Source organism: Halococcus agarilyticus, from assembly GCF_000334895.1.
Taxonomy (GTDB): Archaea; Halobacteriota; Halobacteria; order Halobacteriales; family Halococcaceae; genus Halococcus; species Halococcus agarilyticus.
In genome coordinates this window covers 1-53900 of record NZ_BAFM01000002.1, presented here as the reverse complement: position 1 = coordinate 53900, position 53900 = coordinate 1, and the positions used below count along the sequence as shown (strand labels likewise).

The window sequence follows — 53900 nt, the reverse complement described above, 5'->3', positions numbered from 1 at the left end:
CGGGAACCGAGGCCCGATCGAGGGAGACCGTCGAGGTTGCCTACCCGGCAGTTGTCGGCGACAACGCGGAGCCACGGCTCCGGCTTCCGTACACCTTCGCCGCCGTGCTCGGGATGACCGACGACGCCGAACTCCGCGAGAAGATGGCGCGTCGTGAGGATCACATTCCCACGGACGCCTCCGAGGAAGCCGTCGCGGACGCGCTCGCGCGAGTCCGTGGCGCGCGCACCTGGGCCGAGCGCGTCGACAACGCCTACAACTACCGCCTCGCCGCCGACCTCCCTGCCACGGAGTTCGACGCCGCCACCGAGGCCGCGCTCGACGACCTCGCCGATTTCGTCGAAGCGGGTCACGCCGGCGAGGCGATCCAGAGCGAGATCTTCGAGACCGCGCGGGACCACGATCTCGATCCGGGTGAGCTGTTCGCCGCTGGCTACCGGCTCTTCTTCGACACCGACCAGGGACCGCAGCTCGGCACGTTCCTCGCCGATCTCGACCGCGCGTTCGTGGTTCGTCGTCTCCGGCGCGAGGCGTAAGCCGTCCCGTCAGTTCGCCATTCGACGACGCGATGGGCAGCTGATTCCGTGAGTCGCCGCCGGGCAAACCAAACCCTCATGGCCGCGAGGACCGCAGAACGGGTGATGGTTAGCACGCTGGTGTGGGTGCTCTCGGGTCTCCTCGCCTACACCCTCGTCGCGACGGCGCTCCAGTCGTGGGGAATCCTGCCGAACTCGGTCCGGGTGTCGGGTCCGATCACGACGATCCACACCCAGCGCGGGAAGCGCTTTCTCGACTGGCTCGCGGGACCGAAGCGGCTCTGGCGGGCGTGGGCCAACGTCGGCGTCGGGATCGCGCTGGTGGTGATGGTCGGCTCCTTCGCCGCGGTGCTTCTGAGTGCCGTCAGGATCTTCAACCAGCCCGAGTCGACGGTCATCACCCAGCCTCAGGACGCGCTGGTGATCCCCGGGGTCAACCAGTTCCTCCCGCTCTCGGTCGCCCCCGAGATCGTGCTCGGTCTCCTCGTTGGACTGGTGGTTCACGAGGGCGGCCACGGACTGCTCTGTCGGGTCGAGGACATCGACATCGACTCGATGGGGCTCGCGCTGCTCGCGGTGATTCCGATGGGCGCGTTCGTCGAACCCGACGAGGAGAGTCAGGCGCGCGCCGACCGCGGGGGCCGCACCCGGATGTTCGCGGCGGGCGTTACCAACAACTTCGCGATCACCGTGATCGCGTTCGCGCTGCTGTTCGGCCCGGTAGTGGGGTCGATCGCGGTCGCGCCGGGTGTCCCCGTCGGCGGCGCGCTCAACGGCACCCCCGCGGCCGACGCTGACATCGATCGCGGCGACGTCATCACCCAAGTCGACGGACAGCAGGTGGCGAACGCGAGCGAGTTCGACGCCGCGCTCGCCGACGCGAACCGCACGGTCGAGGTCTCGCTACAGGACGGCAACACTACCACGGTACAGCGGTCGGTCGTCGTCACCAGCGCGATCGAAGGCGGTCCGCTCGCCACCGGGACGACGATCGAGGCGGTCAACGGTACGGCCGTCGGCACCGAGCGTGGGTTCCACACGGCACTCGAAAACCGATCGACGGCACGGCTCGCCACCGACAACGGAACGGTCACGATGCCGGTCGGGGCGGCCACGACCGTGACGCCCGATGGCCCGTTCGCGAACGCGAGCGACGGGCTGGCCGGCGAGTCGGTGGTCGTCACTCGCCTCGCGGGCGAGCGCACGGAGAACCGGTCGGCGTTGGGCACCGCCCTCGCTGGGACGGAACCTGACGAGGCGGTTCGCGTCGAGGCGATCGTCGGTGGCGAAGCCGAGAACTACTCGGTCCGACTCGGTGAGAACCCCGACACTGGAAGCGGGTTCCTGGGGGTTCGGATCGCACCAGGTACGACCGGGATCGCCGTCGACGACTTCGGCGTTCGATCGTATCCCGCCTCGCAGTACCTCGGGTTGCTCGGCGGTGACGGTGGCGACGGAGCGGGCGGAGCCGGTGGGCTGGGCGGTTCGCTGATCGCCCGGTTCCTCGCGGTGATCACGCTGCCCTTTGCGAGTGCGGTCCCGGGAGGCGGTGGCCTCGTCAGCTTCGCGGGCTTCGTCGGTCCGGTTCGTCAGTACTTCACAGTGACGGGGCCGCTGTCGTTCCTCGGCGGTGGCGTGTTCGGTCTCGCGAACGTGCTGTTCTGGACCGGCTGGATCAACGTGAATCTCGGGCTGTTCAACTGCATCCCGTCCTTTCCGCTCGACGGCGGACACATCCTCCGGGCAAGCACCGAGGCGGTGGTCTCGCGGCTCCCGATCGGCGGGCGCGAGGCGCTCACCGGTGCAGTGACGACCGCCGTGACGCTCGCGATGCTCGGCGCGCTCGCGATCATGATCTTCGGACCGACGGTGCTCGCGGGCTGATGCAGGACGGCCGCACGCTTATGGACGGGTCACCCCTCCACCGGGTATGAACGGGCGAGTCCTGGTCCCGCTGACCGATTCGGCACACTCGTGGCCCGGCCTCGAACACGCGCTCGAACGGTTCCCGGATGCCGACGTCACGGTGATGAACGTCGTCGATCCTGCGGGAGCCGGCTACGGCGAGCGCTCGGCTGACGCCACGGCGGACGACGCCGATGCCACCGGGACGCCAGCCGAGACGCTGTTCGATGCCGCCGGCGAACTGGCGAGCGAACACGGCACGACCCTCGATACGGCGCTCGTCGAGGGGCGTCCCGCCGAGGCGATCGTCGCGTTCGCCGAGGAGCACGACGTCGACGCGATCGTGATGGGGAGCCGTGGACGCTCCGGCGTCTCGCGCGTCCTCCTCGGGAGCGTGGCGGGGACGGTCGTCCAGGATGCGTCCGTTCCGGTCACGGTCGTTCCCTGACTCTTTTCCGATGGCAGGTTGTCGTGCTCCTGCTCGGTAGGGCTGGACGGTCGTGATCCGCGGCGTTTTAGGGCCACACGCCGAACGTCCGGTGATGGACGATCGGATCGCCACGAGCCTCCACACGGGACTGCTCGTCGCCGTCGTGGGTGGGGTCGCGTGGGTGACCGGGCTGCCGGCGCTGTTCCCGAGCCTTGGTCCCTCGGCATTCGTGCTTGCGACCTTCCCCGAAAGCGAGGCGAGCGATCCTCGACGGGTGATCGGGAGTCACGTCCTCGGTGTCGTCGCCGGGTTGGTGAGCTATCACCTCTTTGCGAGCGGGATCGTCGTGACGAGCGAGATCGTCCCGTTTTCGGCCGCTGGACTCAGGCTCGCAGTCAGCGGCGCTGTGGCGATCGTCTTGACCGTCACAGCGATGCTCCAGTTCCGCGTCCGGCATCCGCCAGCGTGTGCGACGACGCTGATCGTCGCGCTCGGGTTGTTGCCAACGTTCTTTCAAGGGACGCTGATCGTCGCCGCCGTGGTCGTTCTCGTCGCGGTTCAGGAGGCGATCCTCCTGTACGACGGGCTGACCGAGCGGGTCGGCGGGATCGTGACGGACCGTTCCCGATCGGATTGATGTGTCGGCTCCGACGGACGATTGGTTGCCGACGGCCACTATCCCTACCGAAAGAGTCACTGCGGACCACTACCGGCGGTGTCAGCTGTGGTTCGCTTATCCCGCCCCGACCCGTCGATACTCGATGAACCGGACCTCGACTGTGACTGCTCTGTTCGTCTCGGCGGCGATCCTGTTTCGGAGTCGTTCCGGTAGCTGTGGATACTGTTGCCCGGCGGTTCGCGCCACGACCACAGTGACAGACCCCTCCCGACCGAGCAGGCCCGCAGCGCCGTACTCGGTCGAGACCGACGCGAGTTCGAGGTCCGAGTACTCCGGCTGGGCGAGCACCTCGTCCACGTTCCGATTGACCGTCTGTCCGAACAGGAAGTACTGGTAGGTACTGAACAACACCGCGACGACGAGGACGACGAGGGCAACGGTCGCTACGGTCGAAATGACCGTCTGCGGCGTGAACGAGAGGCTTTCCGAAAAGCCACCGAGGTTGCTGGGCCGATAGCCGAAGCCGAAGAGAGCGACGAGAGCGGTGAGGTTGATGAACACGACATTCACGAGGAGCAACGCGAACGCGCCGAGCGCCAGCAGCGGCTGGGACCAGACGACGCCGATACCGACCGCGGCGGCGGCCGGGACGATCGCCGCCGCAACCGCGACGCCGGCGATCGCCACCGGAAGATCGGTCGCAAGAGCGAGCGCGCCCGCGGCCCCGGCAACGACCGCGATGACGAGCGTGAGCAACGTCGGCGTCGAGAAACTTCCGACCACCGAGATCCGGCCGACGTCGACCGTGGGCGACACGAGATACCCCCACGAAAGACGAACGCCGCGATCGTGGCGCTGACGATGGCGATGGCGACGCCGAGGAGCTGTGACCGGAGACTTTTCGCGGTCGAGCGCAGGTCGCCACCCACGACGCCGACACTTGCGGAAAGCGCAGAGCCGGTGAGCGGAGAGACCACCATCGACCCGACGACGACGATGGCGGAGTTGAGCAGGAGACCCGCCGTGGCGAGGGCCGCGCTGAGCACGCCGAAGACGACGAACATCGTCGTCTCGGGCGTGAGTTCCTGTGCCTTGGTTCGCAGCTCCGCGTGCGAGAGGCCGATCTCGTCTTCGGGGCCCTGCGTGTAGCGCCCCTCCAGTTCGTCGAAATGTGGCGTCGTGGCGGTCTCGATCTCGGTGACGATGGTAAAGGCGTCATCGTCGAGGCCCGCTTCGGAGAGGTCGTCGAGCATCCCCTCGACCGCGCCGGCCGGGGTCGGAAAGTAGACGATCGAGGCGTCGTTGCCCGCCGCCTCGTCGGCGATGACGTAATCGGCGTTCGCGTCGTCGAGCGCGTCGAGCACGCTCTCGCGTGACTCGTTGGTAACGCGAACCTGTATAAGACGCATCAAACTATTCGACAGGCGGCGACCGCATACATATACTGATTCCGTGATCGACGTCTTCGAAACGGTCCCGGTGCTTCACGATTCGTCGAGTGTTTCGGGATCCACCTCGACGTCACCGGGGTCGCCCGCCTTGATCGCCTGGCCGTAGTTGAGCAACGCGACGAACACCGACCCGCCGACGGCGTTGCCGACCGTCGTCCAGAGAAGGAAGTGTCCGAACTGGGCGAGTGTGACACCCTGCCCCCTGAACATCGCCGAGAGCAACTCCGTCGTCCCGAGGAGCGCGTGGTGGAACGGGCCGAACCCGATCACTCCCGTGACCATCCAGATGAGGAGCACCTGCCCGACCGTATCGCGGCCGGCGGCGACGAGCCACGTCGTCAACCCCATCAGCCAGCCCGCGATGACGCCGCTTAGGAGGATCGCCCACCACGGCAGCCCCAGCAACGCGTCGGCGAGCATCCCGGCCGCTTCGGGCGTGACGATTCCGAGCGGCGGTCCGGCGACGGCGATGAACCCGGCGAAGGCTGCACACCCGATCAAGTTGCCGACCAGAACTACGCCCCAGAGCTGACCGAGATCGGCGACCGAGGCACGGCGGTCGATGACGGGCAACACGCCCAGCGTCGTGTGGGCGGTGAACAGTTCGGTCTGGCCGATGATGACGATGACAAACCCAACGGTGGAGACGTTCGCTAGTACGAATCGCTGGACGAGCGCCGATTCGAACCCACCCGAGAAGGTCAGCGTCATTCCCATCATCAGGGCCCCGAAACTCACGTTGAGGCCGGCCGCGACCGCGGAGATGAACAGCCCGCTCAACGGGCGGTTGATCTGTTTGACCGCGATTTCGAGTTCGCGGCCCAGTATCTGCCGGGCGGCGAGGGTCGGTTCCGGCGTACTCGTCTCCTCGGTGGTTTCCTCGTCCTCGGCCATGTCAACCGACTCCGCCGTTCGTTCGGCCGTCGGTCGTTCGAACGGTCTGATTCGTTTCCTCGATTCCGATGTACGCTCGCGGTCGCCGGTTCGAGCTCCGGAATCCGTTTCGGATCACGGAATCACTCCTCCCCGCCTTCGATTTCGGACAGCTCTTCGTAGCGCGCCGAGTACAGCTGTTCGGTTTCTCGGAGCACGAACGGGCCGATCGCCAGCGTTCGCTTGATGACCGTGAGCACCCGGACGACGTAGGCGAGCACCACGGCAAAGGGGGTGAGCGTGAGCACGTACATCGCGCTGACAAAGAGAAAGGCGGTGTCGATCCCGAACACCGCGGAGCCGAACAGCCGCGCAGCGTCGAAGGAGAGTATCATGTAGGCGGCGATCGCCAGCGCCGGCATCGCGCCGTAGAGCACGCCCCGCGAGATGTTGATGATCTCCCACTGGACGTATAGCGTCTTGAAGTGCTCGCGCGCCGGGCCGAAAAACCGCAGCGACTCGATGAGTTCGTCGAAGATCTCGTCGGCCTCGTCCGACAGCGAGTCGGCGTACTTCTCCCGGAGGTTGCGCGCGGCGAAGATCTTCCACGAGTAGTTGTAGTTGAGAACGGGCAACAGGACATCGAACGAACCGAAATCGACGTTTTCCAGCTCGCTGGTCACCTCCTGACTGTGTTCCAAGAGTCCGTCGGCGTAGCTTTCGATCTCCGCCAATCCCTCCTCGTCGTCGGCTTCTTCGCTGACAGTATCCCGCAGTTCTCGTGCGTACGTATCCGCCGTCTCGATGAGCGTTCTGAGAAATCGGGAGGGTTCGGCCGGCGCGACCTCGATGCCCGCGGTCTCCTCGACATCGTTACGGAACTTGGTTTCGTTTCGCATCTTGTCGCGTTGCTCGCCGAGCGGGCCGATCTCCTCGGTGAGCACGAACTGGGAGATCGAGAGCACGAGCGTGATGCTCGTGATGAGCGCGATGATGACCGACCCGAACAGCGACGACACGGCGCTCGTGGTGACGATCTTCCGTACCGAACTCGGCCCGAACACGTGGAGCACGAGGAGCGTCACGTACGCCAGCAGCAAGAACACCCCCGTGACGATCCACCGGTTCGCGGTGATGAGAAACCATATCTTCAGTCGGCTCTCGCCGACGCGCTCGCGCATCGTATCGGCCGGTCGCGTGACGCTCTCCGAGTCGGTCGTCGAGTCACTCATCCGCGGCCCCCTTATCAGTTCCATACAGACCCAACTGTGTCCAGAATACGATCATAGCAATTTGTCACCGCCGGTGGTGACGTTCAGTTTTTCGATGGTGGTGCCGTTCACCGTATCGGTGGCGACGAGCGTCGCGTTCCGGTTCGCCGGGAGTTCCAAAACTACGCTCGTCTGTCCGGGATCGAGATTGACGGTCGAGAAGCTCGTGCCGCTCGCCGTGACGACGGTGATCTGTGAGACGTTTCCGGCTTCTGGACTGGACCTGAGGGTTGCTTTCGCCCGGGTCCGCTGGCTGGCCCACGACTCGCTAACCGAGAGGCTCTCGAAGACGGCCGAATCGTCCGTGTTCGCCGTGATCGATGGATCGAGCGTGAGACAGCCGCCGAACGCCAGACTGCAAACGACCATCGTGGCCACGAGAACACGACGGCGGGACCCGTCGCTCACGCGGTTCTCCCGGGCGATGCGTCCGATCGAATCGACGCGTCCGCCAGCGTGGCCAGATCACACGTCCGATCGCTCGACTTTCGTTCGTTCATTGGTACTCGGAGCGCGGGAGCAACATAACTCGGGTCTACTTAACAGTGTCGTGGTGGTGTAACGTCTGCTTGCCAAAGCAAGCGCCGCTTCGCCACACCGCTTGCCGAACACTCCGGTCGTCGCGGGGACCGCGGTACGGTCCGCGAACGGACCCGTCTATCGGTACTCGTTCAACCGGCGTTTGAGTCGCTTCGCTGCCTCGCCCGCCGCCCCCGCAAACGACTCGCCCTCGCCGGCGAAGACGATCCCGCGCGAGGAGTTCACGAGCCCGACGCCGTCGGTGAGGCCGTACTCGATCGCAGCCTCCATGTCGCCGCCCTGAGCGCCGATCCCGGGGACGAGAAAGGGAAGGTCGGGGACGAGTTCGCGCACCGATTCGAGTTCGTCGGGTGCGGTCGCACCCACGACGAGGCCGACGTTGCCGCGCTCGTTCCAGCCCTCGGCGAGCCGAGCGACCCGCTCGTAGAGGCGCTCGCCGTCCGCGAGCTCGCAGTTCTGAAGGTCCGCCCCGCCGGGGTTCGAGGTCCGGCAGAGCACGAACACGCCCGCCTCCCGGGAGAGGAACGGTTCGAGCGAATCCCGGCCGAGGTAGGGGTTGACGGTGATCGCGTCGGCGGCCGTTCCGTCGGCCGCGTGGTCGCCTGCACTATCATCGAGGTGGGTCGCGTACTGACGCGCGGTGTTGCCGATGTCGGCGCGTTTCGCGTCCAGCAGTACTGGAACGTCCTTGCCATGGGCGTAGGCCACGGTCTCGCGGAGCGCGCGCCAGCCGTCGGGGTCCTCGTAGAACGCGGCGTTCGGCTTGTAGCACGCGGCGTGGTCGTGTGTCGCGTCGATGATCCGGCGGTTGAACGCCCAGCGCGGCAGGTCGTGGTCGGCGAGATGGTCGGGGAGTCGGTCGGGGTCGGGGTCGAGTCCCACCGAGAGCACGCTGTCGACCGCGTCGATCCGGGCGGCGAGTCGGTCAAAAAATCCCATACGTCCCGCTGTTCGCGCCCGAGCAAGGTTTTTCGGGTTCGTCTCGCCACACTCATGTGGGAAGCGCTTTACTGAGTGCTATGGCCATCAGGGCGGTCGCGTTCGATCTCGATTACACCCTCGCGATCCCCGAACGCGACCGCCAGGCGCTGCTCGACGAGGCGAGTGCGGCGGTCGACGGCCCCTCTCTCTCCAGAGAGGCCTACCTCGACGCCCACCGCCGGAACCTCACCAACCGGACCCGCGAACCCATCTTCGACGACCTCCTCGCCGATCACGACACCGACGCCTCGGCGAGCGAACTCGCGGACACCTACCGCGACGCGATCACCGACGCGCTCGTGCCGGTCGCAGGGGCCGAGGCGCTCGTCAGGGGGCTCCGCGAGGAGTACCGCGTCGGACTGTTGACCGACGGGCCGGTGTGCGCCCAGCAGGCAAAGATCGACGCGCTCGGCTGGGGGGACCTGTTCGACGCCGTCGTGATCACGGGCTCGCTCGACGCCGGCAAGCCGGACGCGCGTGCGTTCCGGGCCGAACTCGACGCGCTCGGCACGACCGCCGACGAGACGGTCTACGTCGGCGACAGCGCCGAACTCGACATCGACGGTGCGCGTGCTGCCGGTCTTCGCGCGGTTCAGGTTCTCGACGACGGGGCGGCGTCACCCGAGGCCGACGCCGCGATCGAACGCGACGCCCTCGCCGACCGCCTCCCCGGGATCGTCGCGGATCTCGACTGAGTTACTGACCGGCGTCGAGGTCGTCGAGCGCGCGCTCGGCCGCGTCGCTCACGTCGACCTCGTGGCGTCGGGCGTACAGCACGGCGGCGGCCTCGACGGTGACGCCGAGCGATCCCTGGAGACGGTTGATCGCCGCGACCGCCTCGCGCTTCTCGATCCCCTCGGCCACGACCGCGTCGAGCACCCGTTCGAACGTCGAGCGCTGCTGGAGGAGCTCCTCGCTCGGGACGAACTCCTCGGGGATCGTCACGGCCTCGGGATCGAACGTGGGCACGAGACCGTCGTCGGTGCGATCGAGCAGTCCTTCGCCGACCGCAACGTCGGCGAGGCGGGTGGCCTGGTCCGGCGAGAACCAGTTCCGGTCGAGCGAGAGCGCGACCACGAACTCGCTCTCGGCGAGGGATGGCTCGCCCCGGCCGACGAACGGTGCCGCGACCGCACTCCGGAGACTCACGACGGAGCGCGGACGGGGATTCGCCTAAACCTGACGGTGCGGCATCGATCGATTCAAGTAGCGCGCTCGTCGGTGTTCGGGTATGAAAGACCAGGGACGCTCGGTCCGGAAGCGTACCGGCGGACGACGACGCCCGATCCGCGGCAAACGAAAACACGAACTCGGCAGCGAGGCGACCGAAACCGAGGTCGGCGATCGAGCCCTGAAGACCGTCGACGCGCGCGGCAACACCGAGAAGGTCCGCGCGATATCGACCGACAGCGCGAGCGTCGCGACCGACGACGGCACCACCCACGCGACGATCGAGGGCGTCGCGGAGAACCCCGCGAACCCGAACTACGTCCGCCGGAACATCGTGACCAGGGGCGCGTTGATCGAGACGAGCGAAGGGCTCGCGCGCGTGACCTCCCGGCCCGGCCAGGACGGCCAGGTCAACGCCGTTCTCGAAGAGTAGCCCGCCGTTTTTGCTCGCCGGCCACCGGCGGGGCGGTGGCGGTCCTGGCGTCCCGTGTTCGCGGCGCGAACGCAGGGCTCAGGAGAGCGTGCTCTCCTGGTGGATGAAGGGCGAGCGAGCGGAGCGAGCGAGGGCTTCGGCGGTGCTGTGCGGCTGCGGAGAGCGCCAGTGATGGTACCGCGAACGAGTGCCGAAGACACGAGTGAGCGGGTGTTTTTAGTCGAGGTTTTTACGAGGAGAGGTGGCCGACCGCAGGGAGCGAGATAGCGAACGGAGTGAGCGCGCGGCGAGGGCTTCGGTGGTGCTGTGCGGGGCGGTTGCGGAGATAGTGGTTCTACCGCGAACGAGCCGCAGGCGAGTGAGCGGGCCGACGACTGACCACAGGGAAGGAGGAGGCTTTTGATCCACATTTTGCGAGCGGCGGACAGCGCGAACGTAGTGAAGCGCCGCCGGATGAGTGAACGGGGAGCAGAGCGACCCGTGAGCAGGAGCGAGTGAGCGAAGCGAACGAGCGACCGTAGCAAAAGGTGGGGGCGGTTACGGCTGCGGTGCGGCCTTCTGCATCGCGGTTTCGGCGATGTTTCCTCCATAATCGGCGCTTCTGGAGAGCGAGTCCACGACGAGGCCGAGCCGCTGGGAGCGTTCGGGGTCGCGGTCTCGAAGCAGGCCATCGACCTCGCGGGCGCGCTCGTCGATGTCGTCGATCGCGGTCATCGCGTCGTTCGCGAGTCGGAGTGCGTCGTCGTCGCTCTCGGCGAGCAGCGCGTCCATCGCGGTCTCGACCACGTCCGCTGCCCCCCCGTGAAGTGCGTCGAGCGCCTCGCCGACGTCCTCGGAGACACCCTCGACGTCGGTCACGACCTCGGCGATCTTGGTCGCGTGGTCGGCGACGCGTTCGAGCTGGCGTGCGGCCGAGTGGTAGTCGAAGCACGTCTCGCGCGACAGCCCGATGTCGGTCGCCGCACCCGGATCCCTGAGCGCGCTCCGGAACACCCGCGCGGTCATGTACCACAGCCGATCGACGTCGTCGTCGCGCTCGATCACGTCGGCCGCGAGGTCGGGGTCCCCCGCCCGGAGCGCCTCGACCGCGTCCGCGAGCATGGTGAGCGAGACCAGGCGCATCCGGGTGATGGCGTTGTGGATCGAGAGCTCGGAGGAGTCGAGGAGATCCTGGAGGCTCACCCGTTCGGAGGTCTCCTCGATGACTTCGAGCCCCACGAGCCCCTGCGTCGCCTCGCGGATGGTCCGGCGCTGGGCGGCGTCGACGCTCGCGGTCTCGAGGGTGATGACGTCGAATCCGTTGACGTACATCATCACGACCGCGCGCGTGAGTTCCGGTCCTTCGAGGTCGGTGACGTCGAGCGTTCCCTCGGCCGTGGTCTCCTCGGTCCGGGGGGCGAGCAACAGCGACTCGTCCTCGGGGTAGAACTCGACTTCGCTCCCGGCGCTGACGCCGTTGTCCGTCGCCCACGACTTCGGCAACGACACGGTGTAGGTCGACCCACCCGTGACCTGGACCTTGCGCGTCTCCATGTCCGTCGCTTGGCCTCCCCCGACAATAAAACTACGCAAAAATATATAGCAAGCGCGATACGATGGAGATACTCGACCGAAGACGGACACGTTCCCGATCGACGACGCGAACGATGGATTCGTCGTCTGCTGTGCGAAGGACGGGAACGACGGAGACATAGTACTGTAGACAAATATATAGCCGTCTGTATGGGAACCTATATTCGGCGTCGTACCCGTCGAAGAGTACATTACGTGGACGGACCGACGGGGGATCATGCCCCGCGAAAGCTACCAAGAGCAACTCGACGATCTCCGCGAGGACGTGCTCTACATGAGCGAGATCGTTCTCGAACGCCTCCGGCTGGGACTCGACGCGCTCGCCAGCAAGGACGAGACGACCGCGCGGGAGGTCATCGAGGGTGACGCCGAGATCAACCGGATGTACCTCGATCTCGAAGGCAGCTGTATCGACCTGTTCGCGCTCCAGCAGCCGGTCGCGGGCGATCTCCGCTTCATCGCCTCCTCGTTCAAGATCATCACCGATCTCGAACGCATCGCGGATCTCGCCACCAACCTCGGCGAGTACACCCTCCAGGCCGAACGCGACGTCTTCCCCGAGGTCGACGTCCAGGGGATCGGCGATTTCACCGTCGAGATGGTCGAGAACGCCATGACCGCCTACGCCGAGGAGGACGTCGACGCCTGCTACGCCATCGACGCCCGCGACGACGACCTCGACGACCGCTGTGAGCGCGCGTCGAGCGTCGTCGTCCGGGATCTGATCGAGACCGAACTCGACGCCGGCGAGACCGTCGACCAGATGATGGCCGACGTGTCGCGACTCCTGCTGACGATCCGCGATCTCGAACGCATCGGCGATCACGCGGTCAACATCTCCGCACGGACGCTCTACATGGTCGAGAACGACGACGAGCTCATCTATTGAACCCGAACCTTTTTACTGCGGGGGGATCGCGCTCGCTTCCTGCGGTCGCTCGCGCGACCCCCGCTTGCAAAAACGTTCATGAAAAACTCCCGCTCGCTCACTCCGTTCGCTCGCGGTAGAACTGCTGACGCTCTCCGCGACCATCCAGCACAGCGACGCCCAGCACCGCCGAAGCCCTCGCTCGCTCCGCTCGCTCGCCCTTCATCCACCAGGCACCGCACCGCTACCGCACCACCCCGCTGGCCGCCCTCAGTCGAGGTCGTCGAGCACCACCGGATCGTAGAACGTCACGTCGTTTCGTAATTGCTCGGGGGCCACCCACGTCGCCTCGTAGGTCTCGTCGAGTTCGGGCTCGTGGCCCTCGAATCGATCGCGCTCGTACGGCCAGTCCTCGGCGATGTCGCCCTCGTACACCCGCCAGATCTCGTGGCCCTGCTCGCCGTCGAACGTGAAGACGTTCTCGTGAGTGCCGACGAGGCCGACGTTCGTGAGCTCGACGTCGAGCTCCTCGCGGAACTCCCGGACGACTGCCTCGCAACTGTGTTCGCCGAACTCGACCCCGCCGCCGATGAGCCGGTAGAACGGCTCGTCCTCGCCTGGTTCGTGATCCTTCGAGACCAGAAGCTCGCCGTTCTCCCGCCGGACCGCTGCGAGCGCGACCGGCCTGATCTCTCGCCAACTCATGAGGAACCGTAGAAAGCGATCTCTGTCGGATAGCGGTTGCGGTTCGGCGGCGGTAGCGGTGCGGTCGCGGTGGCGTAGCGGTGCGGGGCCTGGCGTCTCATCGAACGAAGTGAGGTGAGGCTCAGGAGAGTGTTACTCTCCTGGTGGATGAAGGGCGAGCGAGTGACACGAGCGAGGGCTTCGGCGGTGCTGTGTAGTGCGGTTGTGGAGAAGGCTAGGGGTTCCACCGCGAGCGAGGCGAAGCCGAGCGAGCGGGTGTTTTTAGTCGAGGTTTTTGGACGGGGGTTGAGCGCGACCGTAGGGAGCGCGAGGCCCCCGTGTAAAAAAGTCGTTTCAGATAACGCGGTTCTGGAGGTAATCCAGGTGTTTCGCGTTGTAGACGATCTGCACGGTGTCGGCGGCGGGGCTGCCGATGCAGGTCAGGCGGACGTTGCGGTCGTCGACCTCCTCGTCCGAGAGGATCTGCTGCATGTCCATGTCGATCTCGCCCTCCTTGACGATGGCGGCGCAGTTCGCACACGCGCCGGCGCGACACGAGAACGGCCAGTCGTAGCCCTGGGCCTCGGCGGCTTCGAGGATGTACTCGGACTCGTTGACGTCGAGCGTGCCGTAGTCCTCGTCGCCGAGGTCGGCCTCTTCGGCCTTCTCGAACAGGTCGTCGTCCTCGAGGTCCCAGCCCTGGTCGTCGAACACTTCGTAGTTGACGTATTCTACGGTAGGCATCACCCTGGCGTTCTCGCCCCGCCTTGTTAGACCTTGCTGTTTCGGCGGCGTCGGCGCGTATCCTCGGGCCGAACACGAGGGAAAATCGTGGGGTTCACCGGGTGAGAAAACCCGACACGAACCCTGCTCAGGAAAACAGGACGAACCGGAAGAGCAGGAAGGAGGTCAGCGTCGCGACCGCGGGTACGAGGTTCTGCATGGCGATGACGCGCGCGCTCGCGCCAGGCTTGAACAGGCCCGTCGGCTCGTCGCTGCCGATCTCGTCGCCGATCGGGGTCGGCTCCGCCTCGGGGTCGGGCGGATTCCCCCCACCACCCACGGTCTGCGTGTCGACGTCGGCAGCGAGCGCGTCGACCGAGACCGTGGGCGCTTCGCCCTCGCGGACGTCGGCGACGGTGACGCTTCGCGTGGCGCGCCCCCAACCGAGGCCCACGATGCTCATAGTCGAGATGATGACGACGCTGACAGGGATGTCGAACCACGAGAGCAGCGTCACGAGCGTCGAACTCACGACCGCGACGATCAACGCCGCGAGCAGCGGCATGTCGGTGAGGTCGTTGCCCATCGTGTCGATGGTCCGTCGGCCGATCGTGAACGCCCCGAGGCCGACGGCGAGCCCCGCGAGGACGATGCCCGGTCCGATGTCGAGCACTCCCGCCCCCACCAGCGGGGCGATCGCGTTCGCCGCGTTCGAGGTGCCCGCGCTGAACGCCGTGTAACAGGCCACGACGACGACGAGCAGCGTGCCGACGAGCTCTCGGACGGTGGTGTTCGCGCCGAGCGTCGGTCGTGGCGGCGTCCGCGAGCGGTCGAGTGCGAGCAGCGAGCCCTCGGTCTGCTTGACGGCGAACAGCCGGTTCAGATGGGGGTAGAAGTACCGACCGATGACGCCGCTGACCCAGAAGGCGATCACGGGCGAGACGATCCACCACGAGACGATCTCGCCCATCGTCGTCCAGTTCAAGGTGTTCGTCGCGAGGCCGAGGCCGGCGATCGAACCGACGCCCGTCATCGAGGTCGAGGCGGGAACGCCGACGACGTTCGCGAGAAAGAGCGCGAGACCGATGAAGAAGAGGACGACGATGCCGGCCGCGAGCGTGAACTCGCTCGACGGGACGATCCGACCCCCCATCGTCCGGACGACGCCCCGGCCGACCGTCCAGCCGCCGACGAAGAAACTCACGGTCATCAGCGCCGCCGCGCCCGTCGCCGAGACCGACTTCGACCCGACCGCCGGCCCGAACGCAACCCCGACGTTCGAGCCGCCGATGTTGAACCCGACGAAGACCACGACCGCGAGCCCGACGAGCAAAAGAGGAGAGAGCGCCATACGCGGACGGATCATCGCCCGACGGATAGTTCTTTCTAACCCAAATGGATTCACCCCATAAGTTATAGAGCGAGCCCGACTTCAGGATGGATTTCGGTGGGTTTAGACCACGACGAATCCGATTCCAACCATGTTCTCCGGGTTCGAGGTGATCCCTGCGGTCGACGTTCGGGACGGCCAGGCCGTCCAGCTCGTCGGCGGCGAGCGCAGTACTGGAAACGAGTACGGCGATCCGGTCGCGGCGGCCGAACGCTGGGTCGCGGCGGGCGCGCGAACGCTCCACCTCGTGGATCTCGACGGGGCGTTCGAGGGCGAGCGGGCGAACGCCGCCGCGATCGAGCGGATCGTCGAGACGGTCGATATTCCCGTGCAGCTCGGCGGCGGCATCCGCACCGCCGCGGACGCGCGCGACCTGCTCGATCGCGGTGTCGACCGGGTAATCCTCGGCACGGCTGCCGTCGAAAATCCGGAACTCGTCGCGGAAATCAGCGAGACCCATCCGGGCAGCGTGGTGGTGAGCCTCGACGCCAGGGGCGGCGAGGTCGTGATCTCGGGCTGGACCGAGACCACGGGAATGGATCCGGCGACGGCGGCGGCGGAGTACGAGGACCGCGGCGCGGGCGCGATCCTCTTCACCGATGTCGATGTCGAGGGTCGTCTCGACGGCGTCCAGACCGATCCCGTTCGTCGGCTCGTCGACGCCGTCGAGATCCCCGTGGTGGCGAGCGGCGGTGTGGCGACGATCGACGACATCCAGGCGCTTCGCAACGTGGGTGCGAGCGCCGTCGTGGTGGGCAGTGCGCTCTACGAGGGCCGGTTCACGCTCGACGCCGCCATGGCGGCGGTGGCAGACGAGTAGCTCACAGCGTCAGACTCATCTCGGACATATCGAGAAACGCGTTCTCGTAGCCCTCGTGGCGGGCGACCTGGGGTGGCGTCGTGACCGAGATCGTGAGGCGGTCGCCTGGCCTCGCGCTGTCGACGGCGGCACCGTAGTGGTAGCCGAGATCGCGATCGAGCGTGCGCGCCAGCGCCCCCTCGAAGACGGTCGATCCGCCACGCTTCAGCGTCGCCGAGAGCGCCATCGCGGGTAGCACCATCCGGTTGTACGGCGTTCGCGCCGACACCACGAGATAGGGGTTGCCGTCGTCGAGCGGACTCTCGTCCGGGGATAGTCGAGTGACGAGAAACACCGCGTCGTCGCTCGTGGCGCGGCCGACGAACACACCGCCGAGTTCGGGTTTCGTCGGGGCGACCACCGACGGGATCGTAGCCATCTCCATCGGCGCGATCGCGCCCGGCTCACCGGCTCGTGGAGCCTTCGGCGAGACGACCTGCTCGCGCGTCGTCTCGGTGAACGGGAACTCGATCGTGACGCTCGCCGGCTCCGCGAACCGACCCGCGAACGCCCCCGTCCGCCGGACGCCCGTTCCACCCACGCTGAGCCTCACGGTGTAGGTCCCGTCGCCGGGCAGCGCGAAGTTCGCGCCGTAGTGAAACCCCATCCGCTGGGACAGCATCGGGTAGATCACTTCTTGGCTCACGAGGTCTCCATCCCCACTGATCTCGACCGAGAGGCCAACGTCGGGGAGCACCGTCCCGGTTTCCGGATCCCAGACGACGCTCATGAGATGCAGCGAGTCACCCTGTTCGATTGGCTGTCTCGTGGTTTCCGTGCCGTTGACGGTCCAGAACACGTGTGGGGCGGCGTACATCAGCGCGAAGCGGTAGTCGCCGGCGATCGGCCTGGCGGCGGCTCCGTCCGGCACTCCCGCTGTGGCGGCATCGGATCCGGTCGCTGTGTTCGTTCGGTTCGTGCCGGACGTCGTCTCCGAACTGCTCGTCGCGTTCTCGCCCGCACTGCTCGAAACACCCATGACCCCGTTGCCGACGACGTACATCGACTCGCTGAACGACTGGACGTACACCCCACGTCCGCGGCGGTTTCCGCTCTCGGCCGTCCCGGCGTTCGTGGCGTCGTCGCCTCCCGCTGTCGTGGCTGTGGCGGACGACGAACCGCCTGGCTCGCCACCGGATTCGGTCGCTGAGCAGCCGGCGAGCGCGACCGACGAGGCGACGGCGAGTCGCAGGTATCGCCGACGATCCATTCGCCTCCCGTTGGCGACGGGCCGGAATACCGGTTCTGGTTCGAACGTCGATAGTGACTCCAACCGAATCGAACGACGGCCACGACCGACCGGCGGAGCACAACCGCCTTATACGTCGGTGCGCTGGGGCGTGCATGACGCGGAGCGCGACTGTGACCCGCGAGACCGCCGAGACCACAGTTGAAATCTCGCTGACGATCGACGGCGACGGCGAGTCGACCGTCGAGACCGGGATCGGCTTCTTCGATCACATGCTCGCCTCGTTCGCGAAGCACGGGCTGTTCGATCTCGACGTGACCTGTGACGGCGATCTCCACATCGACGACCACCACACGATCGAGGACGTCGCGATCACCCTCGGCGAGGCGTTCGACGAGGCGCTCGGCGACCGCGCAGGGATTCGACGCTTCGCCGACCGAAAGGTCCCGCTCGACGAGGCGGTCGGCAGCGTCGTGGTCGACGTCTCGGGTCGGCCCCTGTTCCGGTTCGACGGTGGGTTCTCCCAGGATTCGGTGGGGGAGTTTTCGAGCACGATGGCCGCTCACTTCTGCCGCTCGCTCGCAACGAACGCCGGACTGACCCTCCACGCTGCGGTCGAGGGCGAGAACGCCCACCACGAGATCGAGGCGCTGTTCAAGGCGCTCGCGCGTGCGCTCGACGACGCCACCCGTCCCGACGAGCGTCGTGAGGGCACCCCGAGCACCAAGGGCGCGCTCTAAGTAGTTCTATGTTCGACGAAATCATGGGGAAGTTCGAGGGCAGCCCGAGCCAGCAGGCGGTCGTCAGACTGCTGCTCGAACGCGGGTTCTCAGTCAACGCCGAGGGCCGAGTGGTCTCGGGCGGGATCGAGATCCCGAACACCCAACTCGCCAGCGAGATCGGCGTCGATCGGCGCGTCGTCGACTCGACCACCGACGCGGTGCTCGCGGACGACGAACTCCGTCCCATCTTCCGGAACATCTCCGCGGTCCCCAGTCTCCGAGACCTCGCGCCGGTGCTCGACCTTTCGGTGCTGACCGTGGCGGTCGCGGACGCCGAGCAGTCGGGGATCGTCGCGGCCGTCACGGGCGAGATCGCCGCCCGCGACATCTCGGTGCGCCAGACCATCAGCGAGGACCCGGAGTTCACCGACGAGCCCCGGCTCTCGATCATCACCGACGAACCGCTGCCCGGCGAGGTGCTGACCGCGATCCGCGAGTTCGCGTTCGTCCGCAAGCTCGAACTCGAATGAGCGACGCGCCCGAGACCTACCGAACCGTCGCGGGGCGTGGTGAGGCTGCCTTCGAGGTCCAGGGCTCGCGGTTTCTCGGCCACGTCGTTCCTGTGGGATCGGTCGATGCCGCGGAGGCGTTCGTCGCGAGCGTCGAGGCGGAGTACGGAGACGCGACCCACAACGTGCCCGCCTACCGCGTTCGTGCTGATCCGCTCCGCGAGTACGCGAGCGACGACGGCGAACCCGGCGGGTCGGCCGGCAAGCCGGCGCTCACAGTCCTGAAACGCGAGGCGCTCGAAAACGTCGCAGCGGTCGTCACGCGGTACTACGGCGGGACGAACCTCGGCGTCGGCGGGCTGTCGCGAGCCTACGGTCGCGCGGTCAAGCTGGCGGTCGACGATACCGGCACCCTCGAAGAGCGGCCCCACGAGACCGTCGCGATCGCGGTCGGGTACGACGACTCCGGGACCGTCCGCGGGATCGTCGAGAGTGCGGACGTCACATTCGAGGCGACCTACGGAGAACGTGTCGCGTTCGAGGTCCAGGTGCCGGTGGCGGAAGGCGACGCGCTTCGCGAGCGAGTGTTGAGCGCGACCAGCGGACGGGCGGAGATCGACACCGGATGACGAACACGCACGAGCGATCGAAGAGGTGATGGCTGATGGGGTTCGACAGTCGTTGAACTCCGGCGACGAGTTCATACTACGGGTTTCGTTGCGGCCACGGATCACGACACAAACGAGAGACCGCAGGCCACGCCCTCCCCAGCCGATTCGCTCGTTTCGTTCGCTTCGCTCACGTCACTCGCTCATCCCTCGCACGAGTCGCACGCCTCCGGCGTGCTCCCGTGCGCCAGCCGCCGCTGAACGTAGAGTAGTAGCCACAGCTGCCCGGAGTGAGTCGAATCTCCACCCGAAACGCGGGGGGTTCGACGTGCGTCGAACGGAACGGTCGTTCGTGTTACTTCGTGCGGAACGCGCGGTCGCCCGCGTCGCCGAGGCCCGGCACGATGAACCCGTCGTCGTCGAGTTCGTCGTCGACGCTCACGGTGAGGAGGTCGGCCTCGGGGAAGCGTTCGCCGACGCGGAGCAGGCCCGGCGGCGCGCTCACCGCAGAAAGCACGAACAGGTCCTCGGGCTCGGGGGCGGTCTCCAGAACGTGGTCGAGCACCCGGCACATCGTACTCCCGGTGGCGAGCATCGGGTCGGCGACGATCACGGTGTCGTCTTCGGTGATCTCGGGGAGCTTGACGTAGTCGATCGTGATCGGGAACTCGCCGTCGGTCATCCCGGCCGACTCGTCGCGGCCGGCGGAGATGACGCCCTGCTTCGCGCGCGGGAACGCCTTCAGGAGCCCCTCGACGAACGGTGTCGCCGCCCGGAGCACGTTCACGATCACCACGTTGTCGAGCCCTTTGACGTGTTCGCCGGTGGTCTCCGCCAGCGGGGTCGTGATCGAGACGTACTCGGTCTCCATCGCGCCGTCGATGATCTCGTAGCCACAGATCCGACCGAGCTTCACCAGTCCTTTCCGGAAGGCGACCTGTTCGGTCTCGACGCTGCGGAGTCGTGAGAGCGTGTCGCGGGCGAGCGCGTGTGTGATGAGGGATGCGGGATCGCGGTCCTCGATGGGCATACTGGATGGGTGCTCCCGGAGAGTATAAAATCATCCGTCACGCGCCGCTCGTCACTGGAGAACCGCGAGATACGTGAGCACGGCGAGCAGGAGAGTGGCGAGCCCGACGGTGGGCCACGAGAACGCCAGCACGCCGACGAGCGAGAGCCCCCACACTGTGACGGCGCTGAAGGCCGCCGAGAGGACGAGATCGATGACGATCAGCACGCGGATGTCACCCTGCGAGGCCATTCGTGCGGAACAGCGACCGCGCCGACTTAGTTCTGTCCCGTCGCGTGGTCCGCCACCGAGCCGCCGGACCGTCGGACCGCCGGACCGGACCACGACGGCCGACAGCGTATAGATCACCGCGTGTCAACGACCCGCATGAAGCCCACGAACCGTCACGGGACGCCGGTCGATCCGGTGCCGTTCCTCGTGGTCGCGTCGTTCGCCGTCCTCGTGAGCTTCTCGTTCGGGCCGATCTACTGTCTCGCGCTCGGGCTCTCGCTCCCGGTGGCGATCGGGGTCTCGACCGTCGTCTGCTCGCTCGCCGCGGGCGTGGCGTACCACCGACTCGTGTGGACCACACGGCCGGAGCTGCGCGGCGAGGTGCCGGCCGATCAGCGGCTCAAGCGGTTGCTGTACGCGGCGCTCGTCACGATCGGGATGTTCGTCCTTCTCACGGTGCCGTTTTTGAGGCGCTGACTCCAACCCTCCTCATGCGCGAAGTCGCGGCGTCGCGGTTCGTGGGGGCGACCCCGTCGGCGGTCGGGCGCGAGCTCACGCCCGCCGCGCTCGTGGAGTACGAGGGGAGTTTCACCGTCTACGAGGTCGAGGACACCGACGACGGCTGGCTCGTGATCGTCGGCTCTAGAGGTGTCGAGTTCGCGCTCGCGTTCGAGGCGCGCGAGGACGGGCTGGTCTACGAGCAGCGCGGCGACGGCCCGCTGGAGACGCTCGAAACCACCGTCACCTACCGTCCCGAGGACGAGGGCACCCGGATCAGGATGACCTCCCACGTGAGCGCCGGGCTCCCGCTCGCGGGGCTCACCGACCGCGTGGCCGCGTGGAAACGGCGTGGTGAACTCCAGCGCGCACTCGGACGGATCGCGAACGCCGTCGAGTGACCTCGATCGGGAGCCGCAGTTCAGGGGTGGGAGAAAGACCGTTCTGGCCCGGTCGTTCGACGACGGTCGCCGGTGCCGGTCGTGTGACGGCGGCACACGACCACACCCGGGTTTATGTACTCATGTGTCCGAACACACGGTATGGGAATCCTCGGCACGGTCAGCGAGATGCTGGAGGCGTCGACCGAGTCGGCGAACCGCGGCGGCGGGAAGGGCGACGGCTCGAAGGGCGCGTACTGGTGTCACGACTGCGACGAACGGATCCGGGACGTCGACGTGGCGGGCGACGAACCGCCGGACTGTCCGGACTGCGAGGAAGCAATGGAGTTCGAGCGATCGCACTCCTCGACCGGGTGTGCCTGCTGAGCCGGGCCAGCGGCGGTTTAAGTAGCCGGGCGACATGCGGGCACACATGACGCTCGCAGAGCGGATCGAATCCTACCGGGAGATCGTCGAGGAGTGGCTCCACGGCCTCTATCACGGGATGGTCGAGGGGCCGGCGTTCGAGCTGATCGAGAAGGAGGCCGAGGACACCGACGACGCGTTCATGCTCGCGTGTTTCGCCGACGCGTTCGGCATCCCGAGCCCGGTCTCGTACTACACCGCCGAGCTGCTCCCCTACCTCGCCGACGAGTTCGCGGGCTGGGAGCGCCGGCTCTGGGATCGCGGCACGCTCGTCGAGCGCAAGGGTCAGCAGTACCACTTCTGACACGCCACACCACCATGGAGAAATTCGTCTTCTTCGGCGGCAAGGGCGGCGTCGGCAAGACCACGGTGTCGAGCGCGTACGCGCTCAAATGCGCCAGCGAGGGGCTCGACACGCTCGTGGTCTCGACCGATCCCGCCCACAGCACCGCGGACGTGTTCGATCAACCCTTCGGGGACGACCCTCGCCCCGTCGAGGGGCACGACGGCCTCCACGCGATGGAGATCGACCCCGACGAGGCGGTCGACGAGCACCTGATGGAGACCAAGCGCGCGCTGGCCGATCAGGTGAGTCCGGCGATGGTCAACGAGATCGACAGGCAGATCGAACTCGCCCACCGGACGCCCGGCGCGTACGAGGCCGCGCTGTTCGATCGGTTCATCGACGTGATGCGCGGTTCCGAGGCGTACGACCGCGTGGTGTTCGACACCGCCCCGACGGGCGGGGCGCTCCGCCTGCTCTCCCTGCCCGACTTTCTCGGCGACTGGATCGACCGCCTCATCGAGAAGCGGACCACGAGCATCGATCTCTACGAGCGCGCGGCGATCGGCGACCGAGAGGCACGCCGGCGGATCGACGAGGACCCGATCATCGCGCGGCTGAGCGACCGCAAGGAGCTGTTCGAGTTCGCGGGGCGGACGCTCGACGAGGCGGCCACGTTCTACCTCGTGCTCAACCCCGACGAGCTCTCGATCCGTGAGACCGACGACGCGATCGACGATCTCGACGAGTACGGCCTTGACGTCGGCGGCCTGGTCGTCAACCGGCTGACGCCCGCCCCCGACGACGACGAGCACGGCCGGGGCGCGACCTACCTCCGCGAGCGGTGTGCGACCGAGCGCGAGCGCGTCACCAGGATCCACGAGAACTTCGCCCAGCCGGTGGTGGCGACCATCGAGACGCGCGTCGAGGAGGTCAAGGGCGACCTGCTCGACGAGGTCGCCGCCGAACTCGATATCGCGGCTGCCACCACGACCGGTGAGCGATAGCCGAGACGGCGCGTCGGACGACGCTTCGCGGGGCGAACCACGCGGAGAGCGAATGACAAGAGGGAAACCGAGCGAGGGGGAGTCGACGAACATGGACGGCGGAACGGGCCAACAGTATCGGGAGTCGGGCGGCGTTCGGCGGCCGTACCCGTGGCTGGTTTCCGAGTTCGTGGACACGTACGGTCCCCTGGTCGTGGCGCTCGCGTCCACCGCCCTGACGTGGGTCACCGTTCAGATCCCGCTGGAAGCGCCCCGTCGTGTCATGGGTCTCGACGTTCTTGCCGGCCAGGCGATCGCCGTCGTCGCCGTCGTCGCCGTGCTCTTCTCGTGGTGGCTCCGCGGGTGGGTCGCCATGTGGTGTCGGTTCGTGAGCGGGCTCGCGATCGTCGGGCTGGCGCTCCTCCAGCTGCGGTGGAACGGCGAGGTCACCCAGCGGACGATCGCGGCGGCTGCCGCCGCGGGGAACCCCCTCGCGGAGGGGACGGCCTCGGCGTTTACGGCCGCGCCCGGCGTCGGGCTGTGGCTGGCGCTGCTGTCCGGCGTCGCGCTGCTCTTCGTCGAGTACTACCGGTGGCAGATGGCCTCGCTGTGAGCCGCTACCTCGCGTCCGATGCGACCGGGCCCGGTTGGAGGGAGCGACTCCAACGGAGGGAACTCCGTTCGACACCGATTTCGCTCTAAGACGGTGGAGTCGACGTTACGGACCGGGAAACCAGCCGATGGAACCACTCTGCTGGTAGTTCGGCTCACGAGCGAGGTCGACGGTCCGCTGCGGTGTCGAATCGGTCATTGTCGTTGGGGAGTGCTGCTGAAGCACGATCCGGGAGAAGTACTCGGACAACAGGGACATAAGTGTGACACCTCACTGGCAAAGCTGTTTATGTGACGACAGTTCTTCTCGATCGCACTCACGAAAAAGCAGCCGTCCGCTGTCGATAGCAGAACCGTCGGGAGTACCGAGTGAAACAGTCGGGGCGACAGGGACCCTGGACGCTACGACGGCGGCTCGGGCTGCTGCCGACGTGGAACGCTCTCCACCACTAATCCGAGATGAACTTGTTGTCCCGCCAGTCGACGCCCTTGCTCGCGGCCGGGCCCTCGGTGGGGTCCTCGACGACCTCGAGGGAGGCGGGCCGCTCCTCGCCGTCGACGATTCTGGTGGCTTCGAGCTCGCCGTCGACCGCGGCGATCGCGGTCAGTGTGCCCTTCTCCGCGATCCGGGCGATGTCGCGCAGCACCTCGAACATCGGGTACTGGAGGGCGGTGTTCTGGAGGACGGTCTCGCGGTCGCCCTTGAAGCAGGCGTACTCGACGAGCTCGGAGGGCGGGGGTTCCTCGTCCTCGCCGGGCCCGCCGCCCCACTGGGGGCCGCCGGGATGCGGGGGCTGTTCCTCCTCGGGGAGTTCCTCGTACACCCGGTTTTCGGTCACGCTGGCCTTGAGCTGGGCTGTCGGGGTGTACTTGCTGATGGAGCCGTCGGCGGCGACCCCACGGACGATCAGCGTGTTGTTCCGGCGGGTGAAATCGATCGACTCGACGTCCTCGGGGAGGTCCGGCTCCTCGAGGAACTCGTGGACGTCTTCGAGGGGCAGTTCGAGCGTGGAGTGGAGCTGGAATACGCAGTTGGTCATGGTGTCACCGGCAGTCGGGCACGCTGCCGACGCTGCCCGTTCAACGGGCAGTACGGACCCCGTACGTATATTCCCTGTCCTTCGGTCGCGGCGTCATCCGGTCGCGAGCGTCGTTTCGAGATCGCCCCGCTCGTCGAGCTCCGCGAGCACGTCGCTGCCGCCGACGAACTCGCCGTCGACGAACGTCTGGGGGGTGGTCTCCCACCCGCTGTGGCGTTCGAGCGCGACCCGGTACTCGTCGAGCGATTCGAGCACGTCGACGGTCTCGAACTCCTCGCGGTGCTGACCGATGAGGCCGAGCGCGCGATCGGAGTAGCCACACTGGGGCATCAGCTCGTTCCCTTTCATGAACAGCACGACCTCGTGCTCGTCGATCGCGGTGTCGACGCGTTCGTTGACCGCTTCCTGATCGAGATCGTCGCCACGTTGGAACGCCATACCCCTCCTACTCGCCGTCGCCACAAAGACGTGTCGCCGCACGACGGTCGCCCTCGTCGGTCGAGTCACCCCTCCGACGGATGCGACGCGGTGATCCCCGGCGTCAGGCGGTGATCGCACGCACCCGCCTTCCCGGCAACGCTACTCAGTCGTGGTGTCGTCCGTCGTCTCGGTTCCGGTGGTTCGGGTCGCCCCTGCCGACGTGGTTGCCGCAGTCGTGGGTTCATCGACTTTCGGAACCGTTTCTGTCGGCATTTCGGTCGTATCTGGGGTGTCAGTCGTTGGTTCCGACACTTCGGTCGAACCCGTCGTGGTTACACCCGATACCGTCGTGTCCGTTTCCGTCGGCATTGCCGTCCCCGCTGCGGTCGTGGACCACGTTCCCGCCGAAACCGAAACCTCCGCCGTCTCGGTGTCGCTCAACTGGGCGTAGGCGAACCCGCCGCCGAACCCGACGGCCGCGAGCATGACGAACCCGGCGATCAGCATCGCCGCACCCGTCTCACGCATCGTCCGCCTCCCCGTTCTCGTCGCCGGTCGTCGGATCGATCGGTTCGGTCCGCGGGTCGCGAATGTCCGGGGGCGCGCCGTTCCCGACCGCGGTAACCCCGGGATCGAACCCCGACGGCGAAGCGTTCTCGGTCATCGATCCCTGAGTGTCGGTTCCTGGTGTTGCATCGTTCTCGACCGACGTTCCGACGGTCTCGTCTTCCGGTTCCGCTTCGGTCGTGCCGCCCGCTTCCTGCCGTGTGTTCCGCGCCGCGACCGCGAGATCGTACACCTCGCCGAGGATGAGCAACCCGACCGGCACACCGACCAGCGTGAGGAACCCCAGTTGACCGCTCGCAAATCCGATCACGTACCCGATGAACGGGATCGTGAACGTCACTCGGCCTACGAGCGCCGACGCCGGGACGAGTCCCTGATCAGCCTCCTCGTTCGCGTCGCCCTTGGTCTTGAACGCGAGCCCGTTCTCGCCGTTGGTGACGTCCACCACGCGGTGGCTCGTGACGTCGATGTTGTCACTGTCGCTCTCGCCGCGCTCTGAGAAGACGATGACGTCGCCCTCCTCGACCGACGTTGGTGACACGTCGTTGACGATGATCGCGTCGTTGGGGCTGATTGCCGGCGTCATGCTACCGGAGGCGATCACGTAACTCTGCTCCGCTTCGACGACCTGTGGGACGGTGAAAACGACAAACGGAACGATAAGTACGACGAGTACGACTATCACGCCCGCGCGCAGGATCGTATCGTTGTTCGGTGTATGCACGGTTGTCTGTCGAAATCGCTGGCCGAGGTCGGTGGAGCGGTTTCGGACAACCGCTCACACTGCTCGGCGAGCCCGCGATTGTGTTCGCTGCTCGCTACTGGGGATCAGCTCACGAACTACTCGGTGCGCTGTTCTGGTAGAGCGTGACGTCGGCGTCGAACGTGAGCGTATCTCCCTGCGCTGCGTTGTTGTTCGACACGTCCTCCATGCGAACCTCGATGACGAGGTCGTCCGCTTCCATCGGATCGACGTCCTCGTTGATGTACTCCTCCCCTGCGACGCTGGAGTAGTCCACCCAGTTGTTGGAACCACTGCTACCGAAGAAGTGACGATTGCTGTTCGACTGGACGACGTACGCTCTGACTTCGAGCTGGTCGTCGAGCTCGCCTCCACCGCCCGTGTTGGTTTCGGCTTCGTTGTTGGTCCCCTCCGAGCTGTCGACAGTATCTAGCATGAGACCCAGGACGGTCCCACCGATGTTACCCTCGTTCTTCAGCCTGAACGACCTGCTTTCCCCATCTCCACCCGGAGCAAGCGGCCCAACGTCGAGCCGCTTCGAGGGATTGCCGTCCTTTCCGTCGATCGTGAGATTGAGAGTACCAGCTTCGGCCTTGACCCGTGCGGTCTCCTCGTCGCTGTACTGTGCCCACGCGCCCGCGCCCACCGCGCCGGCCGCGCCGATCGTTGCCATACTGCCGAGCACCCGTCGCCGGGTGAGTGTCGGTTTGTCGTTTTCGTCTGCCATTGGTCTGGTTCTCCGTTGTCCGCTGTCGGTCCCGTCGTGGGGACCGCGGTCGTCCGTTCGCCGCACGCCCCGCGAGCACCGACATCGGTGCAGGCTGGACGCGCTACTACCACCCCATGAGAGCCACCCACTTGCTCATACACCGCCTGAAAGCGCTCAACGACGGCCTGAGACGATTCAAGCGCGGCCTGAAAGGGGTTCAAAGACGGCCTGAACACCCGTGAGGGAGTGATGATCGGGTCGTCCCGTCGATCGGCCACCCGCCGATCGGCGTCGGCGCTCGCCTGGTCACGATGGGATCGCGCCCGAACGCCATCAGGACGGTCTCGACGAGCGGTCGACGACGCCGCGTTCTCGGTCCCACCCGCCAGGCCGGCAGTCGAACACGGCGACCTCAGACGACGCTGCCGACGAGATAGCCGAGTAGTCCCGACGCGACGAGGATCGAGAGCGCGTACGCGAACACGACGAGTGCGTTCCGGCGAGGTGCATCGGGGCGTGTTCCTGGCAGCACGTCCGTGATCGTTCGTCTCGGAGTCATGAAAGAAGCGACGAGGGTTCGTGGATCGTACGGGGATCGCATCAAAGCGTGCGTCGGCCGAAGCCGACGACCGCTCGGTGGGGTTCCGGAGCGTTCAGGGGGCGACTCGAAGGGCACGCGTCCGACGAACACGACGAGTCGTTCACGGCTCCCGGAGGTCGGCCGGCGGTCCATCCGCACCGAGACGCATCCGTCGATCGTGGTAGGTGTGTGCGAGCGCGGACACCGTGAAGACCAGCGCGACGAGGACGCCCCACGCAAGGGCCGGTACGAGCGTGAGCGGATAGATCTCGACCGAGACGACGCCGAAGAGTGCGAGACTCAGCCCCGACAGCCCGAGGTAGTACTGGCTCCACGGCACGTCGCTCTCCTCCACGACGTCGAGATACACGTCGAGGTCGGTCGCTTCGCCCGCGAGTTCGACGCTCCCCCGGCGATCGTCGTACTCCACGATCCCGTTGCGATCGAGCTTCGGCAGGTGAAACTGCTGGAGCGACGTGTAGACCCGCCGCCGCTCGTCGCTCGTCACCCTCTCGGCCGACTTGCCGTTCTCCCACGCCGCGACCTGGGTGGATAGTTCGCGGAGCTCGGTCCCGTCGCCGTTTCGCTGCTTGAGGAAGTGCAGCGCGTGCCGCCGGCGCTGGTTGCTCAGGATGTCGAACACCTCATCGCGCGACAGCGCCGACGGCTTCTCACCCCCGTTCGACGGTACCGCTGGACCGGTTTCGGTCCCGTTTGCCGGCCCTCGTTCCAAGGACATGGTAGCGACACTCGTGCGTACCGTCTTTGCCTCACCGACTGCACGACGTACCGCGTGGTGAACGATCCAATAAATGCGTTGATACTAAATACGAAAATCGGGTGACTGCAAACAAGCGACTCCGGCAGGAAGTGGGGGGTGAGTCCGGATCTCGATCGATGGGCGTCGGCCCGCGGCTCGTTCCGGCACACGATACCAACTGTCCCGGAACACGTCACTTCGTCCGTCGGACGGATCGGCGAGCGACAGTACACGCGTTTCGATCACGAGCGGGTGCTACCACACACTAAACCGCTAGTCCGGAGTTATTTGTACCGTCGGTCAGAACCTGCTGCAAACGGGGAAAAGCGAATGGCGACCGAGGATCCGCTTCTCGATACGATCGAGGTGCTCCTGCGACGCGGTGCAGTCGTCGAACGGCTGTCGGCACAGCCGACGCCGAAACGGGAGCTCGTCGATGGGCTGGACGTCTCGCGTTCGACGGTCGATCGGGCGCTCCGTGAGATCGAATCCGTGGGCCTGGCCGAGTGTCGTGACGACGGCGTGACCCTCACGCTGTGTGGTCGCCTGGCGGTCGCGGAGTTCGAACGGTTCGGCACCCGTCTCGCGGACCGCTGTGGCGTCGGTGACGCCGCGGAGTCCGTGATCGATGATCTGATCGCCACCGCCACACGGCGGCGCGAACTGCTCGGTCTGCTGGATCCGCCGCTCGACAAGCGCGACCTCGTCGACGAGCTCGGCCGGTCGCGGTCGACGGTCGACCGCACGATGCGGGAGCTGGAGGTCCTGGGCGTGGTCGAGTACGTCTCCGAGGGGTTCGTCCCGACCGAGATCGGCCACGCGCTCGTCCGGGAGTACGAGGCGTTCGTCGAGCGTCTCGATGGAATCCTCGCCGCGTCGGGCTTGCTGTCGGTGCTCGACCCGGACGTCGAACTCGATGCCGCGCTGCTGGCCGGTGCGGAGATCGTCACCCAGAAATCGGTCGCTCCCCACATTCCGGGGACGCAGTTGGCGGAGCTGATACGCGAGGCCGACCGGCTGACCTGCGTGACCCACGCGCACAGCCATCCACAGGCCATGGAGACCGTCTACTCGTTGGCCAACGATGGGGTGGAGATGACCTTCGTCTTCCCGGCTCCACTACTCGAACACGTGCGGTCGTTGCATCCGGATCGGTTCCAACGGATGTTTGGATTGCCGAACTACGAGACGCACGTGGTCGGCGAGACTCCCTACGGGTTGTTCGTCGTGGAGACGCCGAACGAAACCCGCGTCTGTCTCCTGATCTACAACGGCGACAACGAGATGAAAGGGATGATATCGAACTCGTCGAGCGAGGCCGTCGATTGGGGGGAACGGATCTACCGGACCTACGAGGACCGGGCCGAGCCGGTAACGGCCTGATCCGTACTGGCGGCATGGTGTGCGGGTCGCACCTACCCGCGGACGCTTTTTCAGTCGTCGGCTGGCGCGGGATCGCCGCTGGCGCTGGCGTCGCCCTCGATGCTCGGCGGGTACTTCCCCCGGTCGAGTTTGAGGTCCGAGAGCGGCCGAGCCATGCAGGTCAGCGCGTAGCGTTCGGCCTCCGTCTCCGAAAGCCCGCGCGCCGCCGGCTGGGTCACCTCTCCCTCGACGATTTCGGCGGAGCACGCGAGACACATCCCGACTCGGCAGGAGTACTCCTGGGCGATCCCCTCCTCGATGCACCGGCTCAGGATGGTCTCCTTTTCGGAGACGGTGATCGACTCGCCGGTGCCCACGAACTCCACAGTATGATCGGTCATACCCGGTGTGCGTCGGGCCCCACCAAAACCCTTTACCTCTCTCTTTGACCGTTCCGGTCCACGACCGAGAGCGGATACTGGGCCGAGTGGACCGTCGAAGCGTTGGAGAAGAGTTTTCCACCAGCCCCGCAATCACCCACCAATGACGACCTACGAGCCGGACGTCGCCATCGTCGGCGCTGGCACCGGCGGCTGTTACGCCGCGGCGACGATCGCGCGGGCGGGCTACGACGTCACGATCGTTGAGCGCAAATCTGCGGACGAAGCGGGCCACATCGCCTGCGGCGACGCGCTCAAGGGAGCCGACGCCTTCCCCGAGGCGATCCCGAAATCCGCCATCGAACCCGCCTTCACGAACACCGACGTCGATCACGGTCGGTTCGAGATCCCCCAGGAGAACGCCGTGCTCGACATCCCCGTACCAGGGGAACTCGCCGTCATCGACCGCCTGGAGTACGGGAAACTCATCATCGACGGGGCCGAGCGAGCGGGTGCGGACGTCCACTACGACACGGTGGTGCAGGACGTGATTCAGGACGACGGCCGGGTGACGGGCCTGCGCGCCACCCGTCAGGGTGATCCAATCGAGTACCGCGGCGACGTGGTGATCGACGCCGCCGGCGCGCTCTCGATCCTCCAGGACAAGGCCGATCTCGGCGACGCGACCTTCGACACCAACGTCAGCTACTCACAGTTCTCCTCTGCCTACCGCGAGGTTCTCGAAGTCGACGAACCCGTGGAGTGGGACGACGCGCTCGTCCTCAAACCCACCGAGCGCGCCGCGGGCTACCTCTGGTACTTCCCGCGGACGAGTACGCAGATCAACGTCGGCCTCGGGTTCCAGATGGGCGAGGAGCCGATGCAGCTCGTCGAGTCGCTGAAGCGCGACCTCCGGAATCGCCCGGAGTTCGAGAACGCAACCGTGGTCGACAAACTCGGAGCCGCCCTCCCGACCCGTCGGCCGTACGATTCGGGCGTTGCGCCGGGATTCATGGCGATCGGCGACGCCGCGGGCCACGTCAACCCCACCACTGGCGGCGGGATCGCGGGCGCGGCCTACGCCGGGAAGTACGCGGGCGAGGCAGCGATCGAGGCGATCGAGACCGGCGACACGAGCGAGGCCGGCCTCTGGGAGTACAATCAGCGCGTGATGGACCACTTCGGCGGGCGCTACGCCGCGCTCGACGTCTACAACATCCTCGTGGGCGCGACCGGGCTTGACGACCTGATGGGGCTCCTCGCGACGCTCCCTGCCGAGAAGCTCTCCGACGCGCTCTACTCGGGCAGCGCGAACGTCGGCCTTGGCCTCAAACTCCGGACCGCGATCAAGAGCTTTGACCACTGGGGCACGCTCTACGACCTCTACGAGACGAAGGGCCAGGCCGACCGCCTGCTCGATCACTACGAGGACTACCCCGATCATCCCAAGGAGTTCGACACGTGGCAGGCCCAGCGCGACGGCCTGATGGATGTCGTCTACGCCACCACCGGCGCGGACGCGAAGTACTGAGCGATCCGCTTCGAGCCGACTGACGGCACGGTTCGGGCGATGGCCTCCGTAGTCAGAAATCCGCCATCGAGAGCCACTGGACCGCGGCGAGCACGAACCACAGCATCCAGATCGTGAAGACGACGAGCCACGCGCCGTACCGGACGACTGGGTCCGAGACGAGCGTGTACGCCCCCACGAGCACCGTTCCGACGGCCGCGAGCGCGGCGAGGTTTCGCCGGTTGGGACCGAGAATGCGGACCGTCCTCGATTCCCCGTCCATCGGAATCACACTACTGCTGCGCTATTCGAGCTGTTCGGCCGCGTCGCGCTCCAGCAGCGGGGTCGCGTTCACTTCGGGAAGCGTGACGACGTCCTCGCTCGCGAGGTGGTAGGTGCGCTCGTCGACGCCCATGATCTCGCCGACGTCGCGCGTGATCCGGACGGTGGTTCGGTCGGTGTCGTCGTCGGTCGTCCGCTGGGCGGTTTCGCTGCCCGTATCGTTGGCCCCGGCCGGCGCGCGACCGGGTTCGGTCGGCGGCTCGTCGGTCGGTGATTGATCGTTCGTCGATTCGTCCACGGCCGTGTCGGCCGTGCCGCCGCCCATCGCGTCGGCCGCGGTGACGCCACCCTCGGCCTCGCCCGGTGCTGTTCGTCCAGTTGTTCCGTCGTCAGCCTCGACGCCGGCATCCGGTTCGGCGGTGCCGGCAGGCTCGACAGCAGCGCCGGTTTCGGCGGGGTTCGAGTCGTCGCTACCGGCTCCGGCAGCACCAACCCCGTCGGTCGGAGCCGGGCCCGTCGCCCCGTCCGGTGGGGTCGGCGAGTCGGTCTCGGCTTCATCGTCGGAAGCAGCCTCGTCACCGGCGAGCACGTCGTCGAGGACGTGCGCGCGGTTCGACTCGATCGCGTCGACGAGCGTCTCGAAGAGGTCGCGTTCCTCGCTCGTGAGTCCGTCCTCGTCGGCTGGCATCCCGGCGGCGTCGAGGCTGGCGAGCTTGACGAGCTTCCCCACTCGACGCTCGTAGATCGCCTCGACGGTATTCTCGGCGGTCTCGATGTCGTCGGTCAGCCGGCGGACCTCGGGCGCGGAGAAGGGGTCGTCGGCCGCGGCGGCCGCGCGCTCGCGCTCGGTGCGGAGTTCCTCGACGAACGCGCCCACCTCGGCGTAGAACTCCTCGCGGAGATGCTGGAGGCTGTCCTTCTGACGCTCCTTGCTCCGCGCGGACTGGAGATCTCCGAGGTTCATTCTTCGCCCTTCTCGGCGTGGCCGCGTGTCATCAGGAACACGCCGAGGTATTCACGGACCTCACGTGTGCCCGCCGGGAGTGTAAAGCTATCGCCGTCGAGTTCCACAGTCGTTTCCTCGTCGAGCTCGATCGTGATCTCCTGCCCGCGAAACGTCTCGGGGATCGTCTCGCCGAGTGGATCAAACGCTTCGACGTGATCGCGGGCGATCGGTACGACGCGGAGGCCACTTCCCCCATGGAGGCTGCCGGGGAGTCGGATCAACCGGTTCGTGTCGGTCGTCACGGGCTCGTCGATCGGGGCGTTGTCGGCCGCCACCACTTCGGGGAGCAGCCGTTCTGCGAGGCCGTAGAAGGCCGGATGGACGTCGATGTTTCCTGCTTCGATCGACTCGTAGTTGGTGCGTGCGGCACGCAGCGCGGCTTCTGCCTTTCCCTCGCCGATCCCGTCGAACTCGCGGAGTCGGGCGATCGCCGCCTCGTCGTCCAGTTCCAGCACGTCGTCGACGAACCCGAGGAGGTGGCGATGGGCGCGCGCGCTCCACCCACCTTCAGTCCGGAGCGTGCGCTTTTGGGCCGGACTCGTCCGTCCGGCGGTCCCGCCGACCGCTTCCGTGGCGATGAGACCGTCGAGATCGAGCCCGGTCCCGCGGACGTAGTCCACGATCTCGCGTCGGGCGTCGCGCTCCAGATCCTGAATCCCGTCGTCGCGAACGTGGACGTGGTATCCCCGACCACCGGAGAAGACGATGTCGAGGTCCCGAAAGTCGAAATCGTCTTCGAGGAAGTCGAGCAATCGGAGCAGGGCGTCCTTGCATTTGTCAAGCATCGTGGCGTAGCTGTCCTCGCCGAGTTCGACCGACGGAAGATGGTCGGCGTCGAGATCGAAGACGAGATCCGAACCCTGCCAACCCTTTTCTTCCATGCTCCCCGCGTCGGGATCGTCGTACCGGCCTGCGGAGAAATAGACGTGACGTGGACGCTCGCGCGCGAGAAAATCGCTGAGATCACCGAGGTCAAGGGTCGACTTGTGCCGGACCATCGTGGTACCCGGGCTCGAAGTCCACGGGATGTATCCCCACTCGCGCGCGTCGGCGTCGGGCGGGGGCGTCGGCTCCGTCCGGCGGTAATGGTCCCGAAACCGCCCTCGGAGGTACGCACGCGTGCGCTCTTCCATCCGGCCTCCCGTTCGGGAAACGTCGGCAAAACGTTGCCGCCTCGGTCCCGACGGCCGGCACGACCCGCGATCCACGGTTCAGTCGGTTGGCGGCCCGTTGACGAGTTCGTGGATGCCGACGACCAGCGCCGGGACGACGATCATGAAGATGTGCTCCTCGATCGGAATCCCCAGCAACTCGACGCCGGTGCGTAGCGGGATCTCGAACACCCCGACTTCGAGCGTGTACCAGTCCCAGAAGTATGCAAGGGGGTAGAGCGCGACGATGGTCCGTGCGGCGCGGCCGAGTGCGTCGGTCACGAAAAGCAGCGCGAGCGCGAGCGTGCCGAAGACGACCTCGGTCACGAGATACGTATAGGGACCGAACACGCCGATGTCCGGCAGCAGATCCGGTAGCATTCGGTTTCGTAGGTCGTCGAGAAGCAAATGCGTGGTGGGGCGTTCCGGCAAAGTGTTGATTACCCCCGGCAGCGAAGGATGTCGGGTGAGTACGATGGATATTGCCGACATCGCGACCCCGGACCACGCCGAGGTCACGAGCGACGAGCGTCTCGGGAAAGTGCGCGCGATCTTCGAAGAGCAGAACCCGCGCGGGATCATCGTCGTCAACGACGGCGAGTACGCCGGCGTGATCACCCAGCGCGCGCTGATGCAGTCTCACGTCGAGGACTCGACGAAAGTGAGCGCGCTCGCCGATACGGCCCCGACCATCGATCGTACGGCGGACGTTCGGGACGTCGCGCGGATGCTCGTCGAGGGCAACACCAAGGTCGCACCGGTGTTCGAAAACGACGAACTCTGGGGGATCGTCACCGCCGACGCAATCTTGGAGGCGGTGCTCGAACACCTCGACGCGCTCGTGGTCGAGCAGATCCACACCGACGACGTCATCACCGTCACCGAGGACACGCAGGTCGGCCGGGCGATCAACCTCCTCCGCGAGCACGGCATCTCACGGCTTCCCGTCGAGAACGAGGCGGGCTACCTCACCGGAATGGTCACGACCCACGACCTCGTCGACTTCGTGGTGCGCAGCATGGACCAGCCCACCGAGGGCGACCGGTCGGGCGACTCCGAACGGATGCTCGACATCCCGATCTACGACATGATGAATGCCCCCGTGGCGACCATCGAGGTCGAGTCGTCCGTCCGCGAGGCGGTCACCCGGATGCTCGACAACGATTACAACGGCGTCGTCGTCACCCCGACTGACGACGATCGGACGGTCGTGGGCGTGCTCACCAAGACCGACGTCCTCCGTGCGCTCAGCTACACCGAGGAGGACCACATGGACGTCCAGATCACCAACATCGACCTGCTGGACACCATCACCCGGGAGTCGATCCGCGAGTCGATCACCCAGGTCGCGGACAAGTACCAGGAGATGCAGGTCCAGCACGCCCACGTCCGCTTTCACAAACACAAAGAAAAACTCCGCGGCACGCCGCTGATCCAGACCCAGATCCGCCTCCGAACGGATCAGGGCCAGGTCGCCGGTACCGGCGAGGGCTACGGCGCTGACAGCGCCTTCCGGGTCGCGCTCGACAAACTCGAACGCAACGTGCTCGAACAGAAGGGCATCAGGAGCGACGCCGAACGTCAGGGTCAGCTCCTCCGGAAGCTCAATCAGATCTAGAGGCCCACTTTTTTACTGCGGGGGGGGGGTCGCGCTCGCTTGACCAGCGTGGGACGCTCTGCGTCCTACGAGCAGGCGGAACCGCGAAGCGGTTCCGCCGACCCCACTTGCAAAAACCTGTTCTGCCGAACGAAGTGAGGCAGAGCTCGGAAGACGCGAAGCGTCTTCCGGTGGACCAAAAACTCCCGCTCGTTCGCTCGCGGTACAATCACCAGCCTCCCCGCAACCTTCCTGCACAGCACCGCCCGAGCCCTCGCTCCCTGCGGTCGCTCGCCCTCGATCCACCGAGGTCCGCAGCCGCAACCGCTCCACATCCACCAGCCCCGCAACCGCCCCGCAACCGCCCCGCACCGCCGAAGCCCTCGGGCGCTCGTTCACTTCGTTCACTCGCGCCCTCGCCCTTCTCCCTCCAGGCCCGCACCGCATCCGCCCCGCATCCGCAACCGCCACCACCGCAGCCGCTACACCTCCTCCTCGACGGCTTCGAGCCCCGTATCCGTGATCGCGAATCGAACGGTGTCACCGGCGGCCTTCGCAGGGTGCTTTTCGAGCGTCGCACGACGGTTTCCCGCTCTGAACCGTTCGAGCCGGACGATCACGCCGGTCAGGTGCGCGAGGGTGTGACCGCCGAGCGGCCTGGCGCGGCCGGACTCGGACTCCGGATCGGAGAACACCTGGTTCGTGACGAGCACCGCGAGGTCGTGCCGGCGCGCGAGCCCGAGGAGATGAGTGAGCTGGCGACCCACTCGCCGGAGGGTCTCGCCGCTCTCCTCGGTGGTGCGTTCCAGCCGGTAGAACCCCGTCGCGCTGTCGAGCACGATCAGCGACGCGCGCTCGGCGAGCTGTTCGGCGTCCCGAACCGCCTCCTCCTGCTCCGTGAAATCGAGCGCCTCGGAGACCACGATCCGCGAGGAGAGGTCGGCGAGATCGGCGTCGCGTGCCCCCGCGATCTGCTCGAACCGCTCGGCTGAGAGCCCCTCGGTGTCGAGATAGCAGACCGTCCCGCCGCCGGCAGCGACGTCGACTGCCGCTGACAGCGCGATGTTGGTCTTGCCGGCCGCCGGCGGGCCGTACACCTGGGTGATGGCCCCACGCGCCAGGCCGCCGCCGAGGAGGTCGTCGACGGTCGCACAGCCCGTCGGGATCGGATCGCTCACACCTACGATTCGCGCCCGCCGATGAAAAAGGGACCCATCGCCCTCGTCGGCCACCCCGCGATCACGTCGGGCCGCCCGGGTGAGTGTTTAATTGGGCCGGGGGCAAAGTCAGGAGAGTGATCGTCGTCGCCACCGAGGACTTCGAGGTCTACCATGGGGTCGTGACCAACCTCCGCGAGCGCGGGGTCGAGTTCACCACCGTCGAACCGGGCGACGCGCTCCCCGAGCGGGCGCGCGTGCTCGTCACCACGACCGACGACGAGTTCGACCCCGAAGCGACCGCCGGAATCGAGCGCGTCGAGGCCGATCCGGAGGAGCCACGCCGGGCAGTCGATAGGGCGCTCGCGACGCTGCGCGACGGCGGCCGAACGATCATCGGCGTCGACCCGGGCGAACGCCCCGGAATCGCGGTGTTCTCGGGCGAGGTCGTCGTGGCGGCGTTTCACGTCCCGCTCGCCGACGCAGCAGGCGTCATCGCCGACGAGATCGCCGACGCGGCCGATCCCGTGGTCCGGATCGGCGACGGCGCGCGGCTCAAGGGAGCCGCGCTCATCGACGACCTCGACGTTCCCGTCGAACTGGTCGACGAGACCGGGACCACGCCCTACCTCGGCACCGGCGCGCGTGGGATGGGCGACGTGCTCGCCGCCGTCAACATCGCGCGGCGCTCGGGCGATCGGATCAGGGAGCGCACCGTCGAGCCCACCGTGGGCGAACTCGACGTGATCAAGGCGCGCTCGCGCGAGCAGTCAGAGGGCAACCGGGAGATCGACGAGGGGCTCGCACGTCGCGTGGCCGCCGGCGAACTGACCATCGAGGAAGCGCTCACGGAGCACCGGGACCGATGACCGACGACAGCGTGGACATCCTGCCGCTGCTCGATGAACTCCGCGTGATGGCCCAGAACGGGCTCTTCTTCGCGGACGACCCGTACGACCGCGAGCGCTACGAGCGCATGCTCGAACTCGTGAGCGAGTACTATGGTGAGACACTCGATTGTCCGCCGGCGGACGTCCACGATCGCCTGGCGCGAGACCTCGGCTACGTCACGCCGCATATCGGAGCGAAGGCCGCGATATTCGACGACGGGGGACGGATATTGCTGATGAAACGTCCCGACGACGGGCCGGTGGCCGGGACATGGGACATCCCCGGCGGCGCGGTCGAGCCGTACGAGTCGCCCGCGACGGCCGCCACCCGCGAAGCGTGTGAGGAGACCGGACTGGACGTCGAGACGGTCGACATCGTGGATGGCTATCCGATGGAACCGAACGAGCTCAACCCACACGGTCACGTCGGTCTGGTCTACCTCTGTGAGCCCGTCGGCGGGACGCTCGAACTCTCTCACGAGGGCGAAGCACTCGAATACTGGGAAGTAGAGGACGTGCCGGCGTGGACGCTGGACTTCGCCGATCCGGCCCTCGACGCACGAGAACTCTGGCGGGATCGGCAGAACGGAACGGGCTGAAATCCTCACCCCTCACGTCCTCGTATCCTGGACGACCTCTCGCACCGCCACATCGCTTTCGATGATACAGAAGCCAGCGACCGGCCGGATGGCGAGGAAATGACAGCAGAAGCTAAACTTTTTTGCGATAGAGAGGAACGCGGATACGATGCTTTCACGACGCGGCGTGCTTCGGGCCCTCGCGCTCGGCGGTATCGGCGGCGTGGCGGGCTGCTCGGCGATCACCGGCGATGACGGCTACGATCCCGGAACGCTCGTCGTCGAGAACAGCCACTCCCTCGCACACGTCATCGAGGTACGGGTCGTCGACGGACCGACCACCTCGCCGGCCGTCGAGAGCGAGCTTTCGGGGACGTTCGCCGTCGACGCCGACGAGACCAAGAGCTATCCCGAGTTCGTCACCACGGACGGCCGCTTCGAGATCGAGGCGACGCTCGGTAGCGACGACGAGACGATCGAGTTCGCGTTCAACCCCATCGACGGTATCGGCGACACCAGCAGCGGAACGTACGCGACGGTCTCCGTCGACGGGAGCGGCCAGCTCAGCTGGACCCTTTCGCCGGTCGAGTGATCGCCGCCTCCGCCAAGCGCACGACCTCCCGTACCGCCCTCCCCGTCTCCGCCGCGACCGCAGCCGCGTCGTCGTACTCCGCGCTCACGTCGTACACCTCTCCTGCGGCGTCGCTCGCGATCTTCACGTCGACCTCGTACTCGCCACCCTCGATCTCGACGGTAGCGGTCTCGAACGCGCGGTCGGCGATCCAGCGATGGCGCGCGCCGGTCTCGCGGACTCCCAACGTCCCCGTCTCGACCGCGAGCTTGCGAGCCACGCGTTCGGCGTCCTCCGGTTTGACGATCACCTTCACGAGGTGGCCCGGCCGGGACTTCTTCATCGTGGTCGGCATTACTGACACGTCGCGCGCGCCGGCATCCCGCAGACTGTCGTGGAGCCCGCCGAGCACCTCGGGCGTGGCGTCGTCGAGGGTCGTTTCGAGCACCCGGATGTCGTCCTCGATCAGTCCGCCCTCACCGTCGCCGACGAGCGCACGGAGCACGTTCGGGTGCTCGGGGAACTCGTGATCGCCCGCGCCGTAGCCCGATTCCTCGATTCGGAGCGTGGGCAGTCGCTCGACGCCGTCGGCGACGTGGGTGAGGATCGCCGCGCCCGTCGGGGTGAGGAGCTCGGTCTCGACCGGGCCACCCCGGAGCGACCACGCGGCGCGTTCGGCGATCTCGACGACTGCGGGGGTTGGAACTGGATAGGTCCCGTGGCTCATCGTGACTTCACCGCCGCCGGTCGCGAGCGGCGTGGTCACGACGCGCTCGACGTCGAGATCGTCGAGTAAGAGTGCTGCACCGACCACGTCCGCGATGGCGTCGTCCGCACCGACCTCGTGGAAGTGGGTGTCGTCGAGATCGGTGCCGTGGATCGCCGCCTCGGCCGTCCCGAGGATCTCGAAGATCGCGAGCGCGTCGGCCGCGACACCCGTTGACAGATCCATCGACTCGACGAGATCCATGACTTCGGGATAGCTCCGCGAGGGACCCGCCCCCTCCGCGTGGTTGTGGCCATGCGCATGGTCGTGACCGTGTTCGTGGTTGTGGTCGCGACCGTGACGATGGCCGTGGTGTTCGTGGCCGTCGTCCGTGTCGGCAGCGTCGGGATCGTCACGTTCGCCGTCAGCGTCGAGAAGCACGTCGACCGTCGTCGCACGAATGCCGTTTTTCGTCACCTCGTCGATCGCGTACCGAACGTCGAGCGCATCCTCGACCGACTCTAACACACCGGGATCCGCACCGGCGGCGAGCAGCGCCCCGCAGAGCATGTCGCCGCTCGCACCCATCCGCCCGTCGAAGGCAAGCGTTCGCATACCCGAACGCGGTCGTCCGGCGCGAAAAAGCGCCCGGTCGTTCGTTCCTCTCCCGGCGCTCTCGAACCGGCTCGGGGCGCAGGCAAAAGGCATAACTCCGCTACGCACCGAGGAAGAGGTATCCCCGTGGTCCAGCCATGAACGAAGTCCAACTGGAGGTGGCGAAGGCGTACCCGAACGACTCGGGCCGTGGCATCGCCCGGTTAGATCCCGACACCCTGCTGCATCTCAAGCTCTCGCCGGGCGACATCATCGAGATCGAGGGCGGCGACACCACCGCCGCGAAGGTCTGGCGCGCGGATCGTCAGGACTGGAACACCGATACCGTTCGTATCGACGGGTTCACGCGGCAGAACGCCGACGTGAGCATCGGCGAGCGCGTCGAGATCCGGAAGGCCGAGGAACGAAAGGCCGACAAGCTGGTGCTCGCGCCGCCCGAGGAGGCCTCGGTCCAGTTCGGCTCCGACGCCGCCGGGATGGTCAAGCGCCAGATCCTGAAGCGCCCGGTGGTCGAGCGCGACATCGTCCCCGTGATGAGCTCGACCAACCACCCGTTCATGCGCTCGCCGGGCCAGGCGATCCCGCTGATCGCGGTCGAGACCGATCCCGATGGCGTGGCGCTCGTCACCGAGGACACCGAGGTCGAACTCCGCGAAGAGCCGATCTCGGGGTTCGAGAAAACTGGAGGGGGAATCACCTATGAGGACATCGGCGGGCTCGACAGCGAGATTCAGCGGGTGCGCGAGATGGTCGAGCTCCCGATGAAACACCCCCAGATCTTCCAGAAGCTCGGGATCGAGCCGCCCCAGGGCGTGCTGCTCCACGGTCCCCCGGGAACCGGGAAGACCCTCCTCGCGAAGGCGGTCGCGAACGAGACCTCAGCGAGTTTCTTCTCGATCGCCGGTCCGGAGATCATCTCGAAGTACTATGGGGAAAGCGAACAGCAGTTGCGGGAGATCTTCGAGGACGCCACCGAGGAGTCGCCCGCGATCATCTTCATCGACGAGCTCGACTCGATCGCGCCAAAGCGCGAGGACGTCACCGGCGAGGTCGAGCGCCGCGTGGTCGCCCAGCTCCTGACGATGATGGACGGGCTCGAAAGCCGCGGTCAGGTCATCGTGATCGCCGCCACCAACCGCGTCGACAGCGTGGATCCCGCGCTCCGCCGGCCCGGCCGGTTCGACAGGGAAATCGAAATTGGAGTACCTGACGAGCGCGGCCGCGAGGAGATCCTCCGGATCCACACGCGCGGAATGCCGCTCTCGGACGACGTCAACCTCGCGAACCTCGCGGACGAGACCCACGGGTTCGTCGGGGCCGACATCGAGAGCCTCACGAAGGAGTCGGCGATGAAGGCCTTGCGGAGGTATCTCCCCGAGATCGACCTCGACCGCGAGGAGGTGCCGCCGTCGCTGATCGACCGGATGATCATCAAGCGCGACGACTTCGACGGGGCGCTGAACGAGGTCTCGCCGAGCGCGATGCGTGAGGTGCTCGTCGAACTCCCGAAGATCACGTGGGACGACGTCGGCGGGCTCGACGACGCGAAGGGCCAGGTCAAAGAATCCGTCGAGTGGCCGCTCTCGAACCCCGATCGATTCACGAGGTTGGGGATCGAGCCACCCTCGGGCGTGTTGCTCTACGGACCGCCCGGAACGGGCAAGACCCTGATGGCGAAGGCGGTCGCGAACGAGACCAACGCCAACTTCATCTCGGTGCGGGGACCCCAGTTGCTCTCGAAGTGGGTCGGCGAGTCGGAGAAGGCGATCCGCCAGACGTTCCGGAAGGCCCGGCAGGTTTCGCCAACCGTGATCTTCTTCGACGAGCTCGACAGTCTGGCTCCGAGCCGTGGCGGCGACGTCGGTTCGAACGTCTCCGAGCGGGTCGTGAACCAGCTCCTCACGGAGCTCGACGGCCTGGAGGACATGAAGAACGTGATGGTGATCGGCGCGACCAACCGACCGGACATGATCGATCCCGCGCTGATCCGCTCCGGGAGATTCGACAGGCTCGTGATGGTGGGCCAGCCCGACGTCGAGGGCCGCGAGCGCATCCTCGGCATCCACACCGACGACACGCCGCTCGCGGCGGACGTGAGCCTGCGCGAGATGGCCGAGATCACCGACGGCTACGTGGGGAGCGATCTCGAATCCATCGCACGCGAGGCTGCGATCCACGCGCTCCGGGACGACTCGGAGGCCGAAACCGTCGAGATGCGTCACTTCCGGTCGGCGCTCGACTCGGTCCGCCCGACCATCACCGACGACATCCTCGACTACTACGATCGGATGGCCGAGGAGTTCGAGAGCGGCGGGACCGACACCGGCCGCGACCGGGCGGGCGGTCGGATCGGCTTCCAGTAGTACCTTTTTACTGCGTCGGGTGTCCTCGCGCGCCTGCGGCGCGCTGCGGGCACCACTCCTTGCAAAAATCGACGCTAAAAACACCCGCTCGCTCCCTGCGGTCGCTTCGCGGTAGAACTGCTGGCACTCCCCGCGACCACCCCGCAACCGCCCCGTACAGCACCGCCGAAGCCCTCGGGCGCTCGCGTTGCTCACGGGTCGCTCCGCTCCCCGTTCGCTCGGCGGCGCTCACTACGTTCGCGCCACCCACCGCTCACGCCGTCGCCCTTCATCCGCCAGGAGAGCAACGCTCTCCTGAGCCTCGACTCACTTCGTTCGTCAGGACGCCAGGCTCCGCACCGCGCCACCATGCCACCGCCAACACACCGCCACCGCCAACACACCGCCACCGCTACCACCACCGCCAACACACCGCCACCGCTACCGCTCCACCACCGCAACCGCCTCACCGTGCGAGCGTTTATCACCGAAGCCGCGACCACCGCGTGGTATGCACGCGTTCAGCGACCTTCGAACGGCGGCGTACTGCCCCCGGAAGTGCTACTACCGATGGCAGGACGACGACCGCGATCCGCCGCCCGAGGTCGAAGAGCGCCGTGACCTCGCCTTCCGGTATCCCGATCTCCTCGACGGCGCTGATCTCGCGAGCGAACCGATCGCGGTCACGCCGACCCAGTACCGCTCGAATCTCTCGTGTGCGAAGGCGCGCCTCGATGCGTTCGACGCGCTCTGTCGCCCCGACGCGCGCGACGTCTTCCTCACCGGCAAGGAGTGTCGCGGGATCGCTCACAAAGTGCTCGAACTCGATTCGCCCACCCCGTCGCTGCTATCGGCCGGCAGCCCGCCCGAAAACGGCGTCTGGCACTCTCAGACTGTCCACGCCGTCGCGGCCGCGAAGGCGCTCGCCTGGGAGCGCGAGACGCCGGTCGAACGGGCGTTCGTCGAGTACCCGACCCACGGAATCGTTCGGGAAGTCCCGCTCACCACGCGGCGAAAGGCGGCCTACCGTCGCGCGGTCCGAACGCTCGAATCGATCGACGGACCGCCGCCGCGCCTCGACGACAGTGCGAAATGCGAACACTGCGAGTACCGCGAGGAATGCGGCGTGAAGACCCGCTCGCTCCGCTCGCTGCTCGGGCTCGGCTGATTACTACTCCCCACTGCGGTCGAGCCACGCCGCGATCTCGTCGGCGCGCGCGCCGCGTCGGTGGATCGTGTCCTCGGCGACGTCGACCACGGTGCTCTCGGTTCCGGGGAGTTCGCCGCCGCCGATCACCGCTGCGCTCGCCTCCCGAACCGCACCATCGACGTCGTCGGCCCGCCTCGCGCTGGGGTTCCCGCTCACGTTCGCGCTCGTCGCGGTGAGCGGGGCGACCTCGCGAAGGAGCGCGAGCGCGGTCGGGTGGTCGGGTACGCGCACCCCGACCTGGTCTCCACCGGCGGTCAGGACATCGGGAACCGTCTCGCGCGCCTCGACGAGCACGGTGACCGGACCGGGCAGGAACGCACGCATGAACCGTTGTTCCCGTGCGGTCGGGCGGGTGTACTCCGCCGCCGCCGCGACGTCGGGGACCGCGAGCGAGATCGGCTTCTCGCGACTCCGGCCCTTGACCGCGAACACGCGCTCGACCGCCCCCGGCGAGAGCGCGTCCGCGGCCAGGCCGTAGACCGTCTCGGTCGGGTAGACGACCACCTCGCCCTCCCGGATCGCCGCGGCGGCGCTCGCGAGGTCGACCACGATCAGAGCGCGTCGATCGCGGCCTCGACGTCGTCGTAGTCGGGGAAGTCGGGCCACTCGCTCGCGACCCACGCGTACTCGATCGTGCGGTCGTCACCGATCACGAACACCGCGGGCCGCGGCTCCGCGACGCCAGCCATCCCGTCGAGGTCGTTGACGATGCCGTACTGCTCGGCGACACCGTTCTGTGGGTCGGAAAACAGTCGTGCGTCGATCCCGCGCTCGGCGATCAGCCGCTTGTGCGCGTAGGGCGTCGAGATCGAGCACCCGACGACCGCGATCTCGTCGGTCCACCCTCGATCCCGGATCTCGTTCCAGACGTACGTCGCGGGGAAGGCCCCGTCCATCGGATGGAAGACGAGAACGACTGGCCCGTCGTCGAGCAGATCGGAGAGCGCGACATCGCGCCACTCCTCGGCGTCGACGAGCGGCCGGGTGAAGTCCGGCGCTTCGTCGCCCTCCGCGGGGTTGTCGGCTGCGTCGAGTTCGACGACCTCGAAGTCGAGCGCCGCCATCAGGCCCCCTCGTCTCCGTACGTGCCGTCGAGATACGCGACGATGTTCGCGCTCTCGGACATCGTGACCCCCGTGTTGGGATCGACGATCGCCGGCACGGTGCGCTTGCCGCTGATGCGCTTCACGACGTCGCGTTCGGAGTGAAGCGGTTCGACGAAGTGCGACTCGTAGTCGACGCCGAGTTCGTCCAGCCGACGGACGACGCGCTCGCAGAACGGACACGCCTGCAGCCGGTAGAGTGTGAGTCGGTCGGTTCCGGCGGGATCGGCGGCGGGAGCTGATTCGGTGCTCATCACCCCTCCTTTGCACGAGACGCGCCTAAGCCCTTCGGCTCTCCCACCGATCGGAACGCCGAACCGCCGTTCGTGTCGGTTCGGCCGCCCGTCGAGCGGTTCGCCCCGCCGTCGGATCGACCCGACGGACGGTATCGACCATGCGAACGTTTAATCCGGCCGGCAGGCAAGGTCGCCACGTCGCTATGGGCATACCTCCGTTGCCGACGGCTCCGTCCGGCCCGTCAACAGTCGCCACCGTCCTCCAGGTGGACGTTCTCTGGTTTCAGATCACCGAGACGGCGTTCACCGCGATCGGCGTGGGCGTCATCCTCGTGCTGATCGGGCTCTCGGCGTTCTTCTCCTCCTCGGAGATCGCGATGTTCTCGCTCGCCTCCCACCGGCTCGACAAGCTCGTCGAGGACGGCGAACCGGGTGCGGAGCTGGTCAAACAGCTGAAGGACGATCCCCACCGCCTGCTGGTGACGATCCTCGTCGGGAACAACCTCGTCAACATCGCGATGACGTCGATCTCGACCGGGCTGCTCGCGCTGTACTACTCCCAGGGTGCGGCGGTGGCGATCTCCACCTTCGGGATCACCGCGGTCGTGCTCCTGTTCGGCGAGAGCGCACCGAAGTCCTACGCGGTCGAGAACACCGAGTCGTGGGCGCTCTCGATCGCGCGCCCGCTCAAGCTCGCCGAGTACGTCCTCCTCCCGCTGATCGTGTTCTTCGATTACCTCACCCGCCAGATCAACCGGATCACGGGTGGCGGGTCGGCGATCGAGACCTCCTACGTGACCCGTGACGAGATCCAGGACATGATCGAGACGGGCGAGCGCGAGGGCGTGATCGAGGAGGACGAACGCGAGATGCTCCAGCGCATCTTTCGTTTCAACAACACTATCGCGAAGGAGGTGATGACGCCCCGGCTCGACGTGACCGCGATCGACGCCGAGTCCACGGTCGAGGAGGCGATCGAGACGTGTGTTCAGAGCGGTCACGCCCGCATCCCGGTGTACGAGGGCAGCCTCGACAACGTCATCGGCGTCGTCAACATCCGGGATCTCGTCCGGGACCTGAACTACGGCGAAACCGTCGAGGTCGAACTCGACGATCTCATCCAGCCCACGCTCCACGTCCCCGAGTCGAAGAACGTCGACGACCTCCTTCGGGAGATGCGCGCCGACCGGCTCCGGATCGCGATCGTGATCGACGAGTTCGGCACCACCGAAGGCATCGTCTCGGTGGAGGACATGATCGAGGAGATCGTGGGCGAGATCCTGGAGGGTGGCGAGGACGAACCGATCGAGATCGTCGACGACGACACGCTCGTGGCGCAGGGCGAGGTCAACATCGACGCGGTCAACGAGGCGCTCGACATCGACCTCCCGGAGGGCGAGGAGTTCGAGACCATCGCCGGGTTCATCTTCAACCGTGCGGGCCGTCTGGTCGAGGCGGGCGAGACCATCTCGTACGATGGGGTCGAGATCACGGTCGAATCCGTCGAGAACACCCGCATCACGGCTGCACGCGTCCACCGGCTGTCGGACGCCGAGGTGGACGCCGAAGCGACCGCCGAGGCCGACGGCGGAACCGGCGAGATGGACTGAGTCCGAGTCAGTTCGTCGTGAAGTCGATGTCCGACTCGCTGTCGGGGGCCGTCTCCTCGGGCACTTCGCCGCCCTCGGCGGCTTCGAGCGCCTCCACGTTCTTCGGGGTGTCGACGTGCCACCGATCGACCTCGTCGTCGTACTCGGCGAGTCGATCGGACACCTGCTCCTTGAGGTCGTCGTCGTTGACGTTGACCTCGAAGACGTAGCCGTCGTCGTCGCCCTCGCGGGCGCGCGCCGAGCGCTGGAGGTTCGCGCTCACGAGCTCGTTGTCGAAGTAGTACGGTGCGACCTGGGTCATCACGTTGCGGTAGACGGTGTCCTCGACGGTGCGGACCGCCTTTCGACCGGCGGAGTCGGCCGCGCGCGCGACGTAATCGAGCGATTCGCTCCACGTATCGACCGCCTCGTCGGGATCGTCGAGCCGGTCGTACGATTCGCTGAGTTTCTCGCCTGCACTCAGGAGGTCCTCGTTCGGCTCCTTCCCCGCCTTCTCGCCCTCGCCCTCCTCGATGCTGGCCTGGTCTGCGGTCTTCTCGTTGACGTCCTCGCCGAGGCGCTCGTGGCTCTTCGGCCGCCACTCGTCCCACTCCTCGAACGCCTCGCCCTCGGTCCCGAGCTCGGCGAGCGCGTGGGTGACCCGCTCGCCGTGTTCGACCGCGTCGTTCCACCCGCCCCGCACCTTGAAGCCTGAAATGCTCTCTTCCATCGAGTCCTGTGGTCCTCTCGTGTTCGTCGAATCCGGCTACTTCCCGTAGGTGAGACGCGTCGCCACCGCGTTGAGCCGGCGCTTCGCCCCGCCGAGCCACGCCGACGGCGACACGCTCCGCAGCTCCCCCTCCGAGAGCTCGATGCGCGCGCCGGCGAACGGGTCCGCCGATTCACGGTCCTCGTCGGTTTTCCCGTCCGCGGCCACGTCGGTCACGGAGGTCATGGCACACCGACCACACGCCTCGCGGTCAGTTCCACCCATGGTTGCCCGGCGTTACGCCGAGCAGGCGTTTAAACGTTCGTGTGAGCCGTACGATCTACTGCCGGGAACGAAACGTCGTGAACCCGGCTGCGGTTACCGAGACCGATATCCGTGGTTCTCCTTCCGTCGGCAACCCCATCCCCGGCAGTATTTTACTCGCGCCCCCCGTCACGCCCCCATGGGCTATCGCGTTCTCGACACCGACGACGTCACGCCGAGCGACGACCGTCCCTGCGAGCTTCGGAGCCTCACCGACCCGGCGGGGCTCGACCGGATGGCGATCAACCGGTACCGGGCCGCGCCCGGCGAGATGCTCCCGCTCGCCTACCACTACCACGACGACCAGGAGGAAGCCTTCTACGTCCTCTCGGGGACGCTCCACGTCGAAACGCCCGACGAGACCCACGAACTGTCCGAGGACGGGCTGTTCGTCGTCGATCCGGGCAGCCCACAGCGCGCGCTCAATCCCGAGGACGCCGAGACCCCGGTCGACGTGCTCGCGATCGGTGCGCCCCCGACCGAGGGCGACGTCCACGCCTACGAGCCATGACCGCCGACGCGAACGGCGGTGAACGGAACGAAACCGACGCGACGGCGGCGGTCACCCCGGCGGACGGCTCCGGCGACGCCGACCACGACGTCGTCACCCATCCCGACGTTCCCGACTGGGACGACGAGTACGTCGACCGGGTGAGCGACCGGCTCCAGTTCAACTACGACCTCGAACGTGATTTCCGAACCCGGGGCGAGCGGTTCACGCTCTACGGCACACTTCACGTCGAGAGCCACAAGCAGTTCCTCCACTCCGCGCTCTCCTACGGCCACCACGAGTCGGGCGAACACCTGTTCGTCCGCCGAGTCGACCGGACCGGCGTTGCGGAACTCGAACGCCTCGTCGACCTCGGCCACGCGCTCGCCGACGAGTGGGTCGAGCCGAACGAGGAACATTTCAGCACCGATTTCACGTTCGCAGTCGCAGCCGACACGCTCGACGACGACACCCGGTCGTTCGTCGAGGGATTCAAAGATCGAACGCTGCTGAAGTACGGCTACCACGGCCACTACGAGATCAACCTCGTGATCGTCGAACCCGACCGCGAGACCCTCGCCGCCAGCCGGAACGCCGACGTCGCCGACGCGTTCCGGCTCTGGGGCGACGACACGGACCGATCGGGGCTGCTCGGTCGGATCGTGGCGCGCGTCCGTCGCTGAACCGCGTTCTGCCCGCGGTCCGCAGTTGGCTCCGATCGGCAGCGTGCCACGGCCTGGCGGTTCAGGTCACCCCGACCGCCGCGAGGCCGGCGTAGAGCAGGTCACCGTACACGAGCGCGAGACAGAGGCCGAAAAAGAGCGGGACGAGAAACGGGACGCCGGGTGAGACCCACACCGACTCTGCCGTCGTGAGCTCGCCGAGCGCCCCGCGGAGGCTCCCTGGAGTCGCGCCGTAGGCGTCCGCCACGTCGTCACAGAACGCCGCCGCGCCCCACGGATCGGCGGGCTCGTTCGCCGTCGCCCGATCGGTCCCCGCTCCCGCGCCGTCGGGAGCGATCCTCGCCTCATCGGCCGATCCAGTCGCCCGACGGCCGCCGTCGGTGGCGGCGTCGATCCGGCCGTCGCCCGGCGCGCGCGGCTCGGCCGGGAGGCTCTCGGGATCGCGGCCCTCGGCGGGCGCGGCGCGAAGCTCGGCGAGGGTGGCGTCGCGCCACGCGAGATACATCCGGAGCGCGTCGAGGTCGAGACCCGCGGTCAGCCCGTTGGCGTGCCCGAGCAGCCGGCCGTGGGTCCGCGTGACCTCGCCCCACGCGATCGGTCGACCGATCGCCATCGCCCGCCCGACCCGGCCCGCGAGCGCGTTCCGCGCGGCGAGCGCGAGCGGGTAGACCGCGCCGACGAGCGCCGCGTTCGTGAGGATCGTCACCGCGAACGCGCCGCTCGTGGCCGCGACCGGAAGCACGACTCCCGTCGCCGGGAGGAGATACGAGGGTGGCGTCGGAAAACACAGACAGATCGCGACGAGCGCCTTCGCGTCCGCGCCGCCGAACGCGCCGAGCCGGAAGAACAGATAGCCGAGCGGGGCGATCACGCCCACGCTGACGGCCACCCGGACGGCGAACAGCCGGCGTTCGGTGGCGAGTCCGCCGTGGTACACCGTCCACGCCTCGGCCGCGAGCAGCGCGCCCCCGAGAGCGACGAGCGGGAGCCACGTCCGGTTCGGCACCCGGCGGGTCCGCAGGTCCTCGCGGGCGGCCCACCCGAGCACGGGGAGCGCGAGCAGCCGGAGCAGGTCGACGGACGCGTTCACGGTCAAGGGGGCACGCGCTGGAACAAAGGTTTTTCCTCAGGATCGGTGCGTGCCGTCCCCGACTTCGTGGACGAACCCGGAGAGCGCGTCGTCGAACGCTTCTGGACGCTCGATCATCGCGAGGTGGGCGGCGTCCGCGAGCATGGTGGCGGTCGCGTTCGGCACGTTCTCGGCGAGGTACTCGTGGTAGCGCGGCGGTGTCAGCCCGTCGTGCTCGCCACAGACCGCGAGCGTCGGGGCGTCGATCTCGCCGAGCTGTCTCCGGACGTCGAACCGATGGCAGGTCTCGAAATCCCGGCGAGTGGTCGCCTGGCCGACTTCGCGCATCGTGGCTTTCGAGTTCTCGACTGCCGGATGGGCGGGGTCGTGAAACAGTCGGTTCTCGGCGTGGAGGAACGCGATCGCGCGATCGAACTCCTCGTCGAGCCACGCGCGCAGGTCGTCCATCACGGCGAGCTTCGCGCCGGTGCCCGTGAGCACCAATCCTGCGGGCGATACGTCGCGTTCGAGGACGAGATGGAGGCAGATCGCGCCGCCGAGCGAGTTGCCGACGAGGATCTCGGGGTCGGTCGCCTCGATGACCGCGAGCACGTCGTCGGCGTACGCCGAGAGCGCCTCGTAGCCCGCGTCGGCGTCGACGTCCTCGGAGTCGCCGTGGCCGCTCAGATCGAGCGCGATCGCCGGGTGCGGGCCGTCGTCCAACTGGGCGCGCCAGACCTCCCTGTTCGCCCCGCTGCCGTGAACGTACAGGACCGACGCGCCCTCCCGGTCGTCGCCCGCCCGCTCGTAGGCCGTCGTCCGGCCACCGTGGGTGACGGTTTCCATGAACTAGGTTCGTCGGCGACGCACATATACTGTCGGAGGGGTGGTCGATCGCTCGGAACGAACGCGGCGCGAGCGAGACCCCGAAACCGTCGTTCGATCGCCGGGAGATTCGACCCGATGACATCGCCATCCCGAGCCTGAACCACAACACGAGCGTTCGACGACTACACCCACCACGTGGGGTGGTCGTCAGAGACAGATTTATATAGTAGTAGAACTAACCAAGGGTTAGGATGACACCGAACCTCCAGCAGTTCGACGAGCGCGACACCGGCGGACTCCGCCGGTACGAGTACGACGACGAAGTGGTCTACGCGGTCGACGTCGGTCTCGGCGAGGCGACGGTCGACGTCGCCGGAAGCACCGTGATGGTGATCGACGGCGACGACCAGGCCGAGTTCGAGGTGCCAGAGTCGGGCACCGTCGAAGCCGGTATCAACAACGGCGTGCTTACCGTCGCGGTGGAACGATGAAGCTCACCGTCAAACCCCTGAAGCAGAAGGACGCCGGTCGCGGCCTCGCGGCGGTCGATCGGGCCGCGATGGACGAGCTCGACCTCGAAAACGGCGACTACATCGTGATCGACGGCGGCGAAGGGCGTGCGATCGCGCGCGTCTGGCCTGGCTACCCCGACGACGGGGGCCAGAACGTGATCCGGGTCGACGGCCAGCTCCGCAGCGAGGCCCAGGTCGGGATCGACGATCACGTCACGATCGAGAAGGCCGACGTCAAGCCCGCTCAATCCGTCACGGTGGCGCTGCCCCAGAACCTCCGCATCCGGGGGAACGTCGGGCCGTACATCCAGGACAAGCTCTCGGGTCAGGCGATCACCCAGGGTCAGACCATCCCGTTCTCGCTCGGCTTCGGCCCGTTCTCGGGCGGGTCGGGTCAGCGCATCCCGCTGAAGGTCGCCGAAACGAACCCCGAGGGAACGGTGATCGTCGCGGAGACCACCGAGATCGAAGTGAGCGAGAAGCCCGCCGAGGAGATCGTCTCCGACGCTACGGGCGGCGGCAGCGGTGCGAGCGCACCCTCCGTGACCTACGAGGACATCGGCGGGTTGGACCGCGAGCTCGAACAGGTCCGCGAGATGATCGAGCTCCCGATGCGCCACCCCGAGCTGTTCCAGCAGCTGGGGATCGAGCCGCCGAAGGGTGTGTTGCTCCACGGGCCACCCGGCACCGGGAAGACGCTGATCGCGAAGGCGGTGGCGAACGAGATCGACGCCCACTTCGAGACCATCTCCGGGCCGGAGATCATGTCGAAGTACTACGGCGAGAGCGAGGAACAGCTCCGCGAGATGTTCGACGAGGCCGAGGAGAACGAGCCCGCGATCGTGTTCATCGACGAGATCGACTCGATCGCACCCAAGCGCGACGACACCTCGGGTGACGTCGAGCGCCGGGTCGTCGCGCAACTGCTGAGCCTGATGGACGGACTGGAGGAGCGCGGCCAGGTCACCGTGATCGCCGCCACCAACCGCGTGGACGCGATCGATCCCGCGCTCCGGCGTGGCGGCCGGTTCGACCGCGAGATCGAGATCGGTGTGCCCGACAAGGCGGGTCGGAAGGAGATCCTCCAGGTCCACACCCGCGGGATGCCGCTGGCCGACGACATCGATCTCGACCAGTACGCCGAGAACACCCACGGGTTCGTCGGCTCGGATCTCGAAAGCCTCGCCAAGGAATCCGCGATGAACGCGCTGCGGCGCATCCGGCCCGAGCTCGACCTCGACGAGGAAGAGGTCGACGCCGAGGTGCTCGAATCGATGCAGGTCACTCGCGAGGACGTCAAGGGCGCGCTCAAGGGCATCGAGCCGAGCGCGCTCCGGGAGGTCTTCGTCGAGGTCCCGGATGTGACGTGGGAGAGCGTCGGCGGTCTCGGAGACACCAAAGAGCGCCTGCGCGAGACCGTCCAGTGGCCGCTTGACTACCCCGAGGTGTTCGAGGCGATGGACATGAACGCCGCGAAGGGCGTGATGATGTACGGGCCGCCAGGCACGGGCAAGACGCTGCTCGCCAAAGCGGTCGCGAACGAGGCCGAGTCGAACTTCATCTCGATCAAGGGGCCCGAGCTCCTCAACAAGTTCGTCGGCGAGTCGGAGAAGGGCGTCCGCGAGGTGTTCTCCAAGGCGCGCGAGAACGCTCCCACCGTCATCTTCTTCGACGAGATCGACTCGATCGCGGGCGAGCGCGGCCGCAACATGGGCGACTCCGGGGTTGGCGAGCGCGTCGTCTCCCAGCTCCTGACCGAGCTCGACGGGCTCGAAGAGCTGGAGGACGTCGTGGTGATCGCGACCTCCAACCGGCCGGACCTGATCGACAGCGCGCTCCTCCGGCCCGGCCGACTGGATCGCCACGTCCACGTCCCGGTGCCCGACGAGGACGCCCGCGAGGCGATCTTCGCAGTCCACACCCGGGACAAACCGCTCGCCGACGACATCGACCTCGCCGATCTCGCCCGCCGGACGAAGGGCTACGTCGGCGCTGACATCGAGGCCGTCACCCGCGAGGCCGCGATGGCTGCGACCCGAGAGTTCATCGAGAGCGTCGACCCCGAGGACATCGACGGCAGCGTCGGCAACGTCCGGATCGACGAGAGCCACTTCGACGAGGCGCTCTCGGAAGTGACCGCGAGCGTGACCGAGGAGACCCGCGAGCGCTACGACGAGATCCAGGAGCGCTTCGACAGCGGCGAACCAGCAGAGGAGCGCGACGTCGGTCGCACCTTCCAATAGGACCTTTTTACTTCGTCGGGTGCGCTCGCTTCGCTCGCCCACCACTCCTCGCAAAAATCTCCACCAAAAACACCCGCTCGCGCCCTGACGGGCGCTCGCGGTACAGTCGCTAGCGCTTTCCGCAACCGCCACCACCGCCGAAGCCCTCGGGGCGCTCGTTTCACTCGCGTCCTCGCCCTTC

65 protein-coding genes and 1 pseudogene (1 of these 66 running past the window's edge) are annotated in these 53900 nt (G+C 67.0%); 31 read left to right on the top strand and 35 right to left on the bottom strand.

The window, feature by feature from the left end:
• From lysS to TX76_RS01785, 4 genes are all read left to right on the top strand, one after another.
• On the top strand, positions 1-536 hold the end of the coding sequence (gene lysS, locus TX76_RS01800; RefSeq protein WP_049898653.1) for a lysine--tRNA ligase. Its footprint begins 1213 nt before the window's first position; 536 of the gene's 1749 nt are visible here — the last part of the coding sequence; its start codon lies off the left edge, out of view; it ends in the stop codon at positions 534-536.
• 105 nt (positions 537-641) lie between these two features.
• Positions 642-2420 (top strand): site-2 protease family protein, encoded by a 1779-nt coding sequence (locus TX76_RS01795; protein WP_049898926.1) that lies wholly within the window; start codon positions 642-644, stop codon positions 2418-2420.
• Between the two features lie 46 nt (positions 2421-2466).
• Positions 2467-2889, top strand: a complete 423-nt coding sequence (locus TX76_RS01790) for a universal stress protein (RefSeq protein ID WP_049898652.1) — start codon at positions 2467-2469, stop codon at positions 2887-2889.
• A gap of 94 nt (positions 2890-2983) precedes the next feature.
• Positions 2984-3508 (top strand): HPP family protein, encoded by a 525-nt coding sequence (locus TX76_RS01785; protein WP_049898651.1) that lies wholly within the window; start codon positions 2984-2986, stop codon positions 3506-3508.
• Positions 3509-3604: 96 nt separating this feature from the next.
• On the opposite strand, the gene TX76_RS01780 is transcribed toward TX76_RS01785, so the two are convergent.
• Together TX76_RS01780 and TX76_RS18480 are read right to left on the bottom strand one after the other, a co-directional pair.
• Positions 3605-4306, bottom strand: a complete 702-nt coding sequence (locus TX76_RS01780) for a DUF389 domain-containing protein (RefSeq protein ID WP_267462352.1) — start codon at positions 4304-4306, stop codon at positions 3605-3607.
• A gap of 71 nt (positions 4307-4377) precedes the next feature.
• Positions 4378-4470: pseudogene (locus TX76_RS18480) on the bottom strand (hypothetical protein); the annotation flags it as partial.
• Positions 4471-4599: 129 nt separating this feature from the next.
• Here TX76_RS18480 and TX76_RS18240 point away from each other — a divergent pair.
• Positions 4600-4866: a hypothetical protein gene (locus TX76_RS18240; RefSeq protein WP_228842292.1), complete on the top strand. Its 267-nt coding sequence runs from the start codon at positions 4600-4602 to the stop codon at positions 4864-4866.
• A gap of 108 nt (positions 4867-4974) precedes the next feature.
• Here TX76_RS18240 and TX76_RS01775 read toward each other — a convergent pair whose 3' ends face one another.
• The 4 genes from TX76_RS01775 to pyrF all read right to left on the bottom strand — a co-directional run bounded on the left by TX76_RS01775 (position 4975) and on the right by pyrF (position 8564).
• On the bottom strand, positions 4975-5835 hold the full coding sequence (locus tag TX76_RS01775; RefSeq protein WP_049898650.1) for a formate/nitrite transporter family protein: 861 nt from the start codon (positions 5833-5835) through the stop codon (positions 4975-4977).
• Between the two features lie 122 nt (positions 5836-5957).
• Positions 5958-7046: a hypothetical protein gene (locus TX76_RS01770; RefSeq protein ID WP_049898649.1), complete on the bottom strand. Its 1089-nt coding sequence runs from the start codon at positions 7044-7046 to the stop codon at positions 5958-5960.
• Between the two features lie 51 nt (positions 7047-7097).
• Positions 7098-7493, bottom strand: a complete 396-nt coding sequence (locus TX76_RS01765; RefSeq protein WP_079890720.1) for a hypothetical protein — start codon at positions 7491-7493, stop codon at positions 7098-7100.
• Positions 7494-7742: 249 nt separating this feature from the next.
• Positions 7743-8564, bottom strand: a complete 822-nt coding sequence (gene pyrF, locus TX76_RS01760; RefSeq protein ID WP_049898648.1) for an orotidine-5'-phosphate decarboxylase — start codon at positions 8562-8564, stop codon at positions 7743-7745.
• 80 nt (positions 8565-8644) lie between these two features.
• Here pyrF and TX76_RS01755 point away from each other — a divergent pair, with 80 nt between their 5' ends.
• Positions 8645-9301 (top strand): HAD family hydrolase, encoded by a 657-nt coding sequence (locus TX76_RS01755; RefSeq protein ID WP_049898646.1) that lies wholly within the window; start codon positions 8645-8647, stop codon positions 9299-9301.
• Between the two features lies 1 nt (position 9302).
• Here the strand turns inward: TX76_RS01755 and TX76_RS01750 are convergent, their stop codons facing one another.
• Positions 9303-9755 (bottom strand): DUF2240 family protein, encoded by a 453-nt coding sequence (locus tag TX76_RS01750; RefSeq protein WP_049898645.1) that lies wholly within the window; start codon positions 9753-9755, stop codon positions 9303-9305.
• A gap of 82 nt (positions 9756-9837) precedes the next feature.
• Between TX76_RS01750 and TX76_RS01745 the strand changes: the two genes are divergently transcribed.
• The gene (locus TX76_RS01745; RefSeq protein ID WP_049898644.1) at positions 9838-10209 is read left to right on the top strand and encodes a 30S ribosomal protein S8e; all 372 of its coding nucleotides are present in this window, start codon (positions 9838-9840) and stop codon (positions 10207-10209) included.
• 537 nt (positions 10210-10746) lie between these two features.
• Here the strand turns inward: TX76_RS01745 and TX76_RS01740 are convergent.
• Positions 10747-11742, bottom strand: coding sequence for a phosphate signaling complex PhoU family protein (locus tag TX76_RS01740; protein WP_049898643.1), 996 nt, complete (start codon positions 11740-11742; stop codon positions 10747-10749).
• A gap of 256 nt (positions 11743-11998) precedes the next feature.
• Here TX76_RS01740 and phoU point away from each other — a divergent pair, with 256 nt between their 5' ends.
• On the top strand, positions 11999-12670 hold the full coding sequence (gene phoU, locus TX76_RS01735) for a phosphate signaling complex protein PhoU (protein WP_049898641.1): 672 nt from the start codon (positions 11999-12001) through the stop codon (positions 12668-12670).
• 249 nt (positions 12671-12919) lie between these two features.
• Here phoU and TX76_RS01730 read toward each other — a convergent pair whose 3' ends face one another.
• The 3 genes from TX76_RS01730 to TX76_RS01720 form a co-directional block, all read right to left on the bottom strand.
• Positions 12920-13354: an NUDIX hydrolase gene (locus TX76_RS01730; RefSeq protein WP_049898640.1), complete on the bottom strand. Its 435-nt coding sequence runs from the start codon at positions 13352-13354 to the stop codon at positions 12920-12922.
• 333 nt (positions 13355-13687) lie between these two features.
• The gene (gene fer / locus TX76_RS01725) at positions 13688-14077 is read right to left on the bottom strand and encodes a ferredoxin Fer (protein WP_049898639.1); all 390 of its coding nucleotides are present in this window, start codon (positions 14075-14077) and stop codon (positions 13688-13690) included.
• A 127-nt stretch (positions 14078-14204) separates the two neighbouring features.
• Positions 14205-15407: an inorganic phosphate transporter gene (locus TX76_RS01720; RefSeq protein ID WP_049898637.1), complete on the bottom strand. Its 1203-nt coding sequence runs from the start codon at positions 15405-15407 to the stop codon at positions 14205-14207.
• A 130-nt stretch (positions 15408-15537) separates the two neighbouring features.
• Between TX76_RS01720 and hisA the strand changes: the two genes are divergently transcribed.
• A complete protein-coding gene (hisA, locus tag TX76_RS01715; protein ID WP_049898636.1) occupies positions 15538-16266 on the top strand; it encodes a 1-(5-phosphoribosyl)-5-[(5-phosphoribosylamino)methylideneamino]imidazole-4-carboxamide isomerase in 729 nt (242 codons plus the stop codon).
• Between the two features lies 1 nt (position 16267).
• Here the strand turns inward: hisA and TX76_RS01710 are convergent, their stop codons facing one another.
• Positions 16268-17515, bottom strand: a complete 1248-nt coding sequence (locus TX76_RS01710) for an iron transporter (RefSeq protein ID WP_049898635.1) — start codon at positions 17513-17515, stop codon at positions 16268-16270.
• A 134-nt stretch (positions 17516-17649) separates the two neighbouring features.
• Between TX76_RS01710 and hisB the strand changes: the two genes are divergently transcribed.
• Genes hisB through TX76_RS01695 form a run of 3 tightly spaced genes read left to right on the top strand, consistent with a single transcriptional unit; the run spans position 17650 to position 19354 of the window.
• Positions 17650-18234 carry an imidazoleglycerol-phosphate dehydratase HisB gene (gene hisB / locus TX76_RS01705; RefSeq protein ID WP_049898634.1) on the top strand — a complete coding sequence of 195 codons (585 nt, stop codon included), beginning with the start codon at positions 17650-17652 and terminating at the stop codon, positions 18232-18234.
• An 8-nt stretch (positions 18235-18242) separates the two neighbouring features.
• Complete coding sequence (locus tag TX76_RS01700; RefSeq protein WP_049898633.1) at positions 18243-18746, top strand: amino acid-binding protein; 504 nt, start codon at positions 18243-18245, stop codon at positions 18744-18746.
• Positions 18743-19354: an IMPACT family protein gene (locus TX76_RS01695; RefSeq protein WP_049898632.1), complete on the top strand. Its 612-nt coding sequence runs from the start codon at positions 18743-18745 to the stop codon at positions 19352-19354. Before TX76_RS01700 ends, TX76_RS01695 begins: the two co-directional genes overlap by 4 nt.
• Before the next feature lie 334 nt (positions 19355-19688).
• Here the strand turns inward: TX76_RS01695 and upp are convergent, their stop codons facing one another.
• Together upp and TX76_RS01685 are read right to left on the bottom strand one after the other, a co-directional pair.
• Positions 19689-20363, bottom strand: coding sequence for a uracil phosphoribosyltransferase (gene upp / locus TX76_RS01690; RefSeq protein WP_049898631.1), 675 nt, complete (start codon positions 20361-20363; stop codon positions 19689-19691).
• Between the two features lie 51 nt (positions 20364-20414).
• On the bottom strand, positions 20415-20594 hold the full coding sequence (locus TX76_RS01685; protein ID WP_049898630.1) for a hypothetical protein: 180 nt from the start codon (positions 20592-20594) through the stop codon (positions 20415-20417).
• A 135-nt stretch (positions 20595-20729) separates the two neighbouring features.
• Here TX76_RS01685 and TX76_RS01680 point away from each other — a divergent pair, with 135 nt between their 5' ends.
• From TX76_RS01680 to TX76_RS01655, 6 genes are all read left to right on the top strand, one after another.
• Positions 20730-21050 (top strand): hypothetical protein, encoded by a 321-nt coding sequence (locus TX76_RS01680; RefSeq protein WP_049898628.1) that lies wholly within the window; start codon positions 20730-20732, stop codon positions 21048-21050.
• A 14-nt stretch (positions 21051-21064) separates the two neighbouring features.
• Positions 21065-21472: an SRPBCC family protein gene (locus TX76_RS01675; protein ID WP_049898626.1), complete on the top strand. Its 408-nt coding sequence runs from the start codon at positions 21065-21067 to the stop codon at positions 21470-21472.
• 141 nt (positions 21473-21613) lie between these two features.
• On the top strand, positions 21614-21838 hold the full coding sequence (locus TX76_RS01670; RefSeq protein WP_049898625.1) for a hypothetical protein: 225 nt from the start codon (positions 21614-21616) through the stop codon (positions 21836-21838).
• A 46-nt stretch (positions 21839-21884) separates the two neighbouring features.
• Positions 21885-22181, top strand: a complete 297-nt coding sequence (locus TX76_RS01665) for a hypothetical protein (RefSeq protein WP_049898623.1) — start codon at positions 21885-21887, stop codon at positions 22179-22181.
• Between the two features lie 14 nt (positions 22182-22195).
• A complete protein-coding gene (locus tag TX76_RS01660; RefSeq protein WP_049898622.1) occupies positions 22196-23167 on the top strand; it encodes an ArsA family ATPase in 972 nt (323 codons plus the stop codon).
• Between the two features lie 52 nt (positions 23168-23219).
• Positions 23220-23759, top strand: a complete 540-nt coding sequence (locus TX76_RS01655) for a hypothetical protein (RefSeq protein WP_228842279.1) — start codon at positions 23220-23222, stop codon at positions 23757-23759.
• Between the two features lie 448 nt (positions 23760-24207).
• On the opposite strand, the gene TX76_RS01650 is transcribed toward TX76_RS01655, so the two are convergent.
• The 7 genes from TX76_RS01650 to TX76_RS01625 all read right to left on the bottom strand — a co-directional run bounded on the left by TX76_RS01650 (position 24208) and on the right by TX76_RS01625 (position 28555).
• Positions 24208-24798, bottom strand: a complete 591-nt coding sequence (locus TX76_RS01650; protein WP_049898620.1) for a DUF7110 family protein — start codon at positions 24796-24798, stop codon at positions 24208-24210.
• Positions 24799-24891: 93 nt separating this feature from the next.
• Positions 24892-25236: a glutaredoxin family protein gene (locus TX76_RS01645; RefSeq protein WP_049898618.1), complete on the bottom strand. Its 345-nt coding sequence runs from the start codon at positions 25234-25236 to the stop codon at positions 24892-24894.
• Between the two features lie 141 nt (positions 25237-25377).
• Entirely contained in the window at positions 25378-25746 is a 369-nt protein-coding gene (locus TX76_RS01640; RefSeq protein ID WP_049898617.1) for a hypothetical protein, read from the bottom strand.
• Entirely contained in the window at positions 25739-26470 is a 732-nt protein-coding gene (locus tag TX76_RS01635) for a signal peptidase I (protein WP_228842278.1), read from the bottom strand. The genes TX76_RS01640 and TX76_RS01635 overlap by 8 nt, the downstream gene beginning before the upstream one ends.
• A 148-nt stretch (positions 26471-26618) precedes the next feature.
• On the bottom strand, positions 26619-27254 hold the full coding sequence (locus tag TX76_RS01630) for a TasA family protein (protein ID WP_049898616.1): 636 nt from the start codon (positions 27252-27254) through the stop codon (positions 26619-26621).
• A 394-nt stretch (positions 27255-27648) separates the two neighbouring features.
• Positions 27649-27795, bottom strand: a complete 147-nt coding sequence (locus TX76_RS17410) for a hypothetical protein (RefSeq protein ID WP_154018971.1) — start codon at positions 27793-27795, stop codon at positions 27649-27651.
• Positions 27796-27937: 142 nt separating this feature from the next.
• The gene (locus tag TX76_RS01625; protein WP_049898615.1) at positions 27938-28555 is read right to left on the bottom strand and encodes a DUF7344 domain-containing protein; all 618 of its coding nucleotides are present in this window, start codon (positions 28553-28555) and stop codon (positions 27938-27940) included.
• A gap of 351 nt (positions 28556-28906) precedes the next feature.
• Between TX76_RS01625 and TX76_RS01620 the strand changes: the two genes are divergently transcribed.
• Positions 28907-29959, top strand: coding sequence for a helix-turn-helix transcriptional regulator (locus TX76_RS01620; protein ID WP_049898614.1), 1053 nt, complete (start codon positions 28907-28909; stop codon positions 29957-29959).
• A 50-nt stretch (positions 29960-30009) separates the two neighbouring features.
• Here the strand turns inward: TX76_RS01620 and TX76_RS01615 are convergent, their stop codons facing one another.
• Positions 30010-30339: a 2Fe-2S iron-sulfur cluster-binding protein gene (locus TX76_RS01615; RefSeq protein WP_049898613.1), complete on the bottom strand. Its 330-nt coding sequence runs from the start codon at positions 30337-30339 to the stop codon at positions 30010-30012.
• Positions 30340-30481: 142 nt separating this feature from the next.
• Here TX76_RS01615 and TX76_RS01610 point away from each other — a divergent pair, with 142 nt between their 5' ends.
• Entirely contained in the window at positions 30482-31849 is a 1368-nt protein-coding gene (locus TX76_RS01610) for a geranylgeranyl reductase family protein (protein WP_049898612.1), read from the top strand.
• Positions 31850-31901: 52 nt separating this feature from the next.
• Here TX76_RS01610 and TX76_RS01605 read toward each other — a convergent pair whose 3' ends face one another.
• The 4 genes from TX76_RS01605 to TX76_RS01590 form a co-directional block, all read right to left on the bottom strand.
• Positions 31902-32111: a hypothetical protein gene (locus TX76_RS01605; protein ID WP_049898611.1), complete on the bottom strand. Its 210-nt coding sequence runs from the start codon at positions 32109-32111 to the stop codon at positions 31902-31904.
• A 21-nt stretch (positions 32112-32132) separates the two neighbouring features.
• Positions 32133-33074, bottom strand: coding sequence for a hypothetical protein (locus TX76_RS01600; RefSeq protein ID WP_049898610.1), 942 nt, complete (start codon positions 33072-33074; stop codon positions 32133-32135).
• Entirely contained in the window at positions 33071-34249 is a 1179-nt protein-coding gene (priS, locus tag TX76_RS01595; RefSeq protein WP_049898609.1) for a DNA primase small subunit PriS, read from the bottom strand. The genes TX76_RS01600 and priS overlap by 4 nt, the downstream gene beginning before the upstream one ends.
• A 78-nt stretch (positions 34250-34327) precedes the next feature.
• The gene (locus TX76_RS01590) at positions 34328-34636 is read right to left on the bottom strand and encodes a lycopene cyclase domain-containing protein (protein WP_195155985.1); all 309 of its coding nucleotides are present in this window, start codon (positions 34634-34636) and stop codon (positions 34328-34330) included.
• A gap of 106 nt (positions 34637-34742) precedes the next feature.
• Here TX76_RS01590 and TX76_RS01585 point away from each other — a divergent pair, with 106 nt between their 5' ends.
• Positions 34743-35885, top strand: coding sequence for a CBS domain-containing protein (locus TX76_RS01585; RefSeq protein WP_049898606.1), 1143 nt, complete (start codon positions 34743-34745; stop codon positions 35883-35885).
• A 461-nt stretch (positions 35886-36346) separates the two neighbouring features.
• Here TX76_RS01585 and radB read toward each other — a convergent pair whose 3' ends face one another.
• Positions 36347-37042, bottom strand: a complete 696-nt coding sequence (gene radB, locus TX76_RS01580) for a DNA repair and recombination protein RadB (protein WP_049898605.1) — start codon at positions 37040-37042, stop codon at positions 36347-36349.
• A gap of 116 nt (positions 37043-37158) precedes the next feature.
• On the opposite strand from radB, the gene TX76_RS01575 reads away from it, so the two are divergent.
• The 3 genes from TX76_RS01575 (at position 37159) to TX76_RS01565 (ending at position 39081) form a co-directional block, all read left to right on the top strand.
• Positions 37159-37890 (top strand): hypothetical protein, encoded by a 732-nt coding sequence (locus TX76_RS01575; protein WP_049898604.1) that lies wholly within the window; start codon positions 37159-37161, stop codon positions 37888-37890.
• Positions 37887-38510, top strand: a complete 624-nt coding sequence (locus TX76_RS01570) for an NUDIX hydrolase N-terminal domain-containing protein (RefSeq protein WP_228842277.1) — start codon at positions 37887-37889, stop codon at positions 38508-38510. Before TX76_RS01575 ends, TX76_RS01570 begins: the two co-directional genes overlap by 4 nt.
• Positions 38511-38658: 148 nt before the next feature.
• Entirely contained in the window at positions 38659-39081 is a 423-nt protein-coding gene (locus tag TX76_RS01565; protein ID WP_049898603.1) for a hypothetical protein, read from the top strand.
• On the opposite strand, the gene larC is transcribed toward TX76_RS01565, so the two are convergent.
• Complete coding sequence (larC, locus tag TX76_RS01560) at positions 39053-40381, bottom strand: nickel pincer cofactor biosynthesis protein LarC (protein ID WP_049898602.1); 1329 nt, start codon at positions 40379-40381, stop codon at positions 39053-39055. The genes TX76_RS01565 and larC overlap by 29 nt on opposite strands.
• A 137-nt stretch (positions 40382-40518) precedes the next feature.
• On the opposite strand from larC, the gene TX76_RS01555 reads away from it, so the two are divergent.
• On the top strand, positions 40519-42744 hold the full coding sequence (locus TX76_RS01555; RefSeq protein ID WP_049898601.1) for a CDC48 family AAA ATPase: 2226 nt from the start codon (positions 40519-40521) through the stop codon (positions 42742-42744).
• 490 nt (positions 42745-43234) lie between these two features.
• On the top strand, positions 43235-43891 hold the full coding sequence (locus TX76_RS01550; protein ID WP_049898600.1) for a CRISPR-associated protein Cas4: 657 nt from the start codon (positions 43235-43237) through the stop codon (positions 43889-43891).
• 3 nt (positions 43892-43894) lie between these two features.
• Here TX76_RS01550 and TX76_RS01545 read toward each other — a convergent pair whose 3' ends face one another.
• Genes TX76_RS01545 through TX76_RS01535 form a run of 3 tightly spaced genes read right to left on the bottom strand, consistent with a single transcriptional unit; the run spans position 43895 to position 45290 of the window.
• Entirely contained in the window at positions 43895-44482 is a 588-nt protein-coding gene (locus TX76_RS01545; protein ID WP_049898599.1) for an L-threonylcarbamoyladenylate synthase, read from the bottom strand.
• 2 nt (positions 44483-44484) lie between these two features.
• Complete coding sequence (locus TX76_RS01540) at positions 44485-44997, bottom strand: redoxin domain-containing protein (protein ID WP_049898598.1); 513 nt, start codon at positions 44995-44997, stop codon at positions 44485-44487.
• Positions 44997-45290: a glutathione S-transferase N-terminal domain-containing protein gene (locus TX76_RS01535; RefSeq protein ID WP_049898597.1), complete on the bottom strand. Its 294-nt coding sequence runs from the start codon at positions 45288-45290 to the stop codon at positions 44997-44999. Before TX76_RS01535 ends, TX76_RS01540 begins: the two co-directional genes overlap by 1 nt.
• A 185-nt stretch (positions 45291-45475) precedes the next feature.
• Here TX76_RS01535 and TX76_RS01530 point away from each other — a divergent pair, with 185 nt between their 5' ends.
• Complete coding sequence (locus TX76_RS01530; protein WP_049898596.1) at positions 45476-46882, top strand: hemolysin family protein; 1407 nt, start codon at positions 45476-45478, stop codon at positions 46880-46882.
• A gap of 7 nt (positions 46883-46889) precedes the next feature.
• Here TX76_RS01530 and TX76_RS01525 read toward each other — a convergent pair whose 3' ends face one another.
• Positions 46890-47591 carry a DUF5828 family protein gene (locus TX76_RS01525; RefSeq protein ID WP_049898595.1) on the bottom strand — a complete coding sequence of 234 codons (702 nt, stop codon included), beginning with the start codon at positions 47589-47591 and terminating at the stop codon, positions 46890-46892.
• 36 nt (positions 47592-47627) lie between these two features.
• Entirely contained in the window at positions 47628-47855 is a 228-nt protein-coding gene (locus TX76_RS01520; protein WP_049898593.1) for a hypothetical protein, read from the bottom strand.
• A gap of 178 nt (positions 47856-48033) precedes the next feature.
• On the opposite strand from TX76_RS01520, the gene TX76_RS01515 reads away from it, so the two are divergent.
• Together TX76_RS01515 and TX76_RS01510 are read left to right on the top strand one after the other, a co-directional pair.
• Positions 48034-48405 (top strand): cupin domain-containing protein, encoded by a 372-nt coding sequence (locus tag TX76_RS01515; RefSeq protein WP_049898591.1) that lies wholly within the window; start codon positions 48034-48036, stop codon positions 48403-48405.
• Positions 48402-49067, top strand: a complete 666-nt coding sequence (locus tag TX76_RS01510; RefSeq protein WP_049898590.1) for a hypothetical protein — start codon at positions 48402-48404, stop codon at positions 49065-49067. Before TX76_RS01515 ends, TX76_RS01510 begins: the two co-directional genes overlap by 4 nt.
• A 61-nt stretch (positions 49068-49128) precedes the next feature.
• Here TX76_RS01510 and TX76_RS01505 read toward each other — a convergent pair whose 3' ends face one another.
• Together TX76_RS01505 and TX76_RS01500 are read right to left on the bottom strand one after the other, a co-directional pair.
• Positions 49129-50157, bottom strand: a complete 1029-nt coding sequence (locus TX76_RS01505) for an A24 family peptidase (protein WP_049898589.1) — start codon at positions 50155-50157, stop codon at positions 49129-49131.
• Positions 50158-50193: 36 nt separating this feature from the next.
• Positions 50194-50982: an alpha/beta fold hydrolase gene (locus tag TX76_RS01500; protein WP_049898588.1), complete on the bottom strand. Its 789-nt coding sequence runs from the start codon at positions 50980-50982 to the stop codon at positions 50194-50196.
• A gap of 233 nt (positions 50983-51215) precedes the next feature.
• On the opposite strand from TX76_RS01500, the gene TX76_RS01495 reads away from it, so the two are divergent.
• Together TX76_RS01495 and TX76_RS01490 are read left to right on the top strand one after the other, a co-directional pair.
• Positions 51216-51455, top strand: coding sequence for a DUF7127 family protein (locus tag TX76_RS01495; protein WP_049898587.1), 240 nt, complete (start codon positions 51216-51218; stop codon positions 51453-51455).
• Complete coding sequence (locus TX76_RS01490; protein ID WP_049898586.1) at positions 51452-53719, top strand: CDC48 family AAA ATPase; 2268 nt, start codon at positions 51452-51454, stop codon at positions 53717-53719. The genes TX76_RS01495 and TX76_RS01490 overlap by 4 nt, the downstream gene beginning before the upstream one ends.
• Positions 53720-53900 lie beyond the last annotated feature (181 nt).

Excerpts from the sequence above, each read along its gene's own strand:
- TX76_RS01790 (WP_049898652.1), top strand. The coding sequence starts at position 2,467 with ATGAACGGGCGAGTCCTGGTCCCGCTGACCGATTCGGCACACTCGTGG.
- TX76_RS01670 (WP_049898625.1), top strand. The coding sequence starts at position 21,614 with ATGGGAATCCTCGGCACGGTCAGCGAGATGCTGGAGGCGTCGACCGAG.
- larC (WP_049898602.1), bottom strand. The coding sequence starts at position 40,381 with ATGCGAACGCTTGCCTTCGACGGGCGGATGGGTGCGAGCGGCGACATG.
- TX76_RS01775 (WP_049898650.1), bottom strand. The coding sequence starts at position 5,835 with ATGGCCGAGGACGAGGAAACCACCGAGGAGACGAGTACGCCGGAACCG.
- TX76_RS01570 (WP_228842277.1), top strand. The coding sequence starts at position 37,887 with ATGACCGACGACAGCGTGGACATCCTGCCGCTGCTCGATGAACTCCGC.
- priS (WP_049898609.1), bottom strand. The coding sequence starts at position 34,249 with ATGGAAGAGCGCACGCGTGCGTACCTCCGAGGGCGGTTTCGGGACCAT.
- TX76_RS01615 (WP_049898613.1), bottom strand. The coding sequence starts at position 30,339 with ATGACCGATCATACTGTGGAGTTCGTGGGCACCGGCGAGTCGATCACC.
- TX76_RS01700 (WP_049898633.1), top strand. The coding sequence starts at position 18,243 with ATGTTCGACGAAATCATGGGGAAGTTCGAGGGCAGCCCGAGCCAGCAG.
- TX76_RS01610 (WP_049898612.1), top strand. The coding sequence starts at position 30,482 with ATGACGACCTACGAGCCGGACGTCGCCATCGTCGGCGCTGGCACCGGC.
- TX76_RS01605 (WP_049898611.1), bottom strand. The coding sequence starts at position 32,111 with ATGGACGGGGAATCGAGGACGGTCCGCATTCTCGGTCCCAACCGGCGA.
- TX76_RS01555 (WP_049898601.1), top strand. The coding sequence starts at position 40,519 with ATGAACGAAGTCCAACTGGAGGTGGCGAAGGCGTACCCGAACGACTCG.
- TX76_RS01565 (WP_049898603.1), top strand. The coding sequence starts at position 38,659 with ATGCTTTCACGACGCGGCGTGCTTCGGGCCCTCGCGCTCGGCGGTATC.
- TX76_RS01720 (WP_049898637.1), bottom strand. The coding sequence starts at position 15,407 with ATGGCGCTCTCTCCTCTTTTGCTCGTCGGGCTCGCGGTCGTGGTCTTC.
- TX76_RS01510 (WP_049898590.1), top strand. The coding sequence starts at position 48,402 with ATGACCGCCGACGCGAACGGCGGTGAACGGAACGAAACCGACGCGACG.
- TX76_RS01550 (WP_049898600.1), top strand. The coding sequence starts at position 43,235 with ATGCACGCGTTCAGCGACCTTCGAACGGCGGCGTACTGCCCCCGGAAG.
- TX76_RS01620 (WP_049898614.1), top strand. The coding sequence starts at position 28,907 with ATGGCGACCGAGGATCCGCTTCTCGATACGATCGAGGTGCTCCTGCGA.
- TX76_RS01755 (WP_049898646.1), top strand. The coding sequence starts at position 8,645 with ATGGCCATCAGGGCGGTCGCGTTCGATCTCGATTACACCCTCGCGATC.
- TX76_RS01745 (WP_049898644.1), top strand. The coding sequence starts at position 9,838 with ATGAAAGACCAGGGACGCTCGGTCCGGAAGCGTACCGGCGGACGACGA.
- TX76_RS17410 (WP_154018971.1), bottom strand. The coding sequence starts at position 27,795 with ATGACTCCGAGACGAACGATCACGGACGTGCTGCCAGGAACACGCCCC.
- hisB (WP_049898634.1), top strand. The coding sequence starts at position 17,650 with ATGACGCGGAGCGCGACTGTGACCCGCGAGACCGCCGAGACCACAGTT.
- TX76_RS01785 (WP_049898651.1), top strand. The coding sequence starts at position 2,984 with ATGGACGATCGGATCGCCACGAGCCTCCACACGGGACTGCTCGTCGCC.
- upp (WP_049898631.1), bottom strand. The coding sequence starts at position 20,363 with ATGCCCATCGAGGACCGCGATCCCGCATCCCTCATCACACACGCGCTC.
- TX76_RS01695 (WP_049898632.1), top strand. The coding sequence starts at position 18,743 with ATGAGCGACGCGCCCGAGACCTACCGAACCGTCGCGGGGCGTGGTGAG.
- TX76_RS01710 (WP_049898635.1), bottom strand. The coding sequence starts at position 17,515 with ATGGATCGTCGGCGATACCTGCGACTCGCCGTCGCCTCGTCGGTCGCG.
- pyrF (WP_049898648.1), bottom strand. The coding sequence starts at position 8,564 with ATGGGATTTTTTGACCGACTCGCCGCCCGGATCGACGCGGTCGACAGC.
- TX76_RS01740 (WP_049898643.1), bottom strand. The coding sequence starts at position 11,742 with ATGGAGACGCGCAAGGTCCAGGTCACGGGTGGGTCGACCTACACCGTG.
- TX76_RS01540 (WP_049898598.1), bottom strand. The coding sequence starts at position 44,997 with ATGGCGGCGCTCGACTTCGAGGTCGTCGAACTCGACGCAGCCGACAAC.
- TX76_RS01640 (WP_049898617.1), bottom strand. The coding sequence starts at position 25,746 with ATGCGTGAGACGGGTGCGGCGATGCTGATCGCCGGGTTCGTCATGCTC.
- TX76_RS01525 (WP_049898595.1), bottom strand. The coding sequence starts at position 47,591 with ATGGAAGAGAGCATTTCAGGCTTCAAGGTGCGGGGCGGGTGGAACGAC.
- TX76_RS01650 (WP_049898620.1), bottom strand. The coding sequence starts at position 24,798 with ATGACCAACTGCGTATTCCAGCTCCACTCCACGCTCGAACTGCCCCTC.
- fer (WP_049898639.1), bottom strand. The coding sequence starts at position 14,077 with ATGCCTACCGTAGAATACGTCAACTACGAAGTGTTCGACGACCAGGGC.
- TX76_RS01625 (WP_049898615.1), bottom strand. The coding sequence starts at position 28,555 with ATGTCCTTGGAACGAGGGCCGGCAAACGGGACCGAAACCGGTCCAGCG.
- TX76_RS01520 (WP_049898593.1), bottom strand. The coding sequence starts at position 47,855 with ATGGGTGGAACTGACCGCGAGGCGTGTGGTCGGTGTGCCATGACCTCC.
- TX76_RS01675 (WP_049898626.1), top strand. The coding sequence starts at position 21,065 with ATGCGCGAAGTCGCGGCGTCGCGGTTCGTGGGGGCGACCCCGTCGGCG.
- TX76_RS01770 (WP_049898649.1), bottom strand. The coding sequence starts at position 7,046 with ATGAGTGACTCGACGACCGACTCGGAGAGCGTCACGCGACCGGCCGAT.
- phoU (WP_049898641.1), top strand. The coding sequence starts at position 11,999 with ATGCCCCGCGAAAGCTACCAAGAGCAACTCGACGATCTCCGCGAGGAC.
- TX76_RS01665 (WP_049898623.1), top strand. The coding sequence starts at position 21,885 with ATGACGCTCGCAGAGCGGATCGAATCCTACCGGGAGATCGTCGAGGAG.
- TX76_RS01730 (WP_049898640.1), bottom strand. The coding sequence starts at position 13,354 with ATGAGTTGGCGAGAGATCAGGCCGGTCGCGCTCGCAGCGGTCCGGCGG.
- TX76_RS01500 (WP_049898588.1), bottom strand. The coding sequence starts at position 50,982 with ATGGAAACCGTCACCCACGGTGGCCGGACGACGGCCTACGAGCGGGCG.
- TX76_RS01515 (WP_049898591.1), top strand. The coding sequence starts at position 48,034 with ATGGGCTATCGCGTTCTCGACACCGACGACGTCACGCCGAGCGACGAC.
- TX76_RS01685 (WP_049898630.1), bottom strand. The coding sequence starts at position 20,594 with ATGGCCTCGCAGGGTGACATCCGCGTGCTGATCGTCATCGATCTCGTC.
- TX76_RS01600 (WP_049898610.1), bottom strand. The coding sequence starts at position 33,074 with ATGAACCTCGGAGATCTCCAGTCCGCGCGGAGCAAGGAGCGTCAGAAG.
- TX76_RS01585 (WP_049898606.1), top strand. The coding sequence starts at position 34,743 with ATGGATATTGCCGACATCGCGACCCCGGACCACGCCGAGGTCACGAGC.
- TX76_RS01535 (WP_049898597.1), bottom strand. The coding sequence starts at position 45,290 with ATGAGCACCGAATCAGCTCCCGCCGCCGATCCCGCCGGAACCGACCGA.
- TX76_RS01655 (WP_228842279.1), top strand. The coding sequence starts at position 23,220 with ATGACAAGAGGGAAACCGAGCGAGGGGGAGTCGACGAACATGGACGGC.
- TX76_RS01490 (WP_049898586.1), top strand. The coding sequence starts at position 51,452 with ATGAAGCTCACCGTCAAACCCCTGAAGCAGAAGGACGCCGGTCGCGGC.
- TX76_RS01660 (WP_049898622.1), top strand. The coding sequence starts at position 22,196 with ATGGAGAAATTCGTCTTCTTCGGCGGCAAGGGCGGCGTCGGCAAGACC.
- TX76_RS01680 (WP_049898628.1), top strand. The coding sequence starts at position 20,730 with ATGAAGCCCACGAACCGTCACGGGACGCCGGTCGATCCGGTGCCGTTC.
- TX76_RS01795 (WP_049898926.1), top strand. The coding sequence starts at position 642 with ATGGTTAGCACGCTGGTGTGGGTGCTCTCGGGTCTCCTCGCCTACACC.
- TX76_RS01630 (WP_049898616.1), bottom strand. The coding sequence starts at position 27,254 with ATGGCAGACGAAAACGACAAACCGACACTCACCCGGCGACGGGTGCTC.
- TX76_RS01645 (WP_049898618.1), bottom strand. The coding sequence starts at position 25,236 with ATGGCGTTCCAACGTGGCGACGATCTCGATCAGGAAGCGGTCAACGAA.
- hisA (WP_049898636.1), top strand. The coding sequence starts at position 15,538 with ATGTTCTCCGGGTTCGAGGTGATCCCTGCGGTCGACGTTCGGGACGGC.
- TX76_RS01495 (WP_049898587.1), top strand. The coding sequence starts at position 51,216 with ATGACACCGAACCTCCAGCAGTTCGACGAGCGCGACACCGGCGGACTC.
- TX76_RS01530 (WP_049898596.1), top strand. The coding sequence starts at position 45,476 with ATGGGCATACCTCCGTTGCCGACGGCTCCGTCCGGCCCGTCAACAGTC.